The following is a 57,671-nucleotide window of genomic DNA, read 5'->3' on the forward strand; positions in this document are numbered from 1 at the left end:
GACGCTCACCCGCCACTGGATCTGCTGCCCCGGAACCACCGGATTCGTCAACAGAACCTTCGACACCGACAGATTCGCCTGCGGCGACGGCGAGTTGGTGGGAGACGCCACCGCCGTGTGCGCGGTCGCCGTCGGATCCGGACCGCCCGTCACCACCGCCGTGTTCGTCGGCGTCACCGTCGCGTCCGGCGCCAGCGTCCCGGTGAGCGTCCAGGTCACTGTGCCACCGGCCGCAATCTCCACCGCCGGACAGGTCGCCGTACCGTTCGCGATCGAGCACGCCGTACCGTCCTGCGCACTCATCGACGCGTTCAGCACCCCGTCGGGAATCCGGTCGGTCACGACCACGTTCCGCGCCCGCGAAGGACCATTGTTCGTCACGCTCACCCGCCACTGGATCTGCTGCCCCGGAACCACCGGATTCGTCAACAGAACCTTCGACACCGACAGATTCGCCTGCGGCGACGGCGAGTTCGACGGTGAAGCCACCGCCGTGTGGGTCGGCGTACTCGGGTCCGGACCACCGGTCACGGTCACCGTGTTGGACGGCGTCACCGTCGCATCCGCGCTGAGAGTCCCGGTGAGCGTCCAGGTCACCGTCTGCCCCGCCGGGATCTCCACCGCCGGACACATCGCTACCCCGCCGCTGATCGGGCAATTGGCCCCGTCAGCATCCGCCACCATCGAGGCACCAGTCACCCCGGACGGCACCTGATCGGTCACGACCACGTTCCGCGCCCGCGAAGGACCATTGTTCGTCACGCTCACCCGCCACTGCACCTGCTGACCCGGCACCACCGGGTTCGTCAGCAACACCTTCGACACCGACAGATTCGCCTGCGGCGACGGCGAGTTCGAAGGCGAAGCCACCGCCGTGTGCGAGGACGCCGTCGGATCCGGACCACCCGTCACGGTGACCGAGTTGGTCGGCGTCACCGTCGCATTGGCATCCAGCGTCCCGGACAGCGTCCAGGTCAGCGTCTGCCCCGCCGGGATCTCCACCGCCGGACACGTCGCCGTCCCGCTCGCAATCGGGCACGCCGTACCGTCCTGCGCCACCATCGACGCATTCGACACCCCGGCCGGCACCCGATCCGTCACCACCACATTGCGCGCCCGCGAAGGCCCGTGGTTGGTCACCGTCACCCGCCACTGGATCTGCTGACCCGGCACCACCGGGTCGGTGACCAGCACCTTCGACACCGACAGATTCGCCTGCGGCGACGGCGAGTTGGTGGGCGAGGCGACCGCCGTGTGAGTCGGCGTGCTCGGGTCCGGACCACCCGTGGCCGTCGCCGTGTTCGTCGGGGTGACGACGGCATCGGCAGCGAGCGTCCCGCTCAGCGTGTACGAGGCCATCTGCCCGACCTCCAGCTCGATCGCCGGGCAGCCGGCGACGCCGTTGGTGATCGCGCACCGGGTACCGTCCTCGTCCGAGACCATCATGGCGCCGGTCACGCCGTCCGGGACCCGGTCGGTGACCACGACGTTCCGGGCCCGGGACGGCCCCTGGTTGGTGACGGTCACCCGCCACTGGATCGTCCCACCCGGCACCACCGGGTCGGTGACCAGCACCTTGGCCAGGCTCAGCCGCGCCTGCGGCGAGGGCGAGCCGGTGGGCGAGGCGACCGCCGTGTGGGCCGTCGCGCTCGGGTCCGGTCCGCCGGTCACCACGGCGGTGTTGCCGGGCACCGTCGTCGCGTCCTGGGCGAGGGTGCCGGCGACCGTGTACGTCGCCGACCCGCCGACCGGGATCTCCACCGCCGGACAGGTCGCCACGCCGCCCGAGACCGGGCAGGCCGCGTGCGTCGCGTCCGGCGTCAGCTCGGCGCCGACGACGCCGTCCGGCAGCCGGTCGCTGACCACCACGTTCCGGGCCCGGGACGGCCCGTTGTTGGTCACGCTGATCCGCCACTCGATCCGCTGTCCGGGCACCACCGGGTCGGTCAGCAGCACCTTCGACACCGTCAGGCGGGCCTGCGGCACGACCGTCTCACTGGCCTCCGCGGTCGCCGTGTGGGCCGTCGCCGTCGGATCGGGCCCGCCGGTGACGACGGCGACGTTCGCCGGGGTGCTGGTCGCCGCCGGGTCGAGCGTCCCGGTGACGGTGTAGGACACGGTGGAGCCGGCCGGAATCTCGACGGCGGGGCAGGTCGCCACGCCGTTGTTGATCGGACAGGTCGAACCGTCCGTGTCCGAGGTCATCCCGGGGGCGTTGACCATGGCCGGGATCGTGTCGGTCACGACCACGTTCCGGGCCCGCGAGGGACCGTTGTTGGTCACCGAAACGCGCCACTGGATCTGCTGCCCGGGGACGACCGGGTTGGTCACCAGCACCTTGGCGATGCTCAGGTTCGCCTGCGGCGAGGGCGAGTTCGACGGCGAAGCCACCGCCGTGTGCGCCGTGGCCGAGGGGTCGGGACCACCCGTCACCACCGCCGTGTTCGTCGGCGTCACCGTCGCGTCCTGCATGAGCGTGCCGCTCAGCGTGTACGTCTGCGACTGGCCGACCTCCAGCTCGATCGCCGGGCAGGCGGCCGTCCCGTTCGTGATCGGGCAGACGGTCCCGTCGGCGGCGGTCATGCCCGCACCGCTGACACCGTCCGGCACCCGGTCCGTGACCACGACGTTCCGGGCCCGCGAGGGACCGTTGTTGGTCACCGTCACCCGCCACTGGATCTGCTGCCCGGGCACCACCGGGTTGGTCAGCAGCACCTTCGACACCGCAAGATTCGCCTGCGGCACAGGCGAGTTGGAAGGAGACGCCACCGCCGTTTGGGTGGCAGCCGTCGGGTCCGGACCACCGGTCACGGTCACCGTGTTGGACGGGGTCACCGTCGCGTCCGGGCTGAGGGTCCCGGTGAGCGTCCAGGTCAGCGTCTGCCCGGCCGGGATCTCCACCGCCGGACAGGCCGCCGTCCCGCTCGTGATCGGGCACGCGGTACCGTCCTGCGCCGCCATGGACGCGTTCGACACCCCAGCCGGCACCCGGTCGCTCACCACCACGTTCCGGGCCCGCGAAGGACCGTTGTTCGTGACCGTCACCCGCCACTGGATCTGCTGGCCCGGGACCACCGGGTCAGTGACCAGCACCTTCGAGACCACCAGATTCGCCTGCGGCGAGGGAGAGTTCGAGGAAGTCGCCACCGCCGTGTGGGTCGGCGTACTCGGGTCCGGACCACCCGTCACGGTCGCCGTGTTGGACGGCGTCATCGTCGCGTCCGGGCTGAGGGTCCCGGTGAGCGTCCAGGTCAGCGTCTGCCCGGCCGGGATCTCCACCGCCGGACAGGCCGCCGTCCCGCTCGCGATCGGGCACGCCGTACCGTCCTGCGCACTCATCGACCCGTTCAGCACCCCGTCGGGGATCCGGTCGGTGACGACCACGTTCCGAGCCCGCGAAGGGCCGTTGTTCGTCACGCTCACCCGCCACTGGATCTGCTGGCCCGGCACCACCGGGTCAGTGACCAGCACCTTCGAGACCACCAGATTCGCCTGCGGCGAGGGAGAGTTCGAGGAAGTCGCCACCGCCGTGTGGGTCGGCGTACTCGGGTCCGGACCACCCGTCACGGTCACCGTGTTGCCCGGCGTCAGCGTGGCGTCCTGCGCCAGCGTTCCCGTCAGCGTCCAGGTCGCCGTCTGCCCGACCGGGATCTCCACCGCCGAGCACGTGGCCACACCATTGGCGATCGGGCAGGTGGAACCGTCAGCATCCGCCGCCATCGAGGCACTGTTCACCCCGGACGGGACCTGATCCGTCACCACCACGTTCCGCGCCCGCGAAGGCCCGTTGTTCGTGACCGACACCCGCCACTGGATCTGCTGACCCGGCACCACCGGGTTCGTCAGCAGCACCTTCGACACGGTCAGCTTCGCCTGCGGCGAAGGCGAGTTCGACGGCGAAGCCACCACCGTGTGCGCCGTGGCCGAGGGGTCGGGACCGCCGGTGACCACGGCCGTGTTCGTCGGCGTGCTGGTCGCATTCGCATCGAGCGTGCCGGACAGCGTCCAGGTCGCCGTCTGCCCGACCGGGATCTCCACCGCCGGACACGTAGCCACACCATTGGCAATCTGGCAGATGGAACCGTCGGCATCCGCCTTCATCGACGCACTGTTCACCCCGGACGGGACCTGATCCGTCACCACCACGTTCCGCGCCCGCGAAGGCCCGTTGTTGGTCACGCTCACCCGCCACTGCACCTGCTGGCCCGGCACCACCGGGTCGGTGAGCAACACCTTCGACACCGTCAGCCTCGCCTGCTGCGCGGGCGAGTTCGAGGGAGACGCCACCGCCGTGTGCGCGGTCGCCGTCGGATCCGGACCACCCGTCACCACCGCCGTGTTCGTCGGCGTCACGGTCGCGTCCGGCGCCAGCGTCCCGGTCAGGGTCCAGGTCGCGGACGAGCCCGCGGGGATCTCCACCGCAGGACAGGTCGCCGTCCCGTTCGCGATCGGGCAGGTGGTCCCGTCGGAGGCCGCCATGCTCGGGTCGTTCACACCCGCCGGCACCGCATCCGTGACCACGACGTTCCGCGCCCGCGACGGCCCGTTGTTCGTGACCGTCACCCGCCACTGGATCTGCTGGCCCGGGACCACCGGATCGGTGAGCAGCACCTTCGAGACCGACAGATTCGCCTGCGGCGACGGCGAGTTCGAAGGCGAGGCCACGGCCGTGTGCGCCGTCGCGCTCGGGTCGGGGCCGCCCGTCACCACTGCCGTATTGCCCGGCGTCGACGTCGCGTTGGGGTCGAGGGTGCCGCTGAGGGTCCAGGTCGCCGTCTGCCCCGCCGGAATCTCCACCGCCGGACACGTCGCCACACCATTGGCGATGGGGCAGGTGGAACCGTCGGCGTCCGCCGTCATCGACGCGCCGTTGACACTGGTCGGCACCTGGTCCGTCACCACGACGTTCCGGGCCCGCGAGGGACCGCTGTTGGTCACGCTCACCCGCCACTGGATCTGCTGGCCCGGCACGACCGGGTTCGTCAGCAGCACCTTGCCGATACTCAGCCCGGCCTGCGGGGTCGGCGACGAAGTCGGCGAGGCGACCGCCGTGTGGCTGGTCGCCGTCGGGTCGGGACCGCCGGTCACCGTCACGGAGTTGGTCGGCGTGGTGGTCGCGTTCGGGTCCAGCGTCCCGGAGAGTGTCCAGGTCATCGTCTGGCCGGCCGGGATCTCCACCGCCGGACACGTCGCGACACCGCTGGCGACCGGGCAGGTGGAACCGTCCGAACCCGTCATCGAGGCACCGCTCACCCCAACCGGCACCCGATCGGTCACCACCACATTGCGCGCCCGCGAAGGCCCGTTGTTGGTGACGCTCACCTGCCACTGGATCTGCTGACCCGGCACCACCGGGTTCGTCAGCAGCACCTTCGACACCGACAGATTCGCTTGCGGCAACGGCGAGTTCGACGGCGAAGCCACCGCCGTGTGCGTGGCGGCAGTCGGGTCCGGACCACCCGTGACCGTCACGGTGTTCGACGGCGTCGCCGTCGCATCGGAGGCGAGCGTTCCCGTCAACGTCCAGGTCATCGTCTGCCCTGCCGGAATCTCCACCGCCGGACACGTCGCCACACCACCACTGATCGGGCAGGCGACCCCACCGGCGTCGGCCCGCATCGAGGCGTCGTTCACCCCGGACGGCACCGTATCCGTGACCACGACGTTCCGAGCCCGCGACGGCCCGTTGTTGGTCACCGACACCTGCCACTGGATCTGCTGACCGGGCACCACCGGGTTCGTCAGCAGCGACTTCGACACGGTCAGATTCGCCTGCGGGGAAGGCGAGTTGGACGGAGACGCCACCGCTGTGTGCGTGGACGCCGTCGGGTCCGGGCCACCCGTCACCGTCACCGTATTGCCGGGGGTCGCAGTCGCGTTCGGGTCCAGCGTGCCGGAGAGTGTCCAGGTCATCGTCTGGCCGGCCGGGATCTCCACTGCGGGACACGTCGCGACACCGCTGGCGATCGGGCAGGTGGAGCCGTCAGCATCCGCCTTCATCGAGGCACCGTTCACCCCGGACGGCACCTGATCGGTCACCACCACGTTCCGCGCCCGCGAAGGACCGTTGTTCGTGACGCTCACCTGCCACTGCACCTGCTGACCCGGCACCACCGGGTTCGTCAGCAGCGACTTCGAGACGGTGAGGTTCGCACGAGGCGAGGGCGACGTGCTCGGCGAGGCGACGGCGGTGTGCGCGGTCGCCGTCGGGTCAGGACCGCCCGTGACGACCGCCGTGTTGGTCGGGGTGGTCGTCGCGTTCGCATCCAGCGTGCCGGAGAGCGTCCACGTCATCGTCTGCCCGGCCGGGATCTCCACCGCGGGACACGTCGCGACACCGCTGGCGATCGGGCAGGTGGAACCGTCCGAACCCGTCATCGAAGCACCGCTCACCCCCGACGGCACCTGATCCGTCACCACCACGTTCCGCGCCCGCGAAGGACCGTTGTTCGTGACCGACACCCGCCACTGCACCTGCTGACCCGGAACCACAGGATCCGTGAGCAGCACCTTCGAGACGACGAGCTTCGCCTGAGGCGAAGGCGTCGAGGTCGGCGAAGCGACAGCGGTGTGCGCGGTCGCCGTCGGATCAGGACCGCCCGTCACCACCGCCGTGTTCGTCGGCGTCACGGTCGCATCCGGCGCCAGCGTGCCCGTCAACGTCCAGGTCGCGGACGAGCCCGCAGGGATCTCCACCGCCGGACACGTCGCCGTCCCGTTCGCGATCGGGCAGGCGGTCCCGTCGGAGGCCACCATGCTCGGGTCGTTCACACCCGCCGGCACCGCATCCGTGACCACGACGTTCCGAGCCCGCGAAGGCCCGTTGTTCGTGACCGTCACCCGCCACTGCACCTGCTGGCCCGGCACCACCGGATCGGTGAGCAACGCCTTCGAGACGACGAGCTTGGCCTGCGGCGTCGGCGAGGAGCTCGGCGAGGCGACCGCCGTACGGGCCGTGGCCGCCGGGTCGGGGCCGCCGGTGACGACCGCCGTGTTCGTCGGGGTGGTCGTCGCGTCGGGCGAGAGCGTGCCGGTGAGCGTCCAGGTGAGGGCCTGCCCGGCCGGGATCTCCACAGCGGGGCAGGTCGCAACCCCGCTGCTGACGGGGCAGTTGGCGCCGTCGGCGTCTGCCGTCATCGACGCGCCGTTGACGCTCGCCGGTACCTGGTCGGTGACGACGACGTTCCGGGCGCGCGAGGGCCCGTTGTTGGTGACCGTCACCTGCCACTGGATCTGCTGGCCCGGCACGACCGGGTTCGTCAGCAGCACCTTGCCGATACTCAGCCCGGCCTGCGGCGTGGGCGACGAGGTCGGCGAGGCCACCGCCGTGTGGCTGGACACCGTCGGGTCAGGACCGCCGGTCACCGTCACGGAGTTGGTCGGCGTGGTGGTCGCGTTCGGGTCCAGCGTCCCGGAGAGCGTCCAGGTCATCGTCTGCCCGGCCGGGATCTCCACCGCCGGACACGTCGCCACACCACCACTGATCGCACAGGTGGAACCGTCCGAACCCGCCATCGAAGCACCGCTCACCCCCGACGGCACCTGATCCGTCACCACCACGTTCCGCGCCCGGGACGGACCGTTGTTCGTGACCGACACCCGCCACTGCACCTGCTGCCCAGGCACCACCGGATTCGTGAGCAGCACCTTCGACACGGTCAGATTGGCCTGCGGCGAAGGCGAGTTGGACGGAGACGCCACCGCCGTGTGCGTGGCAGCCGTCGGATCCGGACCACCCGTGACCGTCACCGTGTTCGAAGGCGTCGCCGTCGCATCGGAGGCGAGCGTTCCCGTCAACGTCCAGGTCACCGTCTGACCGGCCGGAATCTCCACCGCCGGACACGTCGCCACACCACCACTGATCGGGCAGGCAGCCCCACTCGCATCGGCCCGCATCGAGGCATCGGCGACACCGGACGGCACCTGGTCCGTCACCACCACGTTCCGGGCCCTCGACGGACCGTTGTTCGTGACGGACACCCGCCACTGCACCTGCTGACCGGGCACCACCGGATTCGTGAGCAGCACCTTCGACACAGTCAGATTGGCCTGCGGCGAAGGCGAGTTGGACGGAGACGCCACCGCCGTGTGCGTGGCAGCCGTCGGATCCGGACCACCCGTCACCGTCACCGTGTTCGAAGGCGTCGCCGTGGCGTTCGGGTCCAGCGTCCCGGAGAGCGTCCACGTCATCGTCTGCCCCGCCGGGATCTCCACCGCAGGACACGTCGCCACACCACCACTGATCGGACAGGTGGAACCGTCCGAACCCGTCATCGACGCACCGCTCACCCCAGCCGGCACCTGATCCGTCACCACCACATTCCGCGCCCGTGAAGGCCCGTTGTTGGTCACCGACACCCGCCACTGCACCTGCTGACCCGGCACCACCGGGCTCGTCAGCAGCACCTTCGAGACGGCCAGGTTCGCCTGCGGCGAAGGCGAGTTGGACGGAGACGCCACCGCCGTGTGCGTGGCAGCCGTCGGATCCGGACCGCCCGTCACCGTCACCGTGTTCGTCGGCGTGGTGGTGGCGTTCGGGTCCAGCGTCCCGGTGAGCGTCCAGTTCAGCGCCTGGCCGGCCGGGATCTCGACCGCCGGGCAGGTGGCGACGCCGTTGGCGATCGGGCAGGTGGTGCCGTTCGGCCCGGTCATGGTGGCGTTGTTGACCCCGGCCGGGATCTGGTCGGCGACCACCACGTTCCGGGCCCGCGACGGACCGGAGTTGAAGACGTTGATCTGCCACTGGATCTGCTGGCCGGGCACCACCGGGCTGGTCACCAGCGACTTGGAGACCTTGAGGCCCGCCTGCGGCGTGGGCGCGGCGGTCGGCGAGGCCACGGCGGTGCGGGTCGAGGCCGACGGGTCGGGCCCGCCCGTCACCGTCACCGTGTTCGTCGGCGTGGTGGTGGCGTTGGGGTCGAGCGTGCCGCTCAGCGTCCAGCTCGCGGACGAGCCCGCCGGGATCTCCACCGCCGGACACGTCGCGACACCACCACTGATCGAGCAGGCGGTCCCGTCCGCGTCGGCCTTCATCGAAGCGCCGCTCACCCCGGCCGGCACCTGGTCGGTCACGACCACGTTCCGCGCCCGCGACGGGCCGTTGTTGGTGACGGTCACCCGCCACTGGATCTGCTGCCCGGGCACCACCGGGCTGGTCAGCAGCGTCTTCGAGATGGTCAGGCCGGCCTGCGGCGTGGGCGTCGCGGTCGGCGAGGCGACCGCGGTGCGCGAGGACGCCGACGGGTCGGGGCCGCCGGTGACGACGGCGGAGTTGGTCGGCGTGGTGGTGGCGTTGGGGTCGAGCGTGCCGCTGAGCGTCCAGCTGGCGGTGCCGTTGACCGGGATCTCGACGGCGGGGCACGTGGCCGTGCCGTTGGCGACCGGGCAGGCGCTGCCGTCCTGGTCGTTGACCATGGCGGCCCCGGTGACCCCGGCCGGGACCTGGTCGGTCACGACGACGTTGCGGGCCCGGGAGGGTCCGTTGTTGGTGACCTTCACCTGCCACTTGACCTGCTGGCCCGGCACCACCGGATTGGTCAGCAGGGTCTTGGAGACGACCAGGTTCGCCTGGTTGCCCGGCGGGATGGGGTTGGCGGTGCTGGTGCACTTCGGCGAGCAGTTCGGGTCGGTGGCGCCGGTGGGCGGGGTGACCGTGGCGCGGTTGTCCAGTGAGCCGTTCGCGTCCGACGGCACCGTGCCGGTGAGCGTGTAGCTCACCTGGCCGCCCGCCAGGACGGTGACCGTCGTGTTGATGTCGCCCGTGCCGGACGCGGTGGCACCACAGCTACTGCCGCTGGAGGCCGTGCACCTCCAGGTGAAGCCCTGGATCGCGTTGGGCAGCTTGTCCGCGACCGAGGTGCCGACGGCGTCCGAGGGGCCGGCGTTCTTCACCACGATGGTGTAGGTCAGCGGCTGCCCGGGCACGTACGGGTTCTTGTCGGGCGTCTTGGTCACCGACAGTCCGGTGGTCACCTGGCCCGGGGTGTCGACGGTGCTGGAGCAGGTCGGTCCGCAGTTCGGGTCCGTCGTGGCGCTGGGGCGGGTGACCGTCGCGGTGTTCGACAGGGTGCCGGTGGTCCCGGACGGGACCGTGCCGGTCACCGTGTACGTCACGGAGTCGTTCACCGCGACCGTCGCCGTCGTGTCGATGCTGCCGGTGCCGCTCGCGTCGCCGCAGCCGCTGCTCCCGGAGCCGGCCGAGCAGGTCCAGGTGAACCCGGACAGCGGGGACGGCAGCGCGTCCCGGACCGCCGCGCCGACGGCGGGTGCCGGGCCGGCGTTGCTGACCACGACGGTGTAGGTGAGGGTCCGGCCCGGGACGTAGGTGGTCGGGGCGGCCGTCTTCCTGATGGACAGGCCGGTCTGCGTCACCCACTCCAGGGTGACCTCGCCGTTGCCGCCGTTGGCGGTGCCGCCGCCGTTGCCGATGCCGGAGCCGTAGAGCGCGTCGCTGCGTCCTGCGGCCAGGCCGCCCTGGCCGTTGGCGGCGCTGTTGGCGCCGGCGGTGGTCTGCGCGTTGGTCACGCCGGTGCCGCCGGTGTAGCCGGAGCCGCCACCGCCCATGCCGTTGAGCTCCAGGGAGCTCGGGCCCTGGCAGGCGCCGCCACCACCGCCGTACAGGCCGCCGCCGCCACCGCCGCCGCCCTCGTTGTTGTTGGGCGCACCGCTGCCGCCGAGGAAGCGGCTGCCCGCCGTGGCGCTGCCGCAGCTGGTCTGGGTGGCGGCCGCGCCGCCGGCGCTCTGGGTGCCGCCACGGCCGGAGCTCGCCGGGCGGTTGTCCTGGCCGCCGGTGGTGCCGCCACCGCCGCCGCCTGCGGGGGTGCCGGTGTCGGCGCCCGGCGAGGAGCCGCCGCCCCCACCGGCGATCAGCAGCGGGGTGCCGCCGTAGGTGCCGTTCCACACGGCGCTCATGCCGCCGCCGCTGGCGCCCGTCGCCAGGCCTCCGCCGGCCCCGCCCCGGCCGCCGGGACCGCCGCCGCCGTACACCGCGGTGGTCCGGTTCATCAGACCGCCCTGACCGGAGGTGACGGTCAGGCTCTGACCGGGCGTCACGGCGATGGTGCCGGTGGTGTAGCCGCCGCCACCGCCGCCGAACTGACCGGTGTAGTAGGCGCTCGGCGAGCCGCCGCCACCACCGCCCCAGAGCCGCGCGTAGACGCTGGTAACACCGGCCGGCACGGTGAAGGTCTGGTCGCCGCCGCTGTAGGTGAACCGGGTGCAGTTGGTGAAGGTGCCGGTCGGCGTGCACGCCACCAGCGCCCGCTGCTCCTCGGACGGCTCCTGGGGCGCGTACGCGGGCGGGGCGGCGGCCAGCGCCAGTCCGCCCTGGGGCAGCAGGCAGAGCAGCGCGAGCACACCACGCATGGCCGTCGAGAACCGACCGCCGAGCAACGACCTCACCGGAGCCATCCGGCGTCTCCTCTCGCGACCGCCCACCCACGACGACGTGGGTGGGCGGACAACAGGACCGTCACGCGAATGCCCGCGTGCGTGGGCAAGAGAATTGCCGAGGTCAACGCCCGGTACGGATGACCTGACATCGTGTCATCGTATTTTCGTGCCGGAATGCCCGCTTTCGGCCCAGCGCCGGACATCGTTCGGCGCAGCGGCCGGACGACGGGCGGACGACGGGCGGACGACGGCAGGACAACGGCGGGACAACGGGCGAACAGGAGCCGGACGGGAGAGCGGAAACGCAAGGCGGGCCAGTCCAGGGGACCGGCCCGCCACGGGAGGGGGTGTCAGCCGAAGGCCGGCACCGTGTCCAGGATCGCCAGCCGGGCGTTGGCCGTCTTGATGCTGCCGCAGAGCACCTGGGCCCCGCCGATGCGGTAGTCCTCGCCGCTGCCGCTGGCCTTGATGACGGCGCCCTGCAGCGAGTTGTACTGCTTGTCCTGGAGGTCGTCCTTGCGCAGGTCGCGGACGACGATGAGCTTGCGGACCAGGTCGCCGGCGCCCTGCTGGGTGCCGAGGGCCTTCTTCTGGTCCTCCGTCAGCTTGGCGAAGGCGGCGTCGTTCGGGGCGAAGACCGTGACGTTCTCCATCGAGTCGAAGATGTCCTTGGCCTTGGCGGTCTTCACCAGCGTGGACAGCTGGGAGAGGTCCTTGGTCTGGTCGATCGCGGTCAGGACGGGCGTGCCGCCCATCGCCTCCAGGCTGCCGGCACCCTGGCCGGGCAGCGCGGCGCACGCCTGACCGAAGGCCTTCTCCGGCGGCGGGGGCGCGACGGCCACCGGGCCCGCGCCGCTGACGCCGGCGCCGCTGCAGCCGGCGAGCGGGGCGAGGACGAACGCCAGGGCCACGAGCATGGCGGGGCGGTGGGTGCGACGGCTCATTGCGGAGCTCCTCCTTGGGGGAACCGGTCGAATCGCGCCGGATGCGCCGATACGCCCCAGATAGTGGCACCACGCCGGGCCGCCTGACGGGAGGTCGGGCCCGTACCGCCCCGCCCGTCACCCGTCCGCCGTCGTGCGGGCGGCCCGCGCCACGCCGCGCCGCACCCCGTCAGGCGCGGAAGGCCGCGAGCAGCTTGTCGGTGAGGCGGTCGAGGTGGTCGGGGGCGGTCGGGGTGTGGACCACGGCGAGGCGCCAGTAGAGCGGGCCGACCAGGAGGTCGAGGGCGATCTCGCGGTCCACGTCGGCGGGGAGCTCGCCGCGGTCGACCGCCCGTTCCAGGAGCTGGGTGGCCCTGCCGCGACGCGCGTCGCGGACGTTGGTGAGCAGGGCCTGGGCCAGTTCGGGGGTGCGGCCGGCCTCGGCGAGCAGGTCGGGGATGATCCGCGCGGGGAGCCGCTGGTTGAGCGCGTCGGCGACCTCGGTGACGAAGGCCAGGACGTCGCCGCGCAGGGTTCCGGTGTCGGCAGGTCCGGACTCGGCGACGGCGACGGCGGAGACCAGGTCGACGGTCATCTCCAGCTTGGAGGCCCAGCGGCGGTAGATGGCCGCCTTGCCCGCGCCGGCGCGCTTGGCCACGGCCTCCAGGGAGAGCCGGGCGTAGCCGACCGCGGCGAGCTCCTCGAAGAACGCTTCGGCGATGGCCTCGGTCACCGAGTCCTGGAGGACGGGCCCGCCGGGCAGCCTGCGTGCGGGGGCGCGGCCAGGGGCAGGGGCGCGGCCGAGGGCGGGGGTCGAGGGCGGGGGCGGGGGCGCGGGGGTGCTGGGCATGCCCCGAACCTACACGAGGCGGAACGGTTGCGTCTCGACTGGGCGAGGTCTATCGTCGACCTCGAAGGCGAGACGAAACCGTTCCGTCTCGACAAACGGTCTGGGGTGCACCATGCAGTTCCTGTACGACGACGAGTCCTTCTCCTTCGAGGCCCTGCGCGCGGCCGGCTTCGCCAACGACGGCGGCGCCGACCTGGGCGAGGTCCTGACCACCCTCCGCAACGTCGCCGCGGGCGACGAGGAGGCCTGGCTGCGCGAGTGGAAGCGGACCGCGCAGCGCGTCCACGCCATCGGCACCGCCGCCCTCGCCGCCGGCCACCGGGTCAGCGCCCGCGAGGCCCTGCTGCGCGCCTCGAACTACTACCGCACCGCCGAGTTCTACCGTCGCGACGACCCCGCCCACGACCCCGAGGTCAAGGCCCTCTCCGCGCTCTCCCGCGAGACCTTCGCCACCGCCGCCGGACTGCTGGACCACCCCGTCGAGGCCGTGCGCATCCCCTACCAGGACACCACCCTCCCCGGGTACCTCTTCCTGGTCGACAACTCCGGCCTCCCCCGCCCGACCGTCGTCTTCACCAGCGGCTTCGACTCCACCCTGGAGGAGGCCTACTTCGTCATCGGCGCGGCCGCACTGCGCCGCGGCTACAACGTGCTGGCCTACGACGGCCCCGGCCAGGGCGCCGTACTGCGCGAGCAGGGGCTCACCTTCCGCCCCGACTGGGAGGCCGTGGTCACCCCGGTGGTCGACTACGCCCTCACCCGCCCGGAGATCGCCCCCGACCGGATCGCCCTGTTCGGCTACAGCCTCGGCGGCTACCTCACCGCCCGCGCCGCCGCTTTCGAACACCGGCTGGCCGCCCTCGTCCTGGACGACGGCCTGTACGACTACCACAACGCCCACACCCGGGTCATGCCGCCGTTCCTCCTGGACTGGGTCGAGAGCGGGCGCGACGACCTCGCCGACCCGGTGCTCGGCCTGATGATGCAAGCGGTCACCCAGCTGCGCTGGGCGCTGCGCAACGGCGTGTGGGCCTTCGGCGCGAGCTCCGCCTCGGACTACATCCGCCGGACCGCCGCCTACACCCTCGACGGCGTAGCCCCGCTCATCGCCTGCCCCACCCTCGTCCTGGATGCCGAGGACGACCAGTTCTTCCGCGGCGAGCCCCAGCGGGTCGCGGCCGCCCTGACCTGCCCGCACACCCTGATCACCCTCCCCGAGTCCGAAGGCGCGGGCGAGCACTGCCACATGGGCGCCATGGCGCGCTTCCAGCAGGTCGCCTTCGACTGGCTCGACACCACCTTCGCCCCGGCCCCCGGCGGCACGGCCTGACCCCGTCGCACCCCGCTCTTGACCTCAAGTCAGCTTGAGGATCGAGACTGATCGCCATGCCGAACACCACCGCAGCTCCCCGCCCGCACACCGACGCCGCCCTCCCCCTGCCCGACGTCGAACTCGACCGGATCGCCGGGCGACTGGCCACTGGGGCGGTGGTGGTCGGCCTCGGCGAGTCCACCCGCTTCTCCCGGGAGACCTTCGGGGTACGGGACCAGCTCTTCCGCCGACTCGTCCGGGACCGCGGCTTCCGCGCCCTGGCCGTCCAGGACGGCGCGGGAGTCGGTGAAGCCCTCGACGCGTACGTACGCGGCGGCGAGGGCTCGACGGCGGACGCCCTGGCCGGGGCCTGGCGGCCGGGGCGCACCGAGGAGATGGCCGGCGCGCTGGAGTGGATCCGGGCCTTCAACCGTGACCACCCGGACGACCCGGTCCGGATCCTCGGGGTGAAGCCGGTCCAGGCCGGGGACGCCGACTACGACGCCGTCCTCGCGCAGGTGCGCACGATGGCGCCGGAGCGGCTCGCGGAACTGGCGGCCCACCTGGAGCCGATCCGTACGGCCCATCGGATCGACGAGCACGTGCAGCGGGCTCGGGGCGTCCACCCCGGTCGGCCCTTCGCCGAACACGCCCGCGCCGCACGGGCGTTGGTCGAGTCCCTGCCCGGCACCGGAGCCGGATCCGGTGACGGCGAAGGTGAAGGTGACGCACTCGCCAGGATGCGGCTGATCGTGGACTTCCACGAGCGCAGCGTCGCCGGGCGCGGCACCTACGCGGGCGAGGCCGAACTGTGGGCGGGGGCCATCGCCGCCTTCCAGCACCGCACCGGCCTGCGCACCGTCTACTGGGACGGCATCGCCCACACCGCGGCGACCGAGGCGGTGCTCGGCGTCGCACCCGAGCGGGGCCCGCAGGCCACTGCCGGCAGTCTGCTCCGCGGGCGCTACGGCGCGCGGTACGTCTCGGTCGCGATCGGCTTCCACCACGGCGACCTCGGCACCGCCGTCGCCCCCGCACCGGCCGCGGACCTGGTCGACGCGAGGCTCGGCGAGCCCGGCCTGCCCGCCCGCTGGCTGGACCTGCGCCGGGAGGAGGTCCGCCGCGAGTGGGACGGCCCGGCCAAGGCCCGGGTGGTCAGCGGCCTCTACACCCCGGAGCGCGACGCCGTCGAGCACCTCGCCGTGGACTCCCTGGCCGAGGCGTTCGACATCCTGGTCCACGTCCGCCGGGCTTCCCCGGTGCACTGGCTGCCGTGAGCGGCCCGCCGGCGGGGCCCGCGCCGACGACCGCTCCCCCGGTCGGTCAGCCGAAATCCGGGTCGACCGGCGGCCACGGGTAGCCGAGTTGCTCGGCCTGGTACGAACCGCCCCAGACCTCGGCGGTGGCCCGGGGATCGGTCGCGGTCAGCCGGGCCTCCAACTGCTCGGCCTGGGCCGACGGGTCGGCGGCGGAGATCGGCAGGGCGATGCCGAACTGGAGCCAGGGCAGGTCGGATTCGGCCCGGTCCCGGGGGTGCAGCAGCAGGAGGTGGATCCGGTCGGGGTTCTCTCGGTGGTTCCAGACGGCATCCACCTCGCAGTCCCACCTGAGCAGCCAGTCCGTCCGGCTCCGGAGCCTCGCTTCGAGCAGCCGCGCGACCGCTCCGGTCGTCGTCTCCCAGGCGCGGTCCGCCTCGGCCCGCCGGACCTCGGCCTCGTACGGCCCTGCGGCGAACCGGAGTTCCGGCAGGTCGACGTCCCGAGAGGCCGAATTGCGCCAGCCCGACCAGACGACCTGCTCCCCGTCGCGGCCGACCGTCACGTACAGCGCGCCGCAGCACTTCTCGTAACCGCAGCCGGCCCACGCAAGCCGGACCTCGTGGGACGCCTCGTGGGACCCCTCGCGGGCCTGCAACGGCCCGTCCGGGCTCAGGAGGTACCGGGGGCCCACCCCTGCGTACGGGGGGCCGCCGTCGACGTGGGTGGACACGTCCGTCAGGAAGTCCCGGCCGTTGACGATCGGCCGGACCTCCAGATAACGGTCCTCCGGCGGTGGGCCGGTGATCCTGAGGCTGAGCACGTCCGGTTCCTTGGGCACGGGCCAAGAATCGGGGAACCGGGCGCAGTTGTCAGCCGATTTTCACGGCCGTCCGACGACCGGCTCCGTCCGGCACCCGGTCCCGACGGGATCGGCTCCCGGGTCGACGGGGACGGGGGGTCCGGATCGGATCCGGGCACGGACGAGTTCGACCGGGCCCCGGAACCAGCCCAGTTTCTCCACCCACCAGGTGAGGCCGGCCGCCCGGTACGGGGCGACGACCATCGCGTCGGCATCCCGCCGCAACCCGGACGTCCGACCCTCCATGACGACGTCGAAGGAGGCATCGGAGGAGGCGTCGGAGGGGGCGTCGGAGGGGGCGTCGAACTGCCCGTTCCGGACGGCCCGTTGGGCGCGGACGTAGGAGACCACGGTTTCCAGGTCGGCAGGAGGCATCATCTCGGCGTGGCCCACCCCCGCCCGCGTGGGGAAGACGCCGTCCCACTGTGCGGCCCGCCGCATGGGGCGTCGCGCGGGCCAGGTGCCGGCGATCCACACCGGGATGCGCGGGCGTTGCGGGCTCACCGGCTGGAAGGTGAGGTCCGTGACGGTGAACCAGCGGCCGTGGAAGGTGAACGGCCGGCCCGTCCACAGCCCGTCGAGGACGTGGAGGGCTTCGTCCAGCTTCTCCGCGCGCACCCGTGGGTCCGGATCCTGGCCCAGTGCTTGGAACTCGGCCGCGGAGGACCCGAGGCCGGCGCCGAAGATCAGCCGCCCGCCGCTGAGCAGGTCCAACGCGACGGTGGCGCGGGCGACTTCGGCGGGGCGCTTGAGGGCGAGCACGCTCACCATGACGCCGAGTCGCAGGCGCTCCGTGTCGGCGGCGATCGCGGCGAGCGTGGTCCACGAGTCGGTGAGGTGCTCGTCCGGGTGTTCCGCGACCTGGCCGTCCCAGAGGAAGAAGCCGTCCCAGCCGGACCGTTCCGCCAGCACTCCCAGTTCGCGGAGCAGGCGGGGATCCGCGTACTCGCGCCGGTTGGGCAGTCCGACGGCGTACCGCAGGGGCCGCTGTGGCATGGCGTCCATCGCTCGTCGCCTTCCTGATCGGGCACGACGGTCGCCGACGCGACCGGTTCCCGCCTCGATGATGTCGGCTGCGCGAGGAGCGGGGCAACCGGAACGGCGTCGGGCGAGCGCCCGCCCCGACGGTCGCCCGCGGCTGGACCGATAGCCGGAGAGCCATGAATCGCGGCAGGTCAGCGGCCCCTCCACAGGCCGGACGCCGGGTACGGTGCTACGGTCCTCTGGGAGCCCGGACCGCCTGTGGCGGTTCCCCTGCCCTCCCCCCTGCGGCGGCGCCCCCTTCGGGGGCCGGCGGACGCCTCCGATGCCGACGAGGCCCGGCCCGCGCCGCCCGACCTTCCACCCCTCCCGCACCTCCCACACCCATCGCCTTCGGACGGAACGGCCCCGGAGGATTCGAAGGGAGCAGCGATGCCCGAGAACAGCGCGACCCCGGGGCCCGGCGACGAGGTCCTGGTGATCGGCGGCGGGTTCACCGGCCTGGCCGCCGCCCACGAGCTCGCCCTGGCCGGGGTGCCCTGCCGGGTGCTGGAGCGTGAGCCGTACGTCGGCGGCCTGGCGGGCTCGTTCGAGGTCGGGGGAGCCCGGCTCGAACGCTTCTACCACCACTGGTTCTCCTCCGACCTGGAGGTCCAGGGGCTGTGCGCGGAACTCGGCTGCTCCGACCTGCTCCAGCCGCACCGGACCCGGACCGGCGTCTACTACGCGAACTCGGTGTACCGCCTGTCGAGCCCGTGGGACGTGCTGCGCTTCGCCCCCCTCCCGCTGGCCGACCGGGTCCGGCTGGGCCGGTCCGCGGTGCGGGCCCACCGGGTGAAGCACTGGCGGGAGTTGGAGGACCTCACGGCCCGCGAGTGGCTGGTGGAGCTGAGCGGGCCGCAGGTCTACGAGACGGTCTGGCGCCCGCTGCTGGAGGGCAAGTTCGGCGAGTACGCGACCGAGGTCGGCGCCACCTGGATGTGGACCAAGCTCCACCTGCGCGGTGGCAGCCGGTCGCACAGCGGCCGCGAGGTCCTCTACTACCTGCGGGGTGGCTGCGCCGCCCTGCTGGACGCGTGGGTCGCGCGCCTGTCCGAACTGGGGGTCCGGATCTGCACGAGCACCCCGGTGCGGCAGGTGCTGACCGACGCCCGCGGGGTGTGCGGGGTCCGCACCGGGAGCGGCGTGCTGCCCGCACGGCGGGTCCTGGCCACCACGGCACCGGACCTGCTCGCCGGCTTCCTCGCCCCCGCCGCCGCCGGACCACCGCCCCACCCGGACGTGCCCGCCGTGCGCCGGCGACTGTCCGACATCCCCTACCTCGCCAATCTGTGCCTGGTGCTGCAGACCGACCGGTCCCTGTCGGACACCTACTGGCTCAACGTCACCGACCCCTCGTTCCCCTACGTCGGCGTCATCGAGCACACCAACCTGGAGGCCTCCGACGCCTACGCCGGGAGCCACCTGGTCTACCTGTCCGCCTACCTCCCGACCAGCGCCGCGCTGTACCGGATGGACGACGAAGCGGTGTTCCACGCCAGCCTCCCGCACCTGCGCCGGATGTTCCCGCGGTTCCACCGCGACTGGGTCCGGCGCCACCACGTCTGGCGGGCCGACCACGCCCAGCCGGTCATCACCCCGCACTACTCCGACCGCATCCCGGCGATGGAGACGGACGTGCCGGGGCTCTACCTGGCCAGCATGGCCCAGGTCTACCCCCAGGACCGGGGCACCAACTACGCCCTACGGCAGGGAAGGCACGCCGGGCGCCTGATCGCCGACCGGGTGCGCACCGCCCGCCGCACCGCCCCCGACCCACGACCTCCCGTCGCCGGGCACGGCGCCGGTCCGCGGTCCGGCCCCGAGGAGGGGACGCCATGAACTCCCTGATCAGCACCGAGGATTGCGAGCGGATGCCCATCGCCCGGGTGCACGAGCTCTACCGGCGCCATGTCAGCCGGGGCCAGGTGACGCTGCTCTCCGCCTTCGGCTTCGGCCGCGACGTCGTGGACAGCGCCTCCGGCTGCTGGATCACCCTGCGCGACGGGCGGCGGGTCCTGGACTTCACCGGCGGGATCGGCGTCCTGAACCACGGCCACAACCACCCCCGCATCCTGGCCGCCCGCCGGCGCTTCCAGGAACGGCGGCGGATGGAGGTGCACAAGAACTACTTCTCCCCGTACGTCGCCGCGCTCGGGCACAACCTGGCCCAGCTGCTGCCCGCGGACCTCGACGTCAGCTACTTCCCCAACTCGGGCGCGGAGGCCGTCGAGGGCGCCCTCAAGATGGCGTACAAGTACCACCGCGGCCATCGCGGCACCGTCCTGCACAGCGACATCGCCTTCCACGGCAAGCTGCTCGGCGCCGGAAGCCTGACCGCCTCGCCGGAGGTGCACTTCACCTTCCCGCGGATCCCCGGCACGGACGGCTTCGCCTTCGACGACCTCCGCTCCCTCGAACTGGCCCTGGACCGGCACACCACGCCCGAGGGCGGGAGCGACGTCTACGCGCTGGTCCTGGAACCGTTCAGCGCCTCCAGTCTCCGCGAGTGCTCGGAGGAGTTCCTGCGCGAGGCGCGCCGACTGTGCACCGAGCACGACATCGTCCTGGTCTTCGACGAGGTCTACACCGCCTGGGGCAGGACCGGTTCGCTCTTCCACTTCATGCGCCACCCCGGCCTGGTCCCGGACGTGGTGACCACTTCCAAGTCCTTCGGCGGCGGCAAGGCGTCCATCTCCGGCTACGTGGCCAGGGAGCCCGTCTTCCGCAGGGCCTACGACTCGCTCCCCGACGCCACCCTGCACAGCACCACCTACTACGGCTTCGGCGAGGAGACGGTCACCGCGCTGGAGGCCGTGGCGATCGCGGTCGACGACGACTACCCCGCCAGGGCCCGCCGCCTCGGCGAGCGGCTGCGCCGCGGCCTCACCGCCCTCGCCGCCGGGCACCCGCACCTGATCGCGGAGGTGCGCGGCACCGGGGCCCTCCAGGGCGTCGTCCTGCGCCACGGTCCGGCCGCCCTCGACCACGCGCTGCGCCTGCTGCCGTCCTCCTTCGCGCGCGACCCGCAGGCCGGGGCCAAGCTGGCGACCGCCGCCGTGGTCGCCGCCCTCTACCGCGACCACGGTGTGCTCACCTACTACGGCTCCAACCACGACCTCCCGCTGATCGCCGCGCCTCCCCTGGTGGCCGAGGACTCCGACGTCGACCTCTTCCTGGCGGCCCTGGACGCGGTGCTGGCCAAGGGAATGCCCCGCCTCCTGGCAGGTCTGGCCAGGGAGAAGGTCACCGCATGAGCTCCCCGTCGACGCGTCCCGTACCGCCCGCCGCAGGGCCCGGTACCGCGCGGGAGCACCGTCGCCTGCGGGTCTGGGAACGGCGCGTACGCTCCGCCGGGCTCCCGCCGCTCTGGGCGGGCCGCTGCACGGCCCTGTCCGAACCGTCCCGCCAGGCCGCCGCGGTCCGGCACACGGCCGCCACCCTGGCCGCCCTCCCGACGCCGTACCGCCTGGTGTTCGCCCTGCTGATGCGGGTGTTCCCGGTCGCCGTCGTCCTCGCGGACCCGCGGGGCCCGCTCCGGGGCACCGCGGACCGGGCCCGTCCGCAACGGGTCGCCGACCGACTGTCCACGGTGCCCGGTTGCGCCGAACTGCTCAGGGTGAGCCTGGCGTTGGCCCTGCACGGCGCTCTGGACGGGCCGACGGACGGACTCTCCGCCGCTCCGCCGCAGGAGCTCCGATGACCGGGACCGTCCGCACCGTCCGCTGCGACGCCCTGGTGATCGGCTCGGGAGCCGGCGGCAGCACCGCGGCCCTGGAACTCGCCGGCGCGGGCCGGGAGGTCCACGTCCTGGAGGAGGGCCCGCTCGTCCCGCAGACGCGGATCACCCGGGCGTCCCCGGCGGAGAACCTGCGCCTGCTCTACCGCCAGGGCGGTCTGGTGCCCATCCACGGCGCGCCCACCATCCCCTTCGGGGAGGGGCGTTGCGTCGGAGGAACCACCGTGGTCAACGGCGGGCTGCTCTGGCGACCTCCCGAACACCTGCTGGAGTGCTGGGCGTCCGCCGGCGTCGACGGCTTCCGGGCCCACCACCTCGCCCCCCACCTGGCCGAGGTGGAACGGCGCCTCGGTGTCGTCGACCAGCAGCCCGGGCCGGGGAACCGCGACTCGGTGCTGCTCGGCCAGGCGGCCGACCGACTCGGCTGGCGCTGGGCACCGGCCCGCCGGGCGGTGCGCGGCTGCCGGCACGCCAACCGGTGCGTCACCGGCTGCCCCACCGGCGCCAAGCAGAGCATGCTGGTGAGCTACCTGCCCGCCGCCGAACGGCTCGCGGCGGTCATCGAACCGGACACCCGGGTCGTCCGGCTCGAACACGACGGCACCCGGGTCACAGCCGTGCACGCCCTGCGCGACGGCCGGCGACTGCGCTACCTCCCGCAGACGGTGTTCCTGGCCGCCGGCCCGATCGGCAGCGCGCTGCTGCTGCGGCGCAGCGCCATCGGCGGGCGCGGCCCGGGCCGGGCGATCGCGTTCCACGTCAACTTCCGTACCGTGGCGCGGTTCGGCGAATCCGTCCGCGCCACCGAGGGCACCATCTTCACCGCGCAGCTGCAGGAGTTCGCCGACCGGGGTGTGCGGGTGATGCCCGCGAACCTCACCCCGGGGTCGCTCGCCGCTGCGCTGGCCGCCCATCCCGCCGGGACCGTCGACCGGATGCTGGCCCAGCTGGACCGGGTCGCCGTCTACACCACCCAGGTGAGCGTCCGGGGCACCGCACGGCTGCTGGCGGTCCCCGGCCTCGGCGCGCTCCTGCGGCACCGCCTGACCGCGAGCGACCGGGACCTCCTCCGCTCCGCCTTCCGGCGCACCGCCGAGCTCCTGCTGGAGGCCGGCGCGGTCGAACTGCTGCCGCCCGCACCCGCCGGCCCGACCACCACCCGCCCGACCACCGCCGGCCTGACCACCGCCGCGCAGGTGGCCGACTTCGCGTTGCACGCCCGGCCCGAGACCTGGGACCTGATCTCCGTCCACGCCATGGCGTCCTGCCCGATGGGCCCACCCGCCCCGGGCGGCGTGTGCGACGCCCAGGGACGCCCGCACGGCTTCACCAACCTGCGGCTGTGCGACGCGAGCGTCCTGCCGGGCGCCACCGGTGTCAGCCCGCAGGAGACCATCATGGGCTTCTCCCACCTGATCACGGCCCGGTACCTGGAGCGGTCCACCAGCCGTCGGCCCGACGGCAACTGAGCCCCCGTGACCGGACCGGGCGCGAGCGACCGGCACCGGCGCAACCGTCCGTGCCGGCGGCCGCGTCCCTCAGCGGGATGGGTAAGGTGGGACGCCGGAACGGGCCCTGAACAGCGGTGACGCGCGAGGGCACCGGGCCGGCGGGGGCGGGACGCGGGGAACGGGAGACGTCGGGTGCCGGACGGGACTGGGGCTGCGGGGACGGAGGAGTTCGCGCGGCTGCTGAGCGAGCTCAAGACGCGCTCGGGGCTGAGCTACGGGACGCTGGCCAAGCGGCTGCACACCAGCACCTCCACGCTGCACCGCTACTGCAACGGGACGGCGCTGCCGCACGAGTTCGCGTCCGCGGAGCGCTTCGGACGGTTGTGCCGGGCGACTCCCGAGGAACTCGTGGAGCTGCACCGGAGTTGGATCCTGGCCGACGCGGCCCGGGGGCGCCGGGCCGAGCAGCGGGCGCCGGAGACCCGCACGGCGGACCTGCCCGCGGCGGAGGTGGAGCCGGTGGTCGAGGTGGTGTCCGCGGAGCCCGCGCCACCGCGTCGGCGCCGCACGGCGCTGATCGTGTCCGCCACGGCCGTCGCCCTGGTGGCGGCCGTCCTGGTGGTCGCGCGACCCACGGGCTGGGGCGGCGGCGGTGGCCAGGCGAAGGGCGACCAGCAGGCCGCCGCTGCGACGGCGACGACGGCGACGACGACGACGGACAGCGTCACCACACCCGTCGCCCCGGAACCGCTGCCCACCACCCCCACGGCCGCCGCCGAAACGACCCCGGCCCCGAGCTCAGCCACGCCCCCGACCCCGACCGCGGCCCCGACCCCGACCCCGACCCCGACCTCGACCGACAGCGGCCCCGCGCCGCTCACCGTCGGCACCCGCCCGTACGTCTACGCCGACCCGTGCAGCCAGCACTTCCTGGTGAACAGCGGGCCCGCCCAGGTCGGCCCGCCCGCCCCGGAGCGCGACGCCCCGCGCTGGGCCGCCGCCTACGGCGCGGTGTCCTCCGGCGAGCAGGAGGTCGCCCTCACCGTCCAGGGCACCGGCACGGACACGGTCGTCCTGCTCGGGCTGCACGTGCGGGTCACCGCCAAGGGCGCGCCGCTGGCCTGGAACGACTACTCGATGGGCGTCGGCTGCGGCGGCGGCGTCGACGCCAAGTCCTTCGACATCGACCTCGACCGGGGCAGTCCCGTGATCACCGTCAAGGGCGGGCAGCGCGACTTCCCGTACAAGGTCAGCAAGTCCGACCCCGAGGTCTTCTACGTCACCGCCCACACCAAGGCGCACGACGTCCGCTGGGACCTCACGCTGGACTGGTCCAGCGGCGACCGCCACGGCACCGTCCGCATCGACAACGGCGGCACGCCCTTCCGCACCAGCGCCGACGTCAACCGCCCGGGCTACGACTACCCGTTGGGCGGCGGCGAGTGGATCAAGCGCGAGGGCGGCTGAGCACCCGCGCGGTCGCCCTCCCCCGGCCGTTGCGCCGAACGGCGGCGTGCCCGGGATGCCGGTGAGCGACCCGTCGCCCAGTCTTGGACGGAATCCGAGACGCTGGCAGCGGGACGGGAGGGCGAGGTGGCGGAACGGCGCGGTCGGCCGGGCCGCGATCGCTGGTTCCGCACCGGTTCCGCCTGGTTGCGGGGGCGGACGGCCACGCTGCGCGACGCCCCGTTCCCCAGCCGACTCGCGGCGCAGCTGCTCCACATCCACGTGCTGGACACCGCCACCCGTCTCGCGGCCCAGGCGTTCCTCACGGCCATCCCGGTGGTCTTCGTGCTGGCCGCCTTCATGCCCGACGAGGTGCGCAGCAGCGTGTCCGACTCCCTGCGCACCGTCCTGGGGCTGCGGGGCGCCGCCTACGACGAGGTCACCCAGGTGCTCCGGACCGACAGCGGGAGCGCCACCACCGAGACCTACGGCGGCCTCGGCATCGTGGTGACCCTGCTCGCGGCCACCAGTTGCAGCCGGGTGCTGCAACGGCTGTGCGAACGGAGCTGGCACCTCCCCCACCTGGCCGGACGCCTGGCGGCCTGGCGGTGGCTCGCCTGGCTCCTGGTGTGGCTCGCCGTCCTGATCGTCCAGGGCCAGGTGCGGACCGGGTTCGGGCTGGGCGACGGCCTCGGGGTGTTCCTCTACCTGGTCAGCGCCGTCCTGCTCTGGTGGTGGACCCAGCACCTGCTGCTCGGCGGCCGGGTGCCCTGGCTGCCGCTGCTGCCGGGGGCCGTGCTGACCAGCGCGGCGCTGACGGCGCTCGCCTGGGGGTCGCGACTGTACATCCCCCGCTCGCTGAACCGCAGTGTGGCGCAGTTCGGCCCGCTCGGTCTGGTCTTCACCCTGCTGAGCTGGCTGATCGTGGTGTTCACCGCCGTCACGCTCGGCATCGGCATCGGCTACGTGCTGGCCGGCCAGGGCCGGCTGGCCCGGCTGCTGGGGACTCCGGGCGCGACCCCGGTCGCGACGGCGGCGGAGGAGGACGAAGAGTGAGCGTCCGCGCCGGGCTCAGGCGTCGTCGGCGCTCCGGCCGGCCGGTCCGACGCACAGCGCCCAGATGACGAAGGCGTCGATCGCGATCAGGACGAGCGCCCAGAACGGGTAGTAGGGCAGCCACAGGAAGTTGGCGACCATCCCCAGGACCGCGACGACGATGCCGACGCCACGGGCCCAGGGGGCGCCGCTGAAGAGGGCCACGCCCGCGGCGGCGACGACGAGTCCGAGGATGACGTGGATCCAGCCCCAGCCCTCGGTGTTCATCGAGTACACGTAGTGACGGGTGACGATGATCAGGCTGTCCTTGGTGATGGCGGCGATCCCCTGGAAGACCGCCATCGTGCCGGCGGCGATGAGCATGACCGCGGCGAAGACGGTCCACCCGGCCGCGAAGGGGCGGTGCTCGGCGGGCCGGCCGGTACGGCCCGGTTCGGTGACAGGCCTGGTCATGGCATGGACTCCTTCGACGACGGCCGCCTCGTACCGGTACGCGGACGGGGACGGGAGACGGGACGGAAGGGAGGGCAGGAAGGAACGGGAGGAAGGGAAGGAACGGAGGGGCCGGGCAGCGGCCCTTCTCTCACCGTAGGACCGAACCGTTCGGCCCGCCGGTGGCGGCCCGGCCGAACGCGGCGAGCAGGGCCAGGACGGCGAGCACCGCGAGCAGGATCGCGACCAGCAGCAGTACGGTCAGCGCGGTCGGGTCGTCCCACAGGGCGAACACCAGGGCCAGCACCAGGACGGCGGTGCCGGCGAGCCACCGGCGGTGGGCGGCGGTCCAGGTGCCGGCCCGGCCCGCGCGCACGCCGTGGGCGTCGCCCCAGTGGGCGACGGAGTCCGCGGCGCGGTCGGCCCGGCCGCGGGCGGCACGCGGCAGCCGTCCCGCGCCGCCCAGGTAGGCGCCGAGCGCCACCGCCACACCCAGCACGGTCGCGGTGCGCAGGCTGATCCGCAGGAAGTGCAGCAGGGTGTCGAAGACGGCCGCGGCGGCGGCCGGGGACTGTACGGCGGGCGGCAGGTGGTCGAGGTAGTAGTGGCGGGCGGCCACCAGGGCGAGGGCCACCAGCAGGCTGGCCCCGGCCGCTCCGAGGGCGGCGGACACCAGGGCCCGGCGTCGGCGGCGGGCCAGCAGGACGCCGACGGCGCCGAGCGACACGGTGAGCACGGGCAGCCAGTTGCCGACCACGTCGAGGGCGTGTGCGGCGCCGCGGATCCGGGCCAGCCGGTCGGACTGGAACAGCACCATGCGCTTGTCCACGTCCGGGATCCGCTCGGCCGGGCTCAGCCCCTCGGCGACCAGCGTGTCCTTCAGCCGGTCGACGACCGAGCCGAGATCGAGGGTGACCGTGCCGTCGGTGACCTCGACCGCGCCCCGCCCGTGACCGGTGAGGGCCTGGACCACGGCGGTGTGGGCGACCCGGTTGGCCTGGGTCCACACCGTGACGAAGGTGTCGCTGTGCACGACCCGCGTGGCGGCCTCGGTGACCACCTGGTTCACCGCGTCGTCGAGTTTCGGGCCGAGCGCCTTGACCGCCGAGGCGACCCGGGGCGGCAGCCCGTGGGCCTGCAGCCAGGCGGCCAGGTCGGAGGTGACCGCCGGACCGTCCACCCGTACGTCCACGGCCTGGGTGATCCGGGCGACCGCCGCGTCCTGGATCGCCGGATCGGTGGCGAGCGGGGCGACCGTCGCCACGTACCGGCCGGTGTCCAGGGCGATGTCGTGCACCCAGACGGTGAGCAGCGACACCGGCACCAGCACGCAGGTCAGCGCGATCAGGACCGCCGACACCGTGCTCCGGACCGGCCGCCCCGCCCGGGAGGCGCGCCCCGGCCCGGCCGGGGGCTCCGGCGGCTCGTTCATCGGGGGGCTCCCAGCGCTCCGTGCGGCGGTGGCGCCGCTGACCACCATTGGCCCGTAGGGCCCGGTGACCGGCACTCCGGGGTGCGCCGTCCGGGCGAAGGAGGCCGCTCCCTGCGACGGGTGGCCGGAGGGAGGGCGCGCGCCGGCCCGGCCGGCGGGGTGTCGGGTGCCGGTGGGCCGGGCGCGCGCCCGGTCTGGGGTCGTCGGATCCGGGAACGTCGGGTCCGGGGGACATCGGACCCGGGGGTCGTCGGGTCAGACGGTGAGCAGGGTGGGGCTGGCGGCCTTGTCGGTGGGCAGGAAGTCGTCCGGGACGGGGTACTGGCCGAGCACGTAGTTCAGGACGGCCGCGTGCATGGCCTCGACCGGCGCGATGCTGGCCGCGGTGGCGATACCGGCGGGGCTGGTGACGTTGTAGGTCGCGAAGAGGTAGGTCTGGGCGGCCTGGTCCTCCAGGTCGAGGGCGAGCTTGGCGACGTCGCCGACGGAGGCGGCCTTGCCGAGCGCGGCCAGGGTCTCCGGCTGGTTGGACAGCGGCACGTCGGTGATCGCGGGCAGGCCGGCGCCGGTGAGGACGGCGTTCCAGGCCTTGGCGTGGTCGGCGTGCTGGGCCATAGCGGTGGTGACGAAGGTCGCCACCGCCGGGGGGACGGTGCCGAGCTTGCCGGCCTTGGCGGCGTCCAGGGTGGCCTGGTAGGCGCCGACGGCCTGGTTCTCCAGGGCGGTGGCCAGCGCGACGACCTGGAGGTCCCCGGTGTACCTCCCGGACGCCGACGCCGACGCCGAGCCGGGCATCGTGCCGGCCGGGCTGGACGGCGCCGGGTCCTTGACGTCCTTGCTGCTGGAGCAGGCGGCCAGCGTCAGGGCCGCGGCCACCCCGCCCGCGCCGAGCAGGAAGCGGCGCCGGGCCAGCTCGGCCTGGCCGGTGACGCGGATCTGCTCGGCCAGCTCTCGTGCGCTCTCCCGCATGACCGGGAGGGTGGCGCGGTGGGCCTCGTCCATGTCCCGGGTCAGGCGGGCGAGTTCGGCCTCGCCGATGGCGGGCTCCCAGGTGCGGTCGGTGCTCACTTCACGGCCCCTTCGGTGATCGGGGAGGCGTTGTCGGTCTTGTAGAAGGCGTCGGGGAAGCCCACGCTGCCCGCGGCCGCGGGCAGCTTCGCCGGGTCGACCGGGATGGTGATCAGATCGGCGGCATTGCCCGCGAGCAGCGCCTGCACGGCCAGCAGGACAGCACGGTGCTGGGCCTCGACCGGGGCGACGGAGGCGAACAGCTTGCGCAGGTCGGCGTTGCTCACCTGGCCGACGTTCTTGGTGTACGTCTGGGCGGCGACGTCCTCCAGCGTGATGGCGAGCTTCACCACGTCGGCCGGGGTCTTGATGGTGGGCAGCGTCTGGTCGACGACGGCCTTGTACTTCGGGTCCGGGCCGTCCTGTGCCTGCCCGCCGGCGGTGGTCGCGGCGGCGTTGAAGGCCTTGGCGTGGGCCTGGTGCTGCTCGGTGGTCTTGGCGATGAACGCGGCGACCGTCTTGTTGCCGTCCTTGATGAACGGAAGCCCGGCGGCGGTCTGGTAGACGCTGACCGCCAGGTTCTCCAGGGACGCGGCGGTCTGCAGCGCCCTGATGTCGTCGGCGGAGACGGAGGCGGACGCGGAGGCCGACGGCGACGGCGAGGCCGCCGCGGCGCGCACGGTGCTCAGCAGTCCGACCCCGCCGGCCAGGGCGCCGAGGGTCGCCCCGCGCTGCCACCACCGGCGCGGGGGCTCGGTGCCCTCCGCGAGATCGGTCAGCGCTCCGCGGGTGATCCGCAACGCGTCGCTGTTCAAGTCCTGTGACTGCTCGGTGAGTTCTTCCAGCAGCCGGGTGTCGATGTGCTCGCTGGCCATCATGTCCCGTCTCGGCCCGGCGGTCGGCCGGATGCCGGACCGCTCTGCCCTGACGTTCGGCACGCTCGCCCACCTGGCTTGGTCCGGGCCCCCGAACGGCCCCCGAATTCACCCCTGGGGGTGAACGGCGGGGGCGAAGGGTGACCGCGGCGGCCGTCCGGCGGGTCGGCCGGGTCGGGCGGAGCCGCCCCGGCCGACGCGCGGTCAGGCGCCGTCGAGGATGCTGGCGATCTTGTCGGCCATCGCGGCCTGGGCCGGGTTGGCGCCGGGGCGGGCGTGCTGGGCGGCCCGCATCGCGACGGTCAGGGTGGCGCGGAAGTTGCCGGTCTCCTCGGGGGCCTTGGCGTCCAGCAGCGCCAGGGAGCGGCGGATGGCGTCGAAGACCCGGTCGGCGATGTCGGCGGTGGAACTGCCGTCGAGCTTGAGGCCCTTGGGCTTCTCGGCGAGGACGCGCCCGGTGAGGCCGGTGGCGGAGCTGAGGGCCTTGCCGGCGGCCATGCCGGCCTTGGCGGAGGAGATCGCGCCCGGGTCGGAGGCGGCCATCAGCACGACGACGCCGTGGGCGGCGGTCTGGAGGGTGAGCCGGTCGTCGGCGGTCAGGACGGCGGTGGTGTCGGACATGGTGGGTTTCCTTCTCTCCGGGTTCGGTGTGGAGCAGGGGCTGTGAGCGGTCGAGCGGTCAGTGGGCGGCGGGCAGGAGGTCGCCGGCCTCCTCCTCGTCGGCGGGCTCGTGGCGGGCCAGCCGGCTGGCGGGCAGGAACAGGCCCGCGAGGGCGGCGAGGAGGTAGCCGGCGACGCAGACCAGGGCGCCGGCCAGCAGGGCGGTGCGCAGGACGGTGGGGTCGTAGCCGTCGTGGGTGCGGCCGAAGAAGACCACGCCGGTGACGGCGACGCCGAGGGCCGCGCCGAACTGCTGGAAGGTGCTGTAGACGCCGGAGGCGGCCCCGGCCTCGCGGACGTCGACGGTCGCCAGGGCGAGGTCGACCAGCGGCACGACGAGGAGGCCGAGGCCCAGGCCCGCCAGGGCGAGCGGCCACAGCAGGTCCCAGCCGGACAGGCCCGCGCCGTGGGAGTCGACGACCTGGCGCACCCAGGCGGCGCCGCCGGCCTGCATCAGGGCGCCCAGGACGACGAGCGGCTTGCCGGCCTTCCGGGCGAGCGGCACCGAGACGCCCGAGCCGAGGAAGGCGCCCGCGGTGAACGGCAGCAGCGTCAGCCCGGAGGCCATGGCGGAGAAGTGCAGGCCGAGCTGGAGGTAGAGGGCGAGGATCAGGAAGAACCCGGCCATGGCGCCGGAGAAGCACAGCTGGACGAGGCTGCCGGCGGCGAAGCCCCGCCGGCCGAACAGGTGCATCGGCGCCAGCGGCGAGCCGTCCCGGCACATCCGGCGCCGCTGGTTCACCACGAACCCGCCCAGCACGACCGGGGCGGCGGCCAGCATGGCCAGGATCCAGCCGGGCCAGCCCGACTCCCGGCCCTCGACCAGCGGGAAGACCAGCAGGAACAGGCCGGTGGAGGCGAGCAGCAGGCCGGGGACGTCCAGGCGCAGCGGGTGGGCCGAGCGGGTGTCGGGCACCAGGAGCCGGGCGGCGACGAGCAGGGCGACGCCGACGGGGACATTGATGACGAAGATGCTGCGCCAGCCGATGCCGAAGGCGTCGGCGGAGACGAGCCAGCCGCCGAGCAGGGGGCCGGCGACGGCGGCCATCCCGGAGACGGCGCCGATGATGCCGAGGATCGCGGCGCGTTCCCTGGGCCGGTAGAGGGCCTGCACGGAGGCGAGGACCTGGGGGACCATGAGGGCGGCGAAGGCGCCCTGGACGACCCGGGCCGCCACCAGCGCGTCGCCGCTCTGCGCGAGTGCGGCGGCGAGCGAGGCGGCGGTGAAGCCGGCGACCCCGGCGAGGAACACCGTCCGGCGGCCGATGATGTCGCCGAGCCGTCCGCCGGTGATCAGGACGATCGCGAACGCCAGGGTGTAGCCGCCGACGACCCATTCCAGGTGGCCGGGGGTGGCGTGGACGTCCTTCTGGATGGCGGGCAGGCCGACGTTGACGATGGTGGTGTCGAGCAGGTCCATGAAGGACGCGACGATCAGGACGAGCATCGCGAGGCCGCGGCGGCGGTGGACGGGCGGGGTCTCCGGGGAGGCGGCGGGTGCCTGGGCTCCTCCGGGCATGGGGGTGCGCTGCTTGGACATGGCCTTCTTCGTTCCGTTTCGGAGGGGTGGGGGCGGGCCCCGGCCGTGGCCGCACCGCCCAAGATGTTTCGTTCGGACGAAAGAAGCATAGCAAGTAGTTCGGTTCAGCGAAACAAGTAGTTCGGCGAAGCGAAGCAGCTTGCTAATCTGAGCGCATGACGACCACCGACCAGCCCTCGCGCGGCGAGCTCATCGCCCGGCTCAACACGGCCGGGCGGGAGCTGAGCACCGCCGCGGTCATGTTCCACAGCGCGCTCGCGCAGCTGCACGGACTGAGCAGCACCGAGGAGACGGCCATCGACCTGCTCCAACGGTTCGGCCCGCTCACCGCGCGCGAACTGGGCGAGCACTCCGGGCTCGCCCCGGCCTCGGTCACCGGGCTGGTCGACCGGCTCCAGCGCAAGGGCTTCGCCCGGCGGATCCCCAACCCCGCCGACAAGCGCAGCGTGCTCATCGAGGCCCCGGAGGCCCCCGCCGAGGCCCTCGCACCGCACTTCGAGCACTTCATGAGCGGCCTGGAGGAGCTGTACGCGCGCTACAGCGACACCGAACTCGCCACCATCGCGGGCTTCCTCACCGCCGGCGCCGCCGTCCAGCGCGAGGCGACCGCACAGCTGACCGCCGAGCTGCCGGGCACCCGGCCGGGCGGCGGCGAGCCCGCCCTCACCCAGAGCCAGAAGCTGACCGTCCAGACCGCCGCCCACGGCGTCGTCGCCCTGATGGCCGCCGCCGACCCCGGGGCGTTCTCCTCCGCCCGGGCCGGGATGGCCGCCGGGAAGGCCCTCAGCTCCGCCACCGGTCTGACCGGACGCGTCCTGGCCGAGAAGCCCAAGGGCCTGAAGCTCGGCGGGAAGTCGACCGCCGACATCGCCGACCAGGTCTTCCCCGCCCTCGCCGCCTCGGCCGCGCTGCTCGGGGACGCCGACCCGGGCGAGGCCGAGAACTTCCGCTCCGTCATCCGGGTCGCGGTGGAGGCCGCGCTGCGGATCCGCACCCCCGCGAGCCCGGCCATGACCGCCATGGCCGCCCGGATCGGCGAGGCGCTCGACCGCGCCTGACGCCCCCGGCGTGCATGCCCCGCCCGGGCGGGGCGTGCACGCGTGCGGGGTCGTACGCCTCGCTATACACACCATGTATAGCTGGTGTGTATAGTCGATGATCATGGCACTCGGACAGATGCTCCTCGGACTGCTGGAAGACCAGCCCCGCCACGGATACGACATCAAACGGCTCTACGACGACCACTTCGGGCGCGACCGCGCCCTGCACTACGGGCAGGTCTACGCCACCCTCTCCCGGCTGTTGAAGAACGGCCTGGTCGTCGTGGAGGGCGTCGAGGCCGGCGGCGGCCCGGACCGCAAGCGGTACGCGATCACCGACGCGGGCGTCACCGACCTCGCCGGCTGGCTCGCCCAACCGGAGGACCCCCAGCCGTACCTGCAGAGCACGCTGTACCAGAAGGTCGTACTCGCCATCCTGACCGGCCGCTCGGCGACCGACGTGCTGGACGTCCAGCGGGCCGAACACCTGCGGACGATGCGCGAACTGACCCGCCGCAAGCTCGACGGCGACCTCACCGACGAACTGATCTGCGACCACGCCCTGTTCCACCTGGAGGCCGACCTGCGCTGGCTGGAGCTGACCGCCGCCCGGCTCGACGACCTCACCACCCGCCTGACGGAGAAGCCGCGTTGACCACCGACCAACCCCTGCTCCAGGCCCGGGACCTGCACAAGTCCTTCGGCCTCACCCCGGCCCTCGACGGCGCCTCCCTCACCGTCGCCGCCGGCGAACTCGTCGCCGTGATGGGCCCCTCCGGCTCGGGGAAGTCCACCCTGCTGCACTGCCTGGCCGGCATCACCCGCCCCGACCGAGGCACCATCAGCTACCAGGGGCAGGACCTCACCGCCCACTCCGACGCCCGGCTGAGCGCGCTGCGGCGCACCGAGTTCGGCTTCCTGTTCCAGTTCGGCCAACTCGTCCCGGAACTCACCTGCCTGGAGAACGTCGCGCTGCCACTGCGCCTCAACGGCCTGCGCCGCAGGGCCGCCGAGGCCCGGGCCGCCGAATGGCTGGAGCGGCTGGAGGTCGCGGACCTCGCCGCCAAGCGCCCCGGCGAGGTCTCCGGCGGCCAGGGCCAGCGGGTGGGCGCCGCCCGCGCGCTGATCACCGGCCCCAAGGCGGTGTTCGCCGACGAGCCGACCGGCGCCCTCGACTCCCTCAACGGCGAACGCGTCATGAAGCTGCTGACCCGCGCCGCCCGGGAGACCGCCGCGGCCGTCGTGCTGGTCACCCACGACGTGCGGGTCGCCGCCTACGCCGACCGGGAGATCGTCGTCCGGGACGGCCGCACCCTCGACCTGACCCCCGCCCGGTGAGCGCCGCCGACGGGCCGAAGGTCCGCTCGCCGTTCCTGGACCAGCTGGGCCTGGGCGTCCGACTGGCCGTCACCAGCGGGCGGGACGGCTGGGGCCGGCTGCTGCTGACCGCCCTGGGAGTCGGGCTGGGCGTGGCCATGCTGCTGTTCACCGCCTCCTTCCCCGGCATCGTGCACCACCGCGACCAGCGGCTGTACACCCAGAACGACACCTTCGACGACGAGGCGCTGCCGGCCCCCGGGGACCGGACGGTCCTGATCGCGGTCGCCGACACCACCTTCCACGGCACGCCCGTACGCGGCCGGATCGTCCAGCCCGAGGGGCCGCACGCGGCGCTCCCGCCGGGCGTGGCCGGCTACCCCCGGCCCGGCGAGATGGTCGTCTCCCCCGCGCTGGCCGAGCTGCTCGCGGACCCCGCCAACCGGCTGCTGCGCGAGCGCCTCCCCCACCCGGTGGTCGGCAGCATCGGAGCGGCCGGACTGCTCGGGCCCGGCCAGGCCGCGTACGTGCTCGGCGGCGACCACCTCTCGGTCGACACCGGCGCCCTGCGGATCACCGAGTTCGGCCACTTCTCGCCGCCCAAGCCCATGGATCCCAAGCTGATCCTGCTCAACGCCGTCGGTCTCACGGTGATGCTGGCCCCGGTCGGCGTCTTCCTCGCCGCCGCCGCGCGCTTCGGCGGCGAACGGCGCGACCGCCGGCTCGCCGCCCTGCGGCTCGGCGGAGCGGACCGCCGGATGACCGCGCGGCTCGCCGCCGGGGAGTCTCTGGTGGGCGCGCTGCTCGGCCTCGTCGCGGGCGTGGCGCTGTTCCTGCTCGCCCGTCAGCTGATCGGCCGGATCCGCTTGGCCGGGTTCAGCTTCTACCCCGAGGACGTCGCGCCCCAGCCCGCGATCGCCGCCGCGATCGCCGTGGTCGTGCCGCTGCTGGGCATCGGCGTCACCCTGCTGGCCATGCGCCGGGCCACCGTCGACCCGCTCGGCGTGGTCCGCCGCTCCGGCCCCGCCCGGCGCCGGATCGGCTGGCGGCTGATGCTGCCGCTCGCCGGGCTGGCCGTGACGGTGTTCGCCCTGGTCCTGCCCGCGGGGAGCAGGCCGGGCGCCCTCCCGCGCACCGCCGTCCTCGACCCGGTGGGCGACACCCGGGGCTCGATCCTCGTGGCCTTCGGCGTGCTGCTGATGCTGGTCGGTGTCTGCACCCTGCTGCCCTGGCTGGTGGAGGCCGTCACCCGGCGGGCCGGCGGCGGCCCGCCGTCCTGGCAACTCGCCGTCCGCCGTCTCCAGTTGGGCTCCGGACCGGCCGCCGCGGCGGTCAGCGGCATCGTGGTGGCCGTCGCCGGGGCGATCGCCCTGCAGACCCTCTTCCTCGGCATCGGCGCACGCTACGAGTCCTGGTCGCGGCCGCAGGTCACCGCCGGGGCGTACCAGCAGTCGGTGGCCTTCCCCGGCGGTGCGCCCCGGGCGCAGCAGCTCGCCGAGCGCCTGACCCGCAGCCCCGGGGTGAAGGCCGCCGCGGCGTACACCGAGTTCTCCCTGGAGAGCGCGACCGCCAAGTCCTGGGAGCTGCCCGAGGTCCGGATCGCGCCCTGCGCGGTGCTGCGCGAACTCGCCACCCTGCCGGACTGCCGGGACGGGGACTCCTTCGCCGTCCAGGGCCCGGAGCGGCCGGGCGGCGAACCGGTCCGGCCCGGCACCCTCGTCCACGCCGCCTACTTCCGCGGCTCGGGCGAACCGGCCGCCTTCCCGCTGCCCGCCGCGACCGCCACCGTCCCGGCCGTCGAGGGCGCGGACCCCAACGGGCGGATCGGCGCCGGCCTGCTGCTCCTCACCCCGGCCGCCGTCCCCGCCGACGCCCTGCGCGGGCAGCCCGCGACCGTCCTGGTGTCGCTCGCCGACGGGCTGCCGGACGCCGAGGAGCAGCTGACCACCGCCGTGATGGCGATCGACCCGCAGGCCCGCGCCGAATTCCCGCTCGACCGGACGCTCGACCCCACCTACCTGGCGGTCAAGCGGCTGCTGACGGCCGGTTCGGCGATCACCCTGCAGCTGGTCTCCCTCAGCCTGCTGGTCGGCCAGCTGGAACGCTTCCGGGAGCAGCGCCGCGTCCTCGGCGTGCTGAACGCGGTCGGCACCCGCCGGCGCGTCCTGGGGCTGTCGGTGCTGTGGCAGACGCTGATCCCGATGGCCCTGGGCCTGGCGCTGGCGGCCGTCGCGGGTCTGCTGATGGGGGCGCTGCTGCAGTACTCGGCCGGCGTCTCGGCGGCCGTGGACTGGGGCGCGATGCTGACCATGTCCGCGATCGCGGCCGCCGCGGTGCTGCTCACCACCGTCCTGGGGCTGCCGCAGCTGCTGCGCCTGATGGGCCCCGGCGCCCTGCGGCACGAGTAGCCGCCCCGCTGCCGTTGCCCGTGCCACGGCTCCTCCCCGCCCTGGGGAGGAGCCGCTCGGCGTTCCCCGGCGTCGGCGCCGGCGATCAGTCGGAGCCGTAGGCGCCGGCCAGCGCGGAGGCGCCGGTGGTGAGGAAGTCCCGGATGCCCAGCAGGTAGGCCTCGCGGTCGACGAAGCCGTCCCGGTCCGCGTCGAGGACGTCGAAGGCCGCGTCGACGTCCTGCTCCGCATTGCCCGAGGCGGTGCGCAGCCGGATGAACTCCTTGCGGTCCAGGCGGCCGTCGCCGTCCGCGTCGGCGAGGTCGAACAGGGAGCCGAGCGCGGGCCGGCAGGTCTCCTCGAAGGCGTCGTGGCCGGCCCAGGAGCTGTACGCCTCGAAGGTGACCCCCTGGTCCCGGCCGGCGGACAGCTGCCGGAAGACCTCCTCGTGGGTGTCCCGCGCGACGAGGACCAGCGGGTCGTGGCGGTCGCGACCGGCGGCCGCGGCGGCCCGCTCGACCCGGGCCAGGTACTCGGAGTGGGAGATGACGCCGTCGCCGTCGGTGTCGAGCATGGAGAAGATGCGGCGCTTCGCGGTGTCGGACACGGTGGCCCCTTTCGTTCGCTTTTCGTTCGCTGCACGTGATCGGAATCGGACGGAACGTTAGCGCCGTTCACCCCTTCGGGTCCGGAGGACATGCCCGGGTCGGCCTCCACCCGCTCCACCCGGGGGTGGAGCGGGCAGCTCCACCCGCGCGCCTATGACACGGCGTCAGGCCGCCCGCCAGGCTGGGGCCGTGTCACGTCGCGGCCCCGGCCGGGGGTCGCGGGTGCGGAGTCGGAGGTGCGCGTGCACAGGGTGAAGAGGTGGGCGGCGACGGCCGCGGCCACGCTGCTGGCGTTGGCGCCGGCCGGATCGGCGGGGCCCGGGAGGCCCTGGCGGCCGACGGCCGGCAGGGGCACGGGTGTCGCGCCGTGACCTCGCTGGGCCGGGTGGAGGGGGTGGCGCAGGAGGGCCGCTGCGCCTTCCTCGGGGTTCCGTACGCGGCGGCGCCGACCGGGGCGAACCGGTTCCGGCCGCCGCGGCCGCAGGAGCCGTGGGGCGGCACGCTGCGGGCGGTGGAGGAGAGGCCGGGCTGCCCGGAGGACCTGGGCGCGGGCGGGGAGGGCGTCGAGGACTGCCTGCACCTGAACGTGTGGGCACCGCGCACCGGGGGCGGGCACAAGCCCGTCATGGTGTTCCTGCACGGCGGCGCGTTCCAACTGGACTCCGCCGAGGAGCCGGTGTTCGACGGCGGCCGGATGGCGGTGCGCGGCGACGCGGTGGTGGTGAACCTGGACTACCGGCTCGGCATCCTGGGCTGGACGGAACTCGGCGGCCTCGACCCGGCCTACGCGGGCTCGGGCAACAACGGCCTGCGGGACGAACTGGCCGCCCTGGAGTGGGTGCACCGGCACGTCGCGGCCTTCGGCGGGAACCCCGCGGACGTCACCGTGTTCGGGCAGTCCGCGGGCGCCGTCTCGATCAGCGCGATGCTGGCGGGCGACCACCCGGAGCGGCTGTTCCGGCGGGCCGTCGTGCAGAGCGGCCCGGGCTACCTGGTGCACACCGCCGGCTCCGCGCGGCGCGCCGCCGAGCACGTGTTCACGACCGGCGGCATCCACGCGGTGGCGGACCTCGACCGGCTGACCACCCGCGAGGTCCTGGAGCTCCAGCAACGCGCCCAGGGCGGCCTGTCCGGGCCGTCCGCGGCCGTCTTCTTCGGCCCCTGGATCGACGGCTCGCTGATCCCCGGCCCGGTGGTCGAGCGGGTCGCCGCCGGCAGTGCCCGCCACGTCGAGGTGATGGCCGGCACCACCGAGAACGAGACCGACTTCTGGGCGCTGTTCAACCCGTCCGTGCTGGACCTGCCGCTGAGCGGCTACCGGACCTTCCCCGCCGTGCTCGCCGACCGCAAGCAGCGGATGTACGACCGGTACGCGGCGAACCGCCCGGGGCTGCCCGAGGGCCGGGTGGTCAACGCGATGCTCACCGACCAGACGGAGCGGATCCCCACCCTGCGCCTCGCCGAGGCGCAGTCCCGCTGGCGGCCCACCTACGTCTACCAGTTCGACTGGCACGTGCCGTACGTCCCCGGGCTGCCGGCCGCCCAGAACCTGGGGGCCGCGCACACCCTGGAACTGCCCTTCGTCTTCGGCGGTCTGCAGCTCGACCGGTTCCCGCGCGGCGCGCAGACCGTGGCCGAGCAGCGGCCCGCGCTCACCCGGCTGTCCGACCGGATGATGACGGCCTGGACGGACTTCGCCCACGGCGACGGGCCGGGCTGGCCGTGCTACACCCCCGACTCCCGCGCCACCCGGATCTGGGACCTCGAACCGAGCGTCCGGTACGCGCCCCACGACGACGAGCGCGCGCTGTGGGACGGCTACGACTTCCCCGACCTGGACTTCTGACCTCACCGACTCTGCCGTGACAGCAGGAAGTCGATCATCGGCGGGCGCCGCTCCACCGGCGCCCGCCGACAACTGAGGTGAATCGTCGAGGAATTACCCATGCACATGGGCTGTTCCGGGACCCCGCTCCGTGCCTACACTGCCGCTGCCCGGCGACCACTTCTCGGCCGCGGGCGACACCGCAGCGCGCGACCCGTACGGCCGCGCGCCCGCACGGAGGAGGAACCGACCATGGTCAAGCACTACCTCAAGTACGCCTACAGCACCCTCACCGCCGCGATGTTCCTGCACATGGCCTGATCCGGCCGACCCCGGCCAGGGCCGGGTGGCGTACCGTCCGACCCTGGCCCGGGGAGCCCGCTTGTTCGCGACCGCCATCAGTCAACTGCGCTACGGTGCAGCGATCCTGACGAACCGCCGGATCCGTCCCGGCGACCTGGAACGCCTCGCCCGCGACCTGGTCGACACCATCGCCGAGTTCGGTGAGCCCGGCGAGGACTCGGCACTGCTGCCCGGCCGGGCCGGGCACGTCGACCCCCAGCTGCGCCGCGAGGTGGCCCGGCGCAGCCTGCGCGCCACCGCCCGCGCCGCCGTCCGGCACACCGCCTACTACCGCCGGCGGTTCGCCGAACTCGACCTCGATCCGGCGACCTTGGAGCCCGAGGACTGGTCGCGCGTGCCGGTCACCCCCAAGCAGGCGCTGAAAGCGCTGCCCGCCGCCTTCGTCTCCGCCGCCGCCTCGCCCGCCCTGATGGCGCTCACCACCGGCACCAGCGGCACCCCCACCGCGGTGTGGTTCTCCCGGGCCGAGATCGAGACCGCCATCGCGTTCAGCACCATCTCCGCCGTGCTCGGCCTCGGCCTGCGGCCGCGCCACACCGTCGCCTACGCGGGCTGCTCGCGCGCCACCCTGCCGCTGGTCTACGCCGAGGAGTCGACCACCCGGGCCGGCGCCGGCTTCGTCCAGTTCGGCACCGTCGACCCGGCGTTGGCGCTGGACCGCCTGGCCGCCCCGCTCGGCCTGCCCGGCCGGGCGCCGCAGATCACCCATCTGACCACCTCCGCCTCCTACCTGGCCGCACTCGTCCAGGAGGCCGAGCAACAGAATTGGCAGCACGGCGACTTCGGGCTGGAGTCGATCAGCGTCGGCGGCGAGGTGCTGTCCGCACCGCTGCGCCGCCGGGCCGAGGCGGTGTTCGGCGCGGCCGTGGCCTCGGCGTACCTGATGACCGAGATCCTGCCCTCGGGCGCGAGCCCCTGCACCGAGGGGCATCTGCACCACACCACCGAGTTCGGGCACCTGGAGGTGCTGGACCCGGTCAGCGGGGAACCGACCGCCCCGGGCGGGATCGGCACCGTGGTGCACACCCCGTACGTGCCCTACCGCGAGTGCACCCTGCTGCTGCGGTACGCCACCGGGGACCTGGTCCGCCTCCCGGACGGGCCGCCGGACTGCGAACTCGCCCACCTGCCGGCCACCTCCGGGATCCTCGGCCGCTGGTCCGGCCCGCTGAGCACCGCCGTCACCACCCGCGAGGTGCTCGACCTGGTGGAGGCCGAGCCCGAAGTCCCGCTGCCCGCCCGGTACGCGCTCACCGAGGGGCCCGCGGGGCCGACCGGCCCGGCCCGGCTGCACCTGCTGGTCCCCCGGCTGCCCGCGACCGCCCTGCTCGGGCGGCTGGAGGAGCGGGCGGCGGCGGCCGGCCTGCGGCTGTCCGCCGTCGTGCTGCACGAGGACCGGGCCACCATGCCGCCGACCGCGCCCGTCCGCGCCGACCTGCGCGAGCACAGCTTCGAGGCACCGGGCGCCATTGCCCCGGCGCCACCGACCCCAGGAGGCGTTGGATGAGCGTCAGCCCCCTCGCGCTCACCGCGCTGAGCGCCGCCGTCGCCGTCGAGATCGCCGTCGCGGCCCGCTACCTGGCCCGGGTCCGGATGCCCCGGCCGCCGGTCGGGGTGTACACCGGGGGCGACGTCGCCGTGCTGTGCACCGGCGTGGTCCTCGCGCCGCTGCTGTACACCGCGCTGCCCGGGGCGGCCGTCTCCGCCGTGTTCGGCCTGGTCCTGTGCCTGGCCGTGCAGTTCACCCTCGCCCCGCTGCTCACCACCGCCGGGCTGCGGGCCGCGCCGTGGTCCTGGGCCGCCGCCCTGGCCGGCACCGCCGCCACCGCGCTGGCCGCCCTCACCGGCCACCCGGACGCGGCCCGGGCGGGCAGCGGCCTGCTGATCGCCGTCGCGGTGGTCGGGGTCGCCAACCTGTGGACGCAGAGCGGCCTGCGGGCCGGGCACACGGCCGCGCTGGCCGCCGTACTCACCGCGTACGACCTGGCCGCCACCACGCTCACCGACACCACGGCCCGCTTCTTCACACAGGTCCAGGACCGGCCGTTCGCGCCGATGCTGGCCCTCACCGGCGGGGACCGGCCGGTCGGCCTCGGCCTCGGTGACCTGCTGCTGCTGGTCCTGTTCCCGCTGGTCGCGGCGAAGGCCTACGGCCGGGCGGCGGCCTGGTCCGCCGCGCTCACGGGCGTCCTGGTGACCAGCGCCGTCAGTGCCTGCTTCGCCCTCGGCGCGCTGTCCGGCGGCTTCCCGCTGCTGACCGCGCTCGGGCCGCTGATCGTCGCCCAGCACCTGTACTGGCGGCGGCGTTCGGGCGGTGAGCGCACCACCGCCCGCTGGCGCGAGGGGCGGCCCGGCCCGACACCGGCGCCGTCCGGCACCGAACTCGCGGCCGCGCTGGCCGCGCCCGCACCCGAGGGCACCCCGCCCGGCAGCTGGCTGGCCCTCGGCGCCGGCCGGGTCCTGGGCACCGGCCCGACCCCGGGCCTGGCCCGGCGCGACGCCCGCCGCCAGGGGGCGGACGCCCCCACCACGGCCCGGATGGTTTGAGCACCCCGGCTGCGGCCTCAGTCGAGGGTCGCGTCCAGGAAGTCCCGCCAGGCGGCCTGCACCCGTGCCGCGTCGGACTCGCCCCCACCGGCCAGCAGGTCCAGCAGCAGCCCGCGCAGCACGGCGAGCACCACGGTGGGGTTGGCCCGGGTGCCGTCGAGCACCCGGGCCAGCGGGGGGAGCCATTCCGCCAGCGAGGCGGTGCCGAAGTCCCGCCAGGGTTCGACCTGCCCGAAGGCCCGGACGTACCCCTCGAAGAACAGCCGCAGCGCGCCCCGGCGTCCGGGGTCCGCCAGCCAGGCCCAGAGCCGTTCGAGGGTCTCCCGGGCGCTGCCGCCCTCCTCCTCCGAGCGTTCCAGCAGCGCCAGTTGCTCGGCCCGGCCGACCGCCAGCACCGCCCGCACCAGTTCCTCCTTCGAACCGAAGAGGTAGAGCAGCACGCGCGGGCTGGTGCCGATCCCGGCCGCGAGCGGGCGCAGCGAGAGGTCGGACACGTTGTGCTCGGCGACGTACCGGACGGTCGCGGCGAGCAGGTCCTCGCGGCGCACCGACGGGCGGCGCGGCGCGGGGTGGCTGGGTGCGGAGGCTGGGGTGGACACGTGGTCTATCGTTCCACTGAAACGAGTGTTTCAGTGGAAGGGGATGGAGCCATGGCCACCACCGCACCCGGAACCGTGACCGTCCGCGAGGCCGACCGGCCCGGGGACCTGGGCGCCGTCGCGGCCCTGCACGGCGTCCTGTACACCCGCGAGTACGGCATGGACGCCACCATGGAGGCCTACGTCGCCGCCGGCATGGCCGAGTTGGTGCTGGCCGGCGCCGTCGAGGGCTCCGCGGCACCCGGCCGCCTGTGGGTCGCCGAGCTGGACGGCCGGGTCGTCGGCGCCGTCGGCCTGGTCCGCGCCGAGGAGCGCCCCGGCTGGGGCCAGCTGCGCTGGGTGGTCCTCGACCCGGCGGCCCGCGGCCGCGGCCTGGGCCGCCGGCTGCTCGACCTCGCCCTGACCGAGGCCCGCCAGCGCGACTACGAGGGCGTGCTGCTCTGGACGATCGCCGGCCTCGACGCCGCCCACCACCTGTACGCGACCGCCGGGTTCGAGCTGACCCTCTCCCAGCCCGCCCACAAGTTCGGCCTGGACACCGTGGAACAACGGATGGAACTCCGCCTCTGACCACCCGCCGCCGGCCTGCCCGCCGCCGGCCGGACCCGCGGACGCGGGCTGCTGGACAGCGGCCACGCGTTCGCCCGGCCCGAGGGAAACCCGATCCATCCGGTCCCGCACAGCTCGTCGATCGACGCCTACCTGTGCTCCAGGACCGGGCAGGTGATCGAGTCGCGTCAGGAGCCGTGGACGAGGCCTCCGGCCGTCCTCGGCCGTACCAACTCGCAACACGACCGGGTGAAGGGCACAGCCGATGGTGCCGACCTGCCGCGACACAGCTCGACGGACAATCCGGCGGCCGTCCACCTGTACTGGCGTGATCGAGTAGCAGCGCCGGCCGCGTCTGAGTACGCGTACTCAGGCGGGGACGGCTGCGGCTGTCGGAGCATGGGGCCTGCGCCCGGCAGTGGCTCCGAGGTTCCACGGGTCACTGCGGGCGGCCGAGTCCTCGTCCTCCCACCAACCCCTGCCACGGAGTCCCTTTCATGCGTACCGACCTCCTGCTGCGCTCGGCCGTGCCCGCGACCGCGGCGCTCGCCCTTCTGCTGAGTGCCTGCGGGCCGGACCAGGGCGGCGCGGACGCCCCCGTCGCCGGGCCGTCGTCGGCCGCCTCGGCGGGAGGGACGGCCGGCACGGCCGCGCCGTCCGTCACATCCGCGGCCTCCGACCCCGCTCAGCCGGGTTCGAGCCCGAGCCAGAGCGCCGTCGCGGGCGGTCGCTTCGCGGGGGCCCCGGCGGTCGGGGCGAAGGCCCAGGGCACCTACCACGACGGCGACAAGGGCGACATCTCGCTCAGCATCGCCCCGACGAGCGTGGTCAAGGGCGACATCGGTGACCTGGCCAAGTTCCTCAAGCCGGAGGACATGACCGGGAAGACGCCGTACTACGTGAACGTCACCTACACCCACACCGGCGGCAACGGGATCTTCGAGCCCTACTTCAACCGGCAGCTTCGGGTGATGGTGAGCGACACCGCCCAGGCCCGCAAGGTCGACCTGCTCAGCAGCTTCCCGAAGTGCGAGAGCGACGTCCCGAAGGGCGGCAAGGACTTCGTCAAGGGGCAGAGCGAGCACGAGTGCGCGATCTACCTGGCGCCGAGCGACAAGCCGCTGACGAACCTGCTGTGGATCGACAAGGACGGCAAGCCCCTCGCCTGGAAGGCGGGCTGACAGCAACGCGGGAGGCCGCGGCGCGCTCCGGCAGCGGATCGCCGCCGCCCGCGACTGAACGGCCCGCGTGCGGGGGACGGTTCAACTCCGCACCGCCGGGCGGCCGTTCTGGACGGATGCGCCTGGAACCGGGTGCCCGCTGGACGGTTGTCAGGTCTGGTGGGGCGGGCCGGCGGGAAGAGTACTGACAACCGGATACGGGCCCGGCCGCAACTCCCCCACGAGCGCGACCGAGCCCCGACCGGCGACCGGGCCTGGGCGTGACTCCCCCCACGGAGCAACGGCCGGGCCCGTCGACTGTTCATCCGGCGACACGCAGCGTACATGTCATCTCTACCCAGCGCTACCTCACGGTCGACCGGGGCGTCCCCACGCGGTTCCTTACCGAAGCGTGACACGGACGCCGGATCGGCCGTTCGCCGGGGCCGCGGGCGGTAGCGTCCCCGGTCATGAGGATTCTGGTCACCGGCGGCGCCGGGTTCATCGGTTCGGCCGTCGTACGGGCCCTCGCGGCGGCGGGCCACGAAGTCCGCGTCCTGGACGCGCTGCTGCCCGCCGTCCACCCCACCGGGGCGGTCCCCGCGCTGCCGGACGGCGTCGACTTCCGGCACGCGGACGTCCGGGACACGGAGGCCGTCGAGGCCGCGCTGGCCGGGGTGGACGCGGTCTGCCACCAGGCCGCCATGGTCGGGCTCGGCCTGGACCTCGACGACGCGCCCGCCTACGCGGGCTGCAACGACCTGGGCACCGCCGTCCTGCTCGCCGCCATGGCCCGGGCGGGGGTGCGCAGCCTCGTCCTCGGCGGGTCGATGGTGGTCTACGGCGAGGGCCGCTACCGCTGCCCCGAGCACGGGGAGGTCGCCCCCGGCCCCCGGCACCCCGGCGAGCTGGACGCCGGACGCTTCGAGCCGCCCTGCCCCGAGTGCGGCGCCGGGCTGCGCCCCGGCCTGGTCGCCGAGGACGCCCCGGCCGACCCGCGCAACGTGTACGCCGCCACCAAGCTCGCCCAGGAGCACCTGTCCGGCGCCTGGGCCCGCGCCTGCGGGGGCCGGCTCCTGACGCTGCGCTACCACAACGTGTACGGGCCGGGGATGCCGCGCGACACCCCGTACGCGGGGGTGGCCTCGCTGTTCCGCTCGGCGCTGGCCCGGGGCGAGGCGCCGCGGGTGTTCGAGGACGGCGGGCAGCGCCGGGACTTCGTCCACGTCCGGGACGTCGCGGCGGCCAACCTGGCCGCGCTCACGGCGGTCGGCGACCGGGCCCCGGGCAGCGTGCGGGCGTACAACACGGGCAGTGGCGAGGTCCGGACGGTCGGCGAGATGGCCGGGGCCCTGGCCGCCGCCCACGGCGGGCCGGCGCCGGTGGTGACCGGGCAGTACCGGCTCGGGGACGTCCGGCACATCACCGCGGACTCCGCGCGGCTGCGCGCGGAGCTGGGCTGGCGGGCCCGGGTGGGCTTCGCCGACGGGATGGTGGAGTTCGCGGCGGCGGCGCAGCGGGCCTGAGCGGACCCGGTCGGCTCGGCCCCCGGAGGTGCTCAGCCCCGGGCGGCCGGCAGGACGATCTCGAAGCAGCAGCCCCCGGCGACGTTGCGGACCCGGGCCTGTCCGGCGTGGGCCTCCACGATGCCCCGGACGATGGCCAGCCCGAGTCCGGCGCCGCCCTCGCCCCGCTCCCGGGCGCCGCCCGGGCCGGCCGGCGGCGGGGTGCGGGCGGCGCTGCCGCGCCAGCCCGTCTCGAACACCCGGGGCAGGTCCGGCTCCGGGATGCCGCCGCAGCCGTCGGTGACGGCGAGCACCACCTCGTCCGCCTCCCGGCGGGCGGAGACCGCGACCACGCCGTCCTCGGGGGTCGAGCGGATCGCGTTGACCAGCAGGTTGCCCAGCACCCGGGTGATCTCCCCGGAGTCCACCTCGACGGGCTCGGCGGCGACCGGCCCGCCCTCCAGCCGGACCCCGCGCTGCCGGGCCAGCGGGTGGGCCCCGGCGAGCGCCTCGTCGACGAGGTCGTACACGGACACCCGGGACACCGACAGGGCCAGCGCGCCCGCCTGGATCCGGGAGAGCTCGAAGAGGTCGTCGACCATCCCGGTGAGCCGTTCGACCTCGGTCCGCATCCGCCGCAGGTACTCCTCGGGGCGCTCGGCGACGCCGTCCTCCAGGGCCTCCGCCATGGCGCGCAGGCCCGCCAGCGGGGTGCGCAGGTCGTGCGAGATCCAGGCGATCAGCTCCCGCCGGGAGGTGTCCAGGGCCTGCGAACGCGCCCTGGACTCAGCCAGCCGGGCACTGGTGGCGGCCAACTCGGCTCCGAGCTGCGCCAGTTCCAGACCGAGTGGGCGCTCGGGCGCGGCGAACCCGCCCTCGCTGCCGACCGTCCGGGCGGCCGCGGTCAGCGCCCGGCTCCCGGCCACCACCTGGCGCCCGAGCAGCGCGGCGGTGGCCAGCGAGACCACCGCGGCCATCGCCAGCACCGTGATCACCACTCCGAGGTCGTGCCGGGACAGGAACATCGCCTGGGCCACCGCGAAGGTCCCGGAGGTGACCGCCAGCACCGTCACGGCGGCGACGCAGAACAGCGACAGCGCGAGCGAGCGGCGGCGCAGCAGCCGGACGGCCGCCCAGCCGAGCAGGCCCGCCCCGCCCGCGCCGAGTGCGGCGAACAGCGCGATCAGCAGCAGGTCCTTCACGCCGGGCCGCCCTTCCGGCCGGTCCCCGCGCCCTCGGCCGGTGCCGGGTCGTAGCGGTAGCCGACGCCCCAGACCGTGGCGACCAGCCTCGGCGCGGCCGGGTCGTCCTCGATCTTCTCGCGCACCCGGCGCACGTGGACGGTCACCGTGGAGAGGTCGCCGAAGTCCCAGCCCCACACCCGCTCCATCAGCTCCTGCCGGGAGAACACCGTGTGCGGGTGCCGGAGCAGGAACGCCAGCAGGTCGAACTCCCTTAGGGTCAGCGCCAGTTCACGTCCGCCCCGGTACGCCCGGCGGGCCTGCGGGTCTAGCGCGATGTCGCCCGAGACCAGCCGCCCACCGCCCGGCCCTTCCGCCGCGTCCGCCGCGTCCGCCGTGCCCGCCGAGCCCGCCGCGCCCGCCGCGCCCGCCCGGGAGCGGCGCAGCACCGACTGGACCCGCAGGACGAGTTCGCGCGGGCTGAACGGCTTGGTGACGTAGTCGTCCGCGCCGAGTTCGAGCCCGAGGATCCGGTCCGTCTCGTCGCCCTTGGCGGTGAGCAGCACGACCGGCAGTTCGGCGCCGTCCGGGTCGGTGCGCAGCCGGCGCAGGATCTCCAGGCCGTCGATGCCCGGCAGCATGAGGTCCAGGACCACCAGGTCCGGGCGGGGGGCGGTACGGGCCAGGGCGAGGCCCCGGGGGCCGTCGGCGGCGCGGTCGACGTGGTGGCCCGCGCGGGTCAGATAGCCGGCGACGACCTCGGCCACCGTGGGGTCGTCGTCGACCACCAGGATGCGGCCGGGCCGGGTCACCGGAGCGGTGGCGGCAGGCGCCGATGCGGTGGCGGCAGGCATCGGCCCGGCGGCGGGCGCCGGTGCGGCGGCGGGCGCCGGTGCGGCGGCGGTGGGGCTCTCGTTCACCTCGCCGAGGATACGAGCCGACGGCGGCCGACGGCGGCCACCCGGACGGCACGTCCGAGTTCCGTAAGATCCGCCGCGCGGCCGGGCGGCTCCCCGGCCGTCCCCCAGCCGCCCCCGGCCATCGCCCGGCCGTCCCCCGAACGGGGCGCACCGCCCGGACGTCGTACTTCCGTAAGGGCGCGGCTCTGCTCCGCCACCGCCCGGCGCGGTTAGCGTGACCGGCGTGACTCCTCCCCTCCCCCTCGCCCCGGTCGTCGACGTCGTACTGCCCTGTCTGGACGAGGCCGCCGCCCTGCCCTGGGTGCTCGGACGCATCCCGGCCGGCTGGCGGGCCGTCGTGGTGGACAACGGTTCGCGCGACGGCTCCGCCGAACTGGCCCGCTCGCTCGGCGCGACCGTGGTCGAGGAGCCCCGGCGCGGCTTCGGCGCCGCCTGCCACGCCGGGCTGCTCGCCGCCACCGCCGAACTGGTCTGCTTCCTGGACTGCGACGGCTCGCTCGACCCCGCCCAACTCCCCCGGGTCACCGGACCGGTGCTGGCCGGCACGGCCGACCTGGTCCTCGGGCGCCGCCGACCCGCCACCGCCGGCGCCTGGCCGGTGCACGCCCGGCTCGCCAACGCCGTGCTGGCCCGGCGGCTGCGGGCCCGCACCGGCGCCCCGCTGCACGACCTCGGCCCGATGCGGGCCGCCCGGCGCGAACGGCTGCTGGCCCTCGGGCTCGGCGACCGGCGTTCCGGCTACCCGCTGGAGATGGTGCTCGCGGCCTCGGCCGCCGGGCTGCGGATCGCCGAGACCCCGGTCGACTACCTGCCGCGCGCGGGCCGCTCCAAAGTGACCGGCACCCTGCGCGGCACCCGGCAGGCCGTCCGCGACATGCGTGCGGTGCTGGCGGCGCCGCCGCCGACCCTGCTGGTGATCGCCAAGGCGCCGATGCCCGGCCGGGTGAAGACCCGGCTCACCCCACCGTGCACTCCCGCGCAGGCCGCGGCGCTCGCCGAGGCCGCCCTGACCGACACCCTGCACGCCCTGTCCGCGATGCCCGCCGGGCGGCGGCTGCTGGTCCTGGACGGCGAGCCGGGCGGCTGGCTGCCGCCGGGCTGGGAGGTCGTCCCCCAGTGCGCCGGCGGCCTGGACCGCCGGCTGGCCGCCGCCTTCGCCCACGCCGCCCGGCTGGCCCCGGACGCCCCGGCCCTGCTGGTCGGCATGGACACCCCGCAGCTGGACCCGGCCGCACTGGCCGAGCCGCTGTCCGCCGCCCGGCGGCCGGGCCTGGACGCCTGGTACGGCCCGGCGGCCGACGGCGGGTTCTGGGCCCTGGGCCTGGCCCGGCCGACCGAGCGGCTGGCGGCCCGGCTGCTGCACGGCGTGCCGATGTCCACCCCCGGCACCGGCGCCGCCCTGCTGCACCGCCTGGCGCAGGCGGGACTGACCGTCCACCGGCTGCCCGGGCTGACCGACGTGGACACCGTCGAGGACGCCCGGCTGGTCGCCGACCAGGCCCCGCACAGCCGCTTCGCCGCCCGGCTGCGCGCCCTCGACCCCGTTCCGGAGGTGGCGGGTTGAGCCTCGCCGCGCCCTGGGTGGACGACCCCTTCGCCGAGGCCGTCCGCACCGGCTTCGGCCCGCTCTGGCTGCGCCGCGAGGACGGCCGGCGGCTGCACCTGGACATCGAGCGCTGGTGCGCCCCGGCGGCCGGCGCCGACCACAGCCTGCTGCGGCGCTGCGCCCGGCTCGCAGCGCCCGTCCTGGACCTCGGCTGCGGCCCCGGCCGCCTGGTCGCGGAGCTGCTCGCCCTCGGGGTGCCCGCGCTCGGCGTGGACGTGACCAGGGCGGCGGTGGCCCGCACGGTGGGCCTCGGCGGCGCCGCGCTCTGCCGCTCGGTGTTCGACCGGCTGCCCGCCGAGGGCCGCTGGGGCGCCGCCCTGCTCGCCGACGGCAATCTGGGCATCGGCGGCGACCCGGACGCACTGCTCCGCCGGAGCGCCGAACTCCTCGCCCCGGACGGGCTGTTGCTGGTGGAGGTGGAACCGGAGGAGGTGGACGAGCGGGCCGTCGTCCGGGTGGAGGGACCGGACGGGCGGCTCGGCCCGGCCTTCCCCTGGGCCCGGCTCGGCACGGCCGCCGCCCTGCGGCGTTCCCGCGCCGCGGGCCTGGCGGAGGCGGAGCGCTGGACCTCGCACGGCCGCCGCTTCCTCGCCCTGCGCAAGGGCTGAGCCGCCCCCGGAGCCCCCGGGCGACCGACCGACCGACCGGCCGACCGACCTGCGAGCCCGTCCGGACCATGCGTCACACTGGTGCGCACCGTCCGGCGTCCCGGGCGGCCGGGCACAGGAGGGGGCAGCGGTGGGCAGCGACATCGTCGGGGAGTTGGCGGCGGCACTCGGGTGCGACGACCCGGCGGTGGTACGGATCGACCGCGACCACCACCGGCTCACCGTCCCGGTCGGACCGTCCGGGGACCGGTTCACCGTCGACGTCCTCGGCGACCCGCGCACCGCGGACCGGGTGGCCCACCTGCTGCCGGGCGGCGGTCTCAACGTCGCCGCCAACTACTGCACCGCCCAGGGCCGCAGCCTCGCCCGCTTCCTCGCCGACCACGGCTGCCTGGTGCTCGGCACCACCCCGCGCGAGGACGCGCTCACCCCCGAGCGGATCGGCCCCCGGTGCGCCGACTGGGGCCTGGACGGGCAGCTGGCCGACCTCGAACGGGTCGTCACCGCCGCCTGCTCCGTCACCGGCCTGCCGTACGAGCTGCTCGGCCACTCGGCCGGGGCCGCGCTCGCCCTGACCGCCGCCGCCCGGCTCGGCGGCGAGGGCCCGCGGCGGGTGCTGGTGCTCGACACCACCGGCCCGTACGACCGGGAGCGGGAGCCGGAACTGCTGGCCCGCGCCGAGGAGTTGCACGAGCTGCTCGAACAGCGGCTGACGGCGGGCGAGTGGACCGTCGACCCCGGACTCAAGGGCCTGTTCGCCCGTGCGAGCACCGCCCCGGACGCCCCGAGCGGGCTGCCCCGGCCGGTGGACGGCGCGGCACCGTTCAGCAACCTCGGGCTGCTGCACTACGCGCTCACCCGCACCCGGGACCTGCCCGGCCCGACCAACTGGATCCACCACCGCGGCCACAGCACCGGCAGCTACGCCTTCGGCGCGGCCCCCGCCGACGACCGCTTCGCCCTGGCCCACTCCCCGCTCCCGGTCTGGCAAGAGGCGGTCGCCCGGCTCGGCAGCGGCCTCCAGCCGACCGCGCTGCTGCGCGACCTGGCGGCGCTCTGGTCCGACCGGGCCGAACCCGAGCTGCTCGACTGGGCCGCGATCCGGGCCGAAGTGGTCTGGCTGAACGCCGAGTTCGGCCGCGGCGACCACGACCTCGGCGCCCGCCTGATCGACCGGGGCGGGGCCAAGGTCGACTACCGGGTGGTCCCGGACTACGGCCACGGCGACATGGTCTGGTCCGCCACGGCCGAACGCGACGTCTGGGGGCTGCTGCTGCCCCTGCCCCGACCGGGGCGGCGCCCGGGACACCGGTGAGCACCGCAGGGGCGGACCAAGTCGGATCGGGTGAGCGGCCGTAGGGCCGGGACGGGGTGCGGGGTGGCAGGGCGTTCGGGCCGGACGGTCATGGTGCTGGGCGGCGGGGTGGCGGGCCTGACGGCGGCCATGGAGCTGGCGGAGCGCGGCTTCGAGGTCACCGTGGTGGAGCCCTCCGGGTGGGGTGGGAAGGCGCGGAGCGCCTCGGTCCCCGGGACGGGCCGCGGCGGCCGGCTCGACCTGCCCAGCGAACACGGGTTCCGGTTCTTCCCCGGCTTCTACCGGAGTCTGCCGGACACGATGCGGCGGATCCCGCTCCAGGGCTCGCCCTCGGGCGTCGAGGGCAACCTCCGGGAGGCTCCGGAGATGCTGTCCGCCCGGTCGGGACGGGTCGGGGAGACGGTCGCCGACGTCTCCCTGTCCGCCGGCCCGCGGACCCCGCTGCAGATCCTGCGGGCCCGGGGCATGAAACTGGGCGCCGAGGGCGAACTGAACGAGGAACTGCTCTACTTCGCCAACCGGATGCTGGTCTACATGACCAGCAGCGCGCAGCGGCGGCTGGGGCAGTGGGAGCAGACGTCCTGGTGGGACTTCACCGCCGCCAACGGCGCCTCCGAGGAGTACCGGAAGGTGTGCGTCGTGGGGGCGACCCGCACGGTGGTGGCGGCGAGGGCGGAGGAGTGCAGCGCCCACACCGTCGGCGGGTTCCTGGAGGCCTTCGGCTACGGCTTCCTCGGCCGGGGCGGGGCCCAGGCCGCCGACCGGGTCCTGAACGGCCCGACCAGCACCGCCTGGATCGACCCGTGGGTCCGGCACCTGGCGCGGCTGGGGGTGCGGCTGGAACTCGGCTGGCGGGTGGAGGGCCTGACGGTACGGGGCCGCACCGTGGCGGGCGCGGTGCTGCGCGGTCCGGGAGGGCGGCGCCGGGAGGCGGAAGCCGACTGGTACGTGTGCGCGCTCCCCGTCGACCGGATCGGGGCGCTGCTGGCACGCGGCCTGGCCGAGGCCGACCCGGAGCTGAAACGGACGGCGGACCTGCGTACCGACTGGATGGTCGGCCTGCAGTTCTACCTCACCGAACCCACCCCGATCACCCGTGGGCACGTCATCTACCAGGACTCCCCGTGGGCCCTGACCTCCATCAGCCAGGCGCAGTTCTGGGACACCGACTTCGCCGCGACCTACGGCGACGGGACGGTGGCCGACTGCTTGTCGGTGGACATCTCCTCCTGGGACACCCCCGGCATCCTCCACGGCAAACCGGCCCGTGAGTGCACCCGGGCCGAGGTCGCCGCCGAGGTCTGGGCCCAGCTCGCCGACGCCCTGAACGACGGCCGTCGGCGGACCCTCCACGACGGCCTGCTCCACTCCTGGTACCTGGACCCGGCCGTCAAGAACCTCGACGGCCCCGGGCCCGCCACCAACGACGAGGCCCTGCTGATCAACACCACCGGTTCCTGGGCGCTGCGCCCGCAGGCGCGGACGGCCGCGGTGAACCTGTTCATGGCCGGGGACTTCGTCCGCTGCCCGGTGAACCTGGCCACCATGGAGGGTGCGAACCAGAGCGGCCGCTCGGCGGCGAACGCGCTGCTGGAGGCCGCCGGGCACGACGCCGAACCGGCCGAGGTGCACGCCCTGTACGAGCCGTCGGAGCTGCGCCGCCTGAAGGAGGTGGACGCCGCGCTCTTCCGGCAGGGCCGCCGGCACATCCTCGACACCCCGCCGCCCTGGTCCGCCCCCACGGCCCCCGACGCCCCCACCGCCCCCACCGCCCCCGACGGGCCGGACGCCCGCCTCAGTGGGACCGGTTGACGATCAGTCCGCACAACGCGTCGAGGTCCTCGACGGCCTCGGGCACCGCACCGGAGCGCTCCGCGAGGCTCCGCAGGCGGTCCCGGGCCGCGTCCGCGTACCCGGCCGCGCGCTCCTGCGTCCACCGGCGGCCGCCCGCCTCCTCCACCAGGCCGGCCAGCTCAGCCTCCCCGGACCGGTCGGGACCGCCCGGGGCGGTGTAGCGGCGGGCCAGCTCCTCGCCCGCCGCGGTGCCCGAGGCCATCGCGGCCACCACCGGCACCGAGAGCTTGCGCGCCCGCAGGTCCGCGAAGACCGGCTTGCCGGTGCGTGCCTCGTCGCCCCAGGTCCCCAGCAGGTCGTCCACCAGCTGGAACGCCATGCCCAGGTCGTGTCCGAACGCGGCCAGCAGCTCGACCTGTTCCGGTCCCCCGCCGCCGTGGAGGGCGCCCAGCCGACAGGCGCAGGAGATCAACGACGCCGTCTTGCCCGACACCATCTCCAGGCACTCGGACAGTCCGATGCGCGGCTCCGCCTCGAACAGCACGTCCAGTCCCTCACCCACCGCGAGCTGGATGAGGGTGTCCAGCAAGGCCTTCGACGCCGCCTCCGCCACCGCCTCGCCGCCGGCCTGCGCACCGCCGGCCGCCTCGGCACCGGGGCCCCCGAGCACCTCGAAGGCCAGCAGCAGCAGCGCGTCGGCCGACCGGGTCGCGGCGGCGGGCCCGAACACCTCCCACGCGGCCGCCCGGTGGCGACGGACCGCGTCGCCGTCCAGCACGTCGTCGTAGAGCAGCGACAGGTTGTGCACCAGTTCCACCACCACGGCGGCGGGAACCGCCCGCTGCGGATCCCCGCCCACCGCCCGGGCGCAGCTCAGGGCCAGGGCCGCCCGCACCTTCTTGCCCCCCTGCCGCGGATCCGCGGCGCCGGGTCCGGCACCGGCGCCGGACCAGCCGAACTGGTGGGCCGCCACCTGTCCGACCGTTCCCGTCAACTGCCCGGCCCAGTACCGCAACTGCGCGTCACAGGCGGCAGCCGCGCCCGCCAGGACCGACTCGGCCCGCGCACCGTCCGACCACACCTGCCTGCTCCCCCACCCGACCGGGCCGCCCGCCACCCCCGGCGCCACGGCATCCGGGCGAGCCTACGGGATCCCCGGGGCACCTACCGGGACGGCGGTGGGACGGCTACTCCTGCCGTTCCCCGGCAGCCGTCCGCACCGGCTCCGGGCGGGTGGGCCGCCACTGCGGGTGTTCGCGCTCGGCCCAGGCGCGCTCGACCAGGCCGGTGCGCATCCCGAGGCGTGACTCGCGGTCCCGCCAGGCCATCCGGACGTGCCCGGCGATCACCACGGCGATGGCGGCGGCCAGCCAGTCGTGCACGAAGGTCGCGCCGGTGCGCCAGGCCGGCGGGGCGAGGTGGGTGAGCCACATCAGCAGGCCGGTGCCGAGGATCACCAGCATCGAGCCGAGCGTCCACTGGGCGTACAGCTTCTGCCCGGCGTTGAACTTGCCGGCCGGGCGCCTCCCGGCCCGGGCCCGGGCGGCGCGCAGCCACTGGCGGTCCGCCGGGGTGAAGCGGCTCAGCCGGGAGAAGTCGGCGCGCAGCGCCCGGGAGGCGAGCCCGAGCAGCAGCGGCACCGGCAGGGCCAGGCCGCACCAGACGTGCACGGTGACCACCAGCGGCCGGTTGCCGACCAGGACGGCCAGCGGCCCGAGGTAGAGGCAGGCGGCCGTGGCCAGGCAGACGCCCATCAGCGCGGCGGTGGTGCGGTGCACCCAGCGCTCGGCCCGGGTGAAGCGCAGGACCAGTTCAGCTCGTCGGTGCATCGTCCCGCCCGTTCGACCGGCCGACCCAGGCGTCGACGTCGTATCCGTTGCCCTCCCAGTACCCCGGCTGGACGGAGTCCGTGACGGTGATCCCGGAGAGCCATTTCGCGGACTTGTAGAAGTACATCGGCGCGACGTAGAGCCGCACCGGCCCGCCGTGGTCGTGGCTGATCGGCTTGTCCTCCAGGCGCAGCGCGACCAGCACGTCGTCGCGCCGGGCCTGTTCGAGGGTGAGGCTCTCGCTGTACGCGCCGTCGAAGCAGTCGAAGCGCACCGCCTTCGCGCCCGGCCGTACCCCGGCGGCGTCCAGCAGGTGGGCCAGCGGCACCCCTTCGAACGGGGTGTCCGGCACCCGCCAGCCGGTGACGCACTGGACGTCCTTGACCAGCCGCCGCTGCGGCATGGCCTGGAGGTCGGCGAGCCGGTGGGTGGCGGGGCGCTCGACCAGGCCGCCCACGGTGAGGGTGTAGTCGGCGGCGGTCCGCTCGGGGACGGAGGTCACCACCGAGTAGTAGCGGAAGCCGTTGTTGCCGGGCAGCAGCCCGGACAGGCCGCTCGGGTCGCGTTCCGCCAGCCCGGACTCCACCCGCTGGAGGAACGGCCCGGCGGCCACGCCGAGCGCGCCGAGGCCGAGCAGCCCGAGCACCACCCGGCGCCCGACCGGGGTGCCCCGGCCCTCTTCGTCTGTACTGTCCACCCGACGATTCGACCAGGTCGGGGCGGTCCGGGGCCAGTGGCGGGGGCGTCCCGTCAGACTTTCGTCATCTCCGGCCCGCCCCCGCGCACCAGCCGGAGCGACAGGGCCCCGGCCAGGGCGCGCAGCGCCGGGACGGCCAGCACGCAGGCCAGCGCGGCGCCGTAGGCGGTGCGTTGGGCGTCCTCGCCGCCCACCAGGTAGAGCACCTGCCCGGCGGCCGGGACGGCCAGCCACTCCCACCGCCCGTCCAGCCCGACCAGGGCCACCACCAGCAGCCCGTACCAGGGGTAGCTGGGCGCGACCAGCAGCAGGGCCGTCCCGGTGACCAGCAGCGCGCCGCGCCAGGGGCGGGCCGGGTCGCCCCGGCGCAGCACCCACAGCACCACCGCGGCCAGCACCAGGGCGGCCGCCCACGGCGCCCAGCGGTCCGGCAGCAGCGCCCGCACCAGGCCGAAGCGCTCCAGGTGGCCCTGCTCGTAGCCCTCCTCCCGGAGGTAGCCGGGCAGGTAGCCCAGGACGCCGAGGCCGGAGGCCGCGACGTACGGGAGGTAGACCGCGGCGAAGGTGCCGAGGGCCGCGGCGGTCAGGACGAGGTCGCGCTTGGCGGGCCGCCGGGCGAGCAGGCCCGAGAACGCCCCGGGCAGGGCGAGTGCGGGCAGCAGTTTGGTCGCCACCGCCGCTCCGAGCAGGGCGCCGGCGGGCCCGGCCCGGTGGCGGGCCGCGCAGCCGAGCCCGGCCACCATGAGCAGCGCGCCGAGGGTGTCGACGTGGGCGTCGTTGACGGCCCACACCGTCACGCCCGGGCACCAGCCCCAGAGCGCGGCCCGCCGGCCGCGCCGGGCCAGCAGGGCGGTGGTGGCGACCGCCAGCAGGGCGCCGCCGACCTGCACGCCGCGCACCCCGCCGCCGAAGGGGTGCTCGGCGAGGAACCAGGCCTCGGCGACCGGCGGGTAGATGGTGTGCACGGCGGGCCGGTTGATCCGGGTGCAGTCCCCGGCGGCGGTCCGGTGCTCGTCCCAGGCCGTGCAGCCGTCCCCGGCGGGGAACAGGCCGGGGTCGCGCAGCCGGAGCAGCGCCGGGTCGTCCGGGGCGTGGGCGTACGGGGAGGTCCCGGCGGCCTGGACCCGCCCGTCCCACACGTAGCGGTAGGCGTCGTCGCTGGTGCGCGGCGGCGCGAGCAGCCCCACGGCGGCGACCAGGACGCTCCCGGCCAGCACGATCGGTGCCACCCGGCGCTCCTCCACCCGCCGCAGCAGGAGCAGGGCGAGGGCGAAGAGGGCGGCGTCCAGGGCGTACCAGTCGTACAGCGGCGCCCGGTCGGCGAGCGTGCCGCCGCCGGTCACGGTCCCCGCGAGGGCGGCGACCAGGGCGGCGAGGGCGGCGGCGCAGGGCAGGGTCCGGGTGAGCACCGGGCGGTCAGTCACCGGGAACACCGGGCAGGCCGGTGGTCAGACCGTCCAGGGCGTGCGGGCAGGGGCATTCCCGGTCGGCGGGCAGGGCCTCCAGGGCCTTGAACAGGACGGTGCGCAGCCGGTCGACGTTCCCGGCGAAGACCTCCAGCACCTCCGCGTGGGTGACGCCCTCGCCGTTCCCCACTCCCGCGTCGTGGTCGGTGACCAGCGCCAACGAGCTGTAGCAGAGCCCGAGTTCACGGGCCAGTACGGCCTCGGGGTGCCCGGTCATCCCGACCACCGACCAGCCGTTGGCCGCGAACCAGCGCGACTCCGCCCGAGTGGAGAACCGCGGCCCCTCGATCACCACCAGCGTCCCGCCGTCCACCGGCTCCCAGGCCACCGAACGCGCCGCCCCCAGCACCGCGGCCCGCCCCGCCGGACAGTACGGATCGGCCATCGACACGTGCACCACCCCCGGCACCGATCCGTCCGGCAGCGGCAGCCCGTCGTAGTAGGTCTGCACCCGCCCCGAGGTCCGGTCCACGAACTGGTCCGGCACCACCAGCGCCCCCGGGCCGAACTCCGCCCGCAACCCGCCCACCGCACACGGCCCCAGCACCTGCCGCACCCCCAGCGAGCGCAGCGCCCACAGGTTCGCCCGGTAGTTGATCCGATGCGGCGGCACCCCGTGGCCCCGCCCGTGCCGGGGCAGGAACGCCACCCGGCGCCCGGCCACCTCCCCCACGAACACCGCGTCGCTGGGCGGACCGTACGGCGTCTCCACCCGCACCTCCGCCACTTCGTCCAGCAGCGCGTACAGCCCCGAACCGCCGATCACGCCCAGCTCGGCCCGGGAACTCTCCTGATGTACCGTCACGTTGGTCAACCTCTCCTCGGGGGTCCGGTCCCGACCACTGTAGGAACGGATCGGGGCGGACCGGGCGAAGCACGTCCTTACGGTTCCCGAACGTCGCGGGCGCCCCGTCGCCGGGCGCGGCGCAGCGTGACGGCGAGGGCGAGGGCGGAGGCCCCGAACAGGGCGGCGGTGACGGCGAGCCAGCGGCCGAGGTAGACGCCCTCCGAGAGCCCGGTGGCGCCCGGGTAGGGCGCGGAGAGGTCGAGGATCAGCGGGAACCAGACGAGCAGTAGCAGACCGGAGAGGAACGCCGGGACT

Annotated in this window: 45 protein-coding genes and 1 pseudogene (1 of these 46 running past the window's edge); 25 read left to right on the forward strand and 21 right to left on the reverse strand. The window is 74.5% G+C overall.

Features of this window, described 5'->3' with window-relative positions; translation table 11 throughout:
• Positions 1-10,563, reverse strand: a 10,563-nt coding sequence (locus ACFXPX_RS15430) for a hypothetical protein (RefSeq protein WP_380641541.1), incomplete at its 3' end; no start/stop codon positions are given.
• A 130-nt stretch (positions 10,564-10,693) separates the two neighbouring features.
• Between ACFXPX_RS15430 and ACFXPX_RS15435 the strand changes: the two genes are divergently transcribed.
• Positions 10,694-10,888: a hypothetical protein gene (locus ACFXPX_RS15435; RefSeq protein ID WP_380641543.1), complete on the forward strand. Its 195-nt coding sequence runs from the start codon at positions 10,694-10,696 to the stop codon at positions 10,886-10,888.
• An 853-nt stretch (positions 10,889-11,741) separates the two neighbouring features.
• On the opposite strand, the gene ACFXPX_RS15440 is transcribed toward ACFXPX_RS15435, so the two are convergent.
• Both ACFXPX_RS15440 and ACFXPX_RS15445 read right to left on the reverse strand, forming a co-directional pair.
• The gene (locus tag ACFXPX_RS15440) at positions 11,742-12,335 is read right to left on the reverse strand and encodes a fasciclin domain-containing protein (protein WP_380525681.1); all 594 of its coding nucleotides are present in this window, start codon (positions 12,333-12,335) and stop codon (positions 11,742-11,744) included.
• A 169-nt stretch (positions 12,336-12,504) separates the two neighbouring features.
• Positions 12,505-13,164 (reverse strand): TetR-like C-terminal domain-containing protein, encoded by a 660-nt coding sequence (locus ACFXPX_RS15445; RefSeq protein WP_380641545.1) that lies wholly within the window; start codon positions 13,162-13,164, stop codon positions 12,505-12,507.
• 112 nt (positions 13,165-13,276) lie between these two features.
• Between ACFXPX_RS15445 and ACFXPX_RS15450 the strand changes: the two genes are divergently transcribed.
• Complete coding sequence (locus tag ACFXPX_RS15450; protein ID WP_380641547.1) at positions 13,277-14,494, forward strand: alpha/beta hydrolase family protein; 1,218 nt, start codon at positions 13,277-13,279, stop codon at positions 14,492-14,494.
• A gap of 56 nt (positions 14,495-14,550) precedes the next feature.
• Positions 14,551-15,753: an erythromycin esterase family protein gene (locus ACFXPX_RS15455; RefSeq protein ID WP_380641549.1), complete on the forward strand. Its 1,203-nt coding sequence runs from the start codon at positions 14,551-14,553 to the stop codon at positions 15,751-15,753.
• Positions 15,754-15,799: 46 nt separating this feature from the next.
• On the opposite strand, the gene ACFXPX_RS15460 is transcribed toward ACFXPX_RS15455, so the two are convergent.
• Entirely contained in the window at positions 15,800-16,573 is a 774-nt protein-coding gene (locus ACFXPX_RS15460; RefSeq protein ID WP_380641551.1) for a hypothetical protein, read from the reverse strand.
• A 42-nt stretch (positions 16,574-16,615) separates the two neighbouring features.
• The gene (locus ACFXPX_RS15465; protein ID WP_380641553.1) at positions 16,616-17,599 is read right to left on the reverse strand and encodes an LLM class flavin-dependent oxidoreductase; all 984 of its coding nucleotides are present in this window, start codon (positions 17,597-17,599) and stop codon (positions 16,616-16,618) included.
• 408 nt (positions 17,600-18,007) lie between these two features.
• On the opposite strand from ACFXPX_RS15465, the gene ACFXPX_RS15470 reads away from it, so the two are divergent.
• The 6 genes from ACFXPX_RS15470 (at position 18,008) to ACFXPX_RS15495 (ending at position 25,306) form a co-directional block, all read left to right on the forward strand.
• Positions 18,008-19,456, forward strand: coding sequence for an NAD(P)/FAD-dependent oxidoreductase (locus ACFXPX_RS15470; protein WP_380641555.1), 1,449 nt, complete (start codon positions 18,008-18,010; stop codon positions 19,454-19,456).
• Positions 19,453-20,871, forward strand: coding sequence for an aspartate aminotransferase family protein (locus ACFXPX_RS15475; protein WP_380525675.1), 1,419 nt, complete (start codon positions 19,453-19,455; stop codon positions 20,869-20,871). The genes ACFXPX_RS15470 and ACFXPX_RS15475 overlap by 4 nt, the downstream gene beginning before the upstream one ends.
• Positions 20,868-21,317, forward strand: coding sequence for a hypothetical protein (locus ACFXPX_RS15480; protein ID WP_380591524.1), 450 nt, complete (start codon positions 20,868-20,870; stop codon positions 21,315-21,317). Before ACFXPX_RS15475 ends, ACFXPX_RS15480 begins: the two co-directional genes overlap by 4 nt.
• Positions 21,314-22,822 (forward strand): GMC family oxidoreductase N-terminal domain-containing protein, encoded by a 1,509-nt coding sequence (locus ACFXPX_RS15485; protein ID WP_380641557.1) that lies wholly within the window; start codon positions 21,314-21,316, stop codon positions 22,820-22,822. The genes ACFXPX_RS15480 and ACFXPX_RS15485 overlap by 4 nt, the downstream gene beginning before the upstream one ends.
• A 174-nt stretch (positions 22,823-22,996) precedes the next feature.
• Positions 22,997-24,271, forward strand: a complete 1,275-nt coding sequence (locus ACFXPX_RS15490; RefSeq protein ID WP_380641559.1) for a helix-turn-helix domain-containing protein — start codon at positions 22,997-22,999, stop codon at positions 24,269-24,271.
• A gap of 126 nt (positions 24,272-24,397) precedes the next feature.
• The gene (locus ACFXPX_RS15495; RefSeq protein WP_380641561.1) at positions 24,398-25,306 is read left to right on the forward strand and encodes a YhjD/YihY/BrkB family envelope integrity protein; all 909 of its coding nucleotides are present in this window, start codon (positions 24,398-24,400) and stop codon (positions 25,304-25,306) included.
• A gap of 15 nt (positions 25,307-25,321) precedes the next feature.
• Here the strand turns inward: ACFXPX_RS15495 and ACFXPX_RS15500 are convergent, their stop codons facing one another.
• The 6 genes from ACFXPX_RS15500 to ACFXPX_RS15525 all read right to left on the reverse strand — a co-directional run bounded on the left by ACFXPX_RS15500 (position 25,322) and on the right by ACFXPX_RS15525 (position 31,253).
• Entirely contained in the window at positions 25,322-25,759 is a 438-nt protein-coding gene (locus tag ACFXPX_RS15500) for a hypothetical protein (protein WP_380641563.1), read from the reverse strand.
• 130 nt (positions 25,760-25,889) lie between these two features.
• Positions 25,890-27,170 carry a hypothetical protein gene (locus ACFXPX_RS15505; protein ID WP_380641565.1) on the reverse strand — a complete coding sequence of 427 codons (1,281 nt, stop codon included), beginning with the start codon at positions 27,168-27,170 and terminating at the stop codon, positions 25,890-25,892.
• Positions 27,171-27,425: 255 nt separating this feature from the next.
• Positions 27,426-28,238: a ferritin-like domain-containing protein gene (locus ACFXPX_RS15510; RefSeq protein WP_380641567.1), complete on the reverse strand. Its 813-nt coding sequence runs from the start codon at positions 28,236-28,238 to the stop codon at positions 27,426-27,428.
• The gene (locus ACFXPX_RS15515) at positions 28,235-29,116 is read right to left on the reverse strand and encodes a ferritin-like domain-containing protein (protein ID WP_380641568.1); all 882 of its coding nucleotides are present in this window, start codon (positions 29,114-29,116) and stop codon (positions 28,235-28,237) included. Before ACFXPX_RS15515 ends, ACFXPX_RS15510 begins: the two co-directional genes overlap by 4 nt.
• Positions 29,117-29,257: 141 nt before the next feature.
• Positions 29,258-29,674, reverse strand: a complete 417-nt coding sequence (locus tag ACFXPX_RS15520; protein WP_380641570.1) for a hypothetical protein — start codon at positions 29,672-29,674, stop codon at positions 29,258-29,260.
• 58 nt (positions 29,675-29,732) lie between these two features.
• Entirely contained in the window at positions 29,733-31,253 is a 1,521-nt protein-coding gene (locus tag ACFXPX_RS15525; protein ID WP_380641572.1) for an MFS transporter, read from the reverse strand.
• Between the two features lie 155 nt (positions 31,254-31,408).
• Between ACFXPX_RS15525 and ACFXPX_RS15530 the strand changes: the two genes are divergently transcribed.
• From ACFXPX_RS15530 to ACFXPX_RS15545, 4 genes are all read left to right on the forward strand, one after another.
• A complete protein-coding gene (locus ACFXPX_RS15530) occupies positions 31,409-32,311 on the forward strand; it encodes a MarR family winged helix-turn-helix transcriptional regulator (RefSeq protein ID WP_380641574.1) in 903 nt (300 codons plus the stop codon).
• Positions 32,312-32,414: 103 nt separating this feature from the next.
• Complete coding sequence (locus ACFXPX_RS15535; protein WP_380400278.1) at positions 32,415-32,948, forward strand: PadR family transcriptional regulator; 534 nt, start codon at positions 32,415-32,417, stop codon at positions 32,946-32,948.
• The gene (locus ACFXPX_RS15540) at positions 32,945-33,631 is read left to right on the forward strand and encodes an ABC transporter ATP-binding protein (protein WP_380523005.1); all 687 of its coding nucleotides are present in this window, start codon (positions 32,945-32,947) and stop codon (positions 33,629-33,631) included. The genes ACFXPX_RS15535 and ACFXPX_RS15540 overlap by 4 nt, the downstream gene beginning before the upstream one ends.
• Entirely contained in the window at positions 33,628-36,018 is a 2,391-nt protein-coding gene (locus tag ACFXPX_RS15545) for an FtsX-like permease family protein (protein ID WP_380641576.1), read from the forward strand. The genes ACFXPX_RS15540 and ACFXPX_RS15545 overlap by 4 nt, the downstream gene beginning before the upstream one ends.
• Positions 36,019-36,103: 85 nt before the next feature.
• Here ACFXPX_RS15545 and ACFXPX_RS15550 read toward each other — a convergent pair whose 3' ends face one another.
• On the reverse strand, positions 36,104-36,604 hold the full coding sequence (locus tag ACFXPX_RS15550; RefSeq protein ID WP_380523003.1) for an EF-hand domain-containing protein: 501 nt from the start codon (positions 36,602-36,604) through the stop codon (positions 36,104-36,106).
• A 368-nt stretch (positions 36,605-36,972) separates the two neighbouring features.
• Here ACFXPX_RS15550 and ACFXPX_RS15555 point away from each other — a divergent pair, with 368 nt between their 5' ends.
• From ACFXPX_RS15555 to ACFXPX_RS15570, 4 genes are all read left to right on the forward strand, one after another.
• Entirely contained in the window at positions 36,973-38,451 is a 1,479-nt protein-coding gene (locus ACFXPX_RS15555; RefSeq protein WP_380641578.1) for a carboxylesterase/lipase family protein, read from the forward strand.
• Between the two features lie 99 nt (positions 38,452-38,550).
• Positions 38,551-38,751 carry a hypothetical protein gene (locus tag ACFXPX_RS15560; protein WP_380523000.1) on the forward strand — a complete coding sequence of 67 codons (201 nt, stop codon included), beginning with the start codon at positions 38,551-38,553 and terminating at the stop codon, positions 38,749-38,751.
• A gap of 61 nt (positions 38,752-38,812) precedes the next feature.
• Positions 38,813-40,300: a phenylacetate--CoA ligase family protein gene (locus tag ACFXPX_RS15565; RefSeq protein WP_380522999.1), complete on the forward strand. Its 1,488-nt coding sequence runs from the start codon at positions 38,813-38,815 to the stop codon at positions 40,298-40,300.
• The gene (locus ACFXPX_RS15570; RefSeq protein WP_380641580.1) at positions 40,297-41,340 is read left to right on the forward strand and encodes a hypothetical protein; all 1,044 of its coding nucleotides are present in this window, start codon (positions 40,297-40,299) and stop codon (positions 41,338-41,340) included. The genes ACFXPX_RS15565 and ACFXPX_RS15570 overlap by 4 nt, the downstream gene beginning before the upstream one ends.
• Before the next feature lie 17 nt (positions 41,341-41,357).
• On the opposite strand, the gene ACFXPX_RS15575 is transcribed toward ACFXPX_RS15570, so the two are convergent.
• Positions 41,358-41,939 (reverse strand): TetR/AcrR family transcriptional regulator, encoded by a 582-nt coding sequence (locus ACFXPX_RS15575; RefSeq protein ID WP_380641582.1) that lies wholly within the window; start codon positions 41,937-41,939, stop codon positions 41,358-41,360.
• Positions 41,940-41,990: 51 nt separating this feature from the next.
• Between ACFXPX_RS15575 and ACFXPX_RS15580 the strand changes: the two genes are divergently transcribed.
• The 3 genes from ACFXPX_RS15580 to ACFXPX_RS15590 all read left to right on the forward strand — a co-directional run bounded on the left by ACFXPX_RS15580 (position 41,991) and on the right by ACFXPX_RS15590 (position 45,174).
• Entirely contained in the window at positions 41,991-42,509 is a 519-nt protein-coding gene (locus tag ACFXPX_RS15580; RefSeq protein WP_380641584.1) for a GNAT family N-acetyltransferase, read from the forward strand.
• A 476-nt stretch (positions 42,510-42,985) separates the two neighbouring features.
• Complete coding sequence (locus ACFXPX_RS15585) at positions 42,986-43,669, forward strand: hypothetical protein (protein WP_380641586.1); 684 nt, start codon at positions 42,986-42,988, stop codon at positions 43,667-43,669.
• Positions 43,670-44,118: 449 nt separating this feature from the next.
• Positions 44,119-45,174 (forward strand): NAD-dependent epimerase/dehydratase family protein, encoded by a 1,056-nt coding sequence (locus tag ACFXPX_RS15590; protein WP_380641588.1) that lies wholly within the window; start codon positions 44,119-44,121, stop codon positions 45,172-45,174.
• Positions 45,175-45,206: 32 nt separating this feature from the next.
• Here the strand turns inward: ACFXPX_RS15590 and ACFXPX_RS15595 are convergent, their stop codons facing one another.
• Together ACFXPX_RS15595 and ACFXPX_RS15600 are read right to left on the reverse strand one after the other, a co-directional pair.
• On the reverse strand, positions 45,207-46,355 hold the full coding sequence (locus ACFXPX_RS15595) for a sensor histidine kinase (RefSeq protein ID WP_380522990.1): 1,149 nt from the start codon (positions 46,353-46,355) through the stop codon (positions 45,207-45,209).
• Positions 46,352-47,188, reverse strand: a complete 837-nt coding sequence (locus tag ACFXPX_RS15600) for a response regulator transcription factor (protein ID WP_380591543.1) — start codon at positions 47,186-47,188, stop codon at positions 46,352-46,354. The genes ACFXPX_RS15595 and ACFXPX_RS15600 overlap by 4 nt, the downstream gene beginning before the upstream one ends.
• Before the next feature lie 289 nt (positions 47,189-47,477).
• Between ACFXPX_RS15600 and ACFXPX_RS15605 the strand changes: the two are divergent.
• From ACFXPX_RS15605 to ACFXPX_RS15625, 5 genes and pseudogenes are all read left to right on the forward strand, one after another.
• Positions 47,478-48,155 (forward strand): annotated as a pseudogene (locus ACFXPX_RS15605) (glycosyltransferase family 2 protein); the annotation flags it as partial.
• 135 nt (positions 48,156-48,290) lie between these two features.
• On the forward strand, positions 48,291-48,818 hold the full coding sequence (locus ACFXPX_RS15610; protein WP_380641618.1) for a DUF2064 domain-containing protein: 528 nt from the start codon (positions 48,291-48,293) through the stop codon (positions 48,816-48,818).
• The gene (locus ACFXPX_RS15615; RefSeq protein ID WP_380400304.1) at positions 48,815-49,468 is read left to right on the forward strand and encodes a methyltransferase domain-containing protein; all 654 of its coding nucleotides are present in this window, start codon (positions 48,815-48,817) and stop codon (positions 49,466-49,468) included. Before ACFXPX_RS15610 ends, ACFXPX_RS15615 begins: the two co-directional genes overlap by 4 nt.
• A 130-nt stretch (positions 49,469-49,598) precedes the next feature.
• Positions 49,599-50,783 carry a thioesterase domain-containing protein gene (locus ACFXPX_RS15620; protein ID WP_380641590.1) on the forward strand — a complete coding sequence of 395 codons (1,185 nt, stop codon included), beginning with the start codon at positions 49,599-49,601 and terminating at the stop codon, positions 50,781-50,783.
• A 63-nt stretch (positions 50,784-50,846) separates the two neighbouring features.
• Complete coding sequence (locus ACFXPX_RS15625) at positions 50,847-52,595, forward strand: FAD-dependent oxidoreductase (protein ID WP_380641592.1); 1,749 nt, start codon at positions 50,847-50,849, stop codon at positions 52,593-52,595.
• Here ACFXPX_RS15625 and ACFXPX_RS15630 read toward each other — a convergent pair.
• The 6 genes from ACFXPX_RS15630 to ACFXPX_RS15655 form a co-directional block, all read right to left on the reverse strand.
• Positions 52,579-53,658 carry a polyprenyl synthetase family protein gene (locus ACFXPX_RS15630; RefSeq protein WP_380591488.1) on the reverse strand — a complete coding sequence of 360 codons (1,080 nt, stop codon included), beginning with the start codon at positions 53,656-53,658 and terminating at the stop codon, positions 52,579-52,581. The genes ACFXPX_RS15625 and ACFXPX_RS15630 overlap by 17 nt on opposite strands.
• A 106-nt stretch (positions 53,659-53,764) precedes the next feature.
• A complete protein-coding gene (locus ACFXPX_RS15635; RefSeq protein ID WP_380522986.1) occupies positions 53,765-54,406 on the reverse strand; it encodes a cytochrome b/b6 domain-containing protein in 642 nt (213 codons plus the stop codon).
• Positions 54,390-55,103, reverse strand: a complete 714-nt coding sequence (locus tag ACFXPX_RS15640; protein WP_380522985.1) for a molybdopterin-dependent oxidoreductase — start codon at positions 55,101-55,103, stop codon at positions 54,390-54,392. The genes ACFXPX_RS15635 and ACFXPX_RS15640 overlap by 17 nt, the downstream gene beginning before the upstream one ends.
• A 53-nt stretch (positions 55,104-55,156) precedes the next feature.
• Positions 55,157-56,527: a glycosyltransferase 87 family protein gene (locus ACFXPX_RS15645; protein WP_380641594.1), complete on the reverse strand. Its 1,371-nt coding sequence runs from the start codon at positions 56,525-56,527 to the stop codon at positions 55,157-55,159.
• On the reverse strand, positions 56,520-57,374 hold the full coding sequence (locus tag ACFXPX_RS15650) for an S-methyl-5'-thioadenosine phosphorylase (RefSeq protein WP_380641596.1): 855 nt from the start codon (positions 57,372-57,374) through the stop codon (positions 56,520-56,522). Before ACFXPX_RS15650 ends, ACFXPX_RS15645 begins: the two co-directional genes overlap by 8 nt.
• Positions 57,375-57,451: 77 nt before the next feature.
• Positions 57,452-57,671 carry the 3' end of a hypothetical protein gene (locus ACFXPX_RS15655; RefSeq protein ID WP_380641598.1) on the reverse strand. The gene runs 281 nt beyond the window's last position, so the window shows 220 of its 501 coding nt (coding positions 282-501); the start codon falls outside the window, past its right edge; its stop codon occupies positions 57,452-57,454.

This window comes from Kitasatospora sp. NPDC059146 (assembly GCF_042786665.1).
Lineage (GTDB): Bacteria > Actinomycetota > Actinomycetes > Streptomycetales > Streptomycetaceae > Kitasatospora.

What these genes read in the sequence shown, in the direction of transcription:
- ACFXPX_RS15580 (WP_380641584.1), top strand. Translation starts at nt 41,991, where the DNA reads ATGGCCACCACCGCACCCGGAACCGTGACCGTCCGCGAGGCCGACCGG.
- ACFXPX_RS15455 (WP_380641549.1), top strand. Translation starts at nt 14,551, where the DNA reads ATGCCGAACACCACCGCAGCTCCCCGCCCGCACACCGACGCCGCCCTC.
- ACFXPX_RS15440 (WP_380525681.1), bottom strand. Translation starts at nt 12,335, where the DNA reads ATGAGCCGTCGCACCCACCGCCCCGCCATGCTCGTGGCCCTGGCGTTC.
- ACFXPX_RS15500 (WP_380641563.1), bottom strand. Translation starts at nt 25,759, where the DNA reads ATGACCAGGCCTGTCACCGAACCGGGCCGTACCGGCCGGCCCGCCGAG.
- ACFXPX_RS15505 (WP_380641565.1), bottom strand. Translation starts at nt 27,170, where the DNA reads ATGAACGAGCCGCCGGAGCCCCCGGCCGGGCCGGGGCGCGCCTCCCGG.
- ACFXPX_RS15475 (WP_380525675.1), top strand. Translation starts at nt 19,453, where the DNA reads ATGAACTCCCTGATCAGCACCGAGGATTGCGAGCGGATGCCCATCGCC.
- ACFXPX_RS15445 (WP_380641545.1), bottom strand. Translation starts at nt 13,164, where the DNA reads ATGCCCAGCACCCCCGCGCCCCCGCCCCCGCCCTCGACCCCCGCCCTC.
- ACFXPX_RS15590 (WP_380641588.1), top strand. Translation starts at nt 44,119, where the DNA reads ATGAGGATTCTGGTCACCGGCGGCGCCGGGTTCATCGGTTCGGCCGTC.
- ACFXPX_RS15520 (WP_380641570.1), bottom strand. Translation starts at nt 29,674, where the DNA reads ATGTCCGACACCACCGCCGTCCTGACCGCCGACGACCGGCTCACCCTC.
- ACFXPX_RS15635 (WP_380522986.1), bottom strand. Translation starts at nt 54,406, where the DNA reads ATGCACCGACGAGCTGAACTGGTCCTGCGCTTCACCCGGGCCGAGCGC.
- ACFXPX_RS15600 (WP_380591543.1), bottom strand. Translation starts at nt 47,188, where the DNA reads ATGCCTGCCGCCACCGCATCGGCGCCTGCCGCCACCGCTCCGGTGACC.
- ACFXPX_RS15470 (WP_380641555.1), top strand. Translation starts at nt 18,008, where the DNA reads ATGCCCGAGAACAGCGCGACCCCGGGGCCCGGCGACGAGGTCCTGGTG.
- ACFXPX_RS15485 (WP_380641557.1), top strand. Translation starts at nt 21,314, where the DNA reads ATGACCGGGACCGTCCGCACCGTCCGCTGCGACGCCCTGGTGATCGGC.
- ACFXPX_RS15560 (WP_380523000.1), top strand. Translation starts at nt 38,551, where the DNA reads ATGCACATGGGCTGTTCCGGGACCCCGCTCCGTGCCTACACTGCCGCT.
- ACFXPX_RS15570 (WP_380641580.1), top strand. Translation starts at nt 40,297, where the DNA reads ATGAGCGTCAGCCCCCTCGCGCTCACCGCGCTGAGCGCCGCCGTCGCC.
- ACFXPX_RS15535 (WP_380400278.1), top strand. Translation starts at nt 32,415, where the DNA reads ATGGCACTCGGACAGATGCTCCTCGGACTGCTGGAAGACCAGCCCCGC.
- ACFXPX_RS15530 (WP_380641574.1), top strand. Translation starts at nt 31,409, where the DNA reads ATGACGACCACCGACCAGCCCTCGCGCGGCGAGCTCATCGCCCGGCTC.
- ACFXPX_RS15610 (WP_380641618.1), top strand. Translation starts at nt 48,291, where the DNA reads ATGCCCGCCGGGCGGCGGCTGCTGGTCCTGGACGGCGAGCCGGGCGGC.
- ACFXPX_RS15480 (WP_380591524.1), top strand. Translation starts at nt 20,868, where the DNA reads ATGAGCTCCCCGTCGACGCGTCCCGTACCGCCCGCCGCAGGGCCCGGT.
- ACFXPX_RS15450 (WP_380641547.1), top strand. Translation starts at nt 13,277, where the DNA reads ATGCAGTTCCTGTACGACGACGAGTCCTTCTCCTTCGAGGCCCTGCGC.
- ACFXPX_RS15465 (WP_380641553.1), bottom strand. Translation starts at nt 17,599, where the DNA reads ATGGACGCCATGCCACAGCGGCCCCTGCGGTACGCCGTCGGACTGCCC.
- ACFXPX_RS15525 (WP_380641572.1), bottom strand. Translation starts at nt 31,253, where the DNA reads ATGTCCAAGCAGCGCACCCCCATGCCCGGAGGAGCCCAGGCACCCGCC.
- ACFXPX_RS15585 (WP_380641586.1), top strand. Translation starts at nt 42,986, where the DNA reads ATGCGTACCGACCTCCTGCTGCGCTCGGCCGTGCCCGCGACCGCGGCG.